The organism is uncultured Campylobacter sp. (assembly GCF_938045625.1).
Lineage (GTDB): Bacteria > Campylobacterota > Campylobacteria > Campylobacterales > Campylobacteraceae > Campylobacter_A.
The window spans coordinates 1-56,837 of sequence record NZ_CALIAV010000102.1 but is presented as its reverse complement, the minus strand read 5'-3'; the positions used below and the strand labels follow the sequence as shown (position 1 = coordinate 56,837).

The window sequence follows — 56,837 nt, the reverse complement described above, 5'->3', positions numbered from 1 at the left end:
ATTTGACGACGTCCGCTTCAAATTTGACTTTTTTAAAATAAAAGCAAAAGCCTGCGATGTCGGCTTTTGACTAAAATAATCAAGCACGCCGCTTGCAAGATCGGGCAAATCTTAGCGTTAAAACGGCGGCTTTGGTCAAATTTACCGTCCGCTGCATGCTTTAGGCAAATTTGACGCTACTGGCGCGGCGAGCTAAATTTAGCTTAAGCTTTTACCTCTTTTAGCTTGCTTAAAAACTCTTCGATATTGTATTTGGCACGGTATTGCGCGCTCATGAGGTGGATGAGGATGTCGCCTAGATCGATCACGACCCAGTCGCCGGAGCTTTCGATGCCTAAAAACTGCTCGCCTTCGTCCTTTAGCCCCTCTTTTAGGTCGTCCGTTAGTGAGTAGGCGTGGCGCTCGCCCATCGTGGTGGCGATGATGACGCATTTTGCGATGTATTCGCGCCCGCTCATGTCGATAGCTTCGATAGCTTCGGCCTTTTTGGCGTCTAGGATTTTGATGACTCGTTCGATTCTTTCTTGCATGTTTTTCCTTGGTAAAATTTCGCCGCCTCGTCGGCTATGCGCGGTATCATCAGGCTTTTGTCCAAATTTTGCCTGATTTGCGAGGACGAAACGGGCTCGTTTATGTTTAAAATTTTAAAATTTTCAGGCACGGCTACGTCGCCGCGGCTAGCTACGACGAAGGTCGCGAGTTTAAAGAGCTCGTCTATCTCGTGCCATTTATCCAGGCTTGCTAGATGGTCGGCGCCGATAATGAGATAAAGCTCGCTCACAGCGTAAATTTGCCGCATGTGCCGCACGCTCTCTATCGTCGGTACGGGGCGGTTTTGCGCGATCTCGTAGTCGCTCACGCAGACTTTAGGCAGCGCGCCCCAAGCCTCGTTCGCCCACTTTAGCCGAAGCAGCGGTGGAGCGGAAAACTCGCTCTTAAACGGGCTGATAAAGGTCGGCATGATGATGAGCTTGTCCGCGTCTAGCTGCTCTAGCGCGGCTTTAACGACGGCGTCGTGCCCGAGATGAGGCGGGTCGAAACTACCGCCGAAAAGCGCGATTTTCATAAATTTGCCTTTAAAATTTCGGTGCAGTTTAGCGAATTTGAAGTGAAAATTGGTTGAAAATCAAAAAATTCGCCGATAAAGCGCAAATTAAATGGAGATTTTGTAAAATTTGGGGATTTTTGGGCTCGCAAGGCTCGTTTTTCGGCGAGCAAGCGAGGGTCAAAATTTGCAAAGGCGGGCTTTAGAGAGGCTTAAATTTATGCGCTTGGCATCGGTTGAGGCCGGTAAATTTAACGTGCAAAAAGCTAAAAGTATGAAAATAACCTTTCCGCGCGCTTGAAAGCGACCGGAAAATCTAGCACAAGGAGCTAAACATGGTAAAAATCGCGATCAACGGTTTTGGACGTATCGGCAGGTGCGCTGCTCGTATTATTTTAGAGCGAGACGACGTTGAGCTTGTCGCTATCAACGACACGGCGACGCGCGACATGACGCGCTATCTGCTCAAATACGACAGCGTGCACGGCGAATTTAAGCAAGACGTTAAGGTGATAAGCGACGATTTTATAGAAGTAAACGGCAAAAAGATAAGAGTTTTTTCAACAAGAGATCTAAACGAGCTTAGCTACGCAGACTACGGCGCAGACGTGGTTTTGGAGTGTACGGGCAAGTTTTTAACCACTGAAAAATGCGAGCCATATCTAGCTCGCGGTATCAAAAAAGTCGTCATGAGCGCTCCTGCAAAAGATGACACGGCGACCTTTGTAGTGGGCGTAAACGACGATAAATACGCAGGCGAAGCAATCGTCTCAAACGCAAGCTGCACCACAAACGGCCTAGCTCCCGTCGCAAAAGTACTAAACGATAAATTTGGCATCGTAAAAGGGCTCATGACCACGATCCACGCCTACACAAACGGACAGAGCCTAGTAGACGTAAAGGCCAAAGACTTCCGCCGCTCACGTGCCGCCGCTCTAAATATCGGACCTACGACCACTGGAGCCGCAAAAGCTATCGCAAAAGTACTTCCCGAGCTAAACGGCAAGATGCACGGCCAAGCCGTCCGCGTACCGGTCGCAAACGTCTCGATGGTCGATCTAACGGCGGTTTTAAAAAGACCGGCCAGCAAAGATGAGATAAACGAGGCGTTTAGAGCGGCTGCGGAGTCAAATTTAAAGGGAATTTTATTTGTCGATGACGATTATAGAGTTAGCAGTGACTTTTGCACGAGCGCATACAGCAGCATCGTAGCCAGCGACACGACGCAGGTCATCGCTGATGATATGGTAAAGGTCTTTGCGTGGTACGACAACGAGTGGGGCTACTCGACAAGGCTTGTGGACCTAGCTAAGATCGTGGCTACGAAGTAAATTTAAAGGGTGAAAAATGAGTGAAATTTTATCGATCAACGACCTTGAGCTTAGCGGCGCGAAGGTATTTGTCAGGTGCGATTTTAACGTGCCTATGGATGAGTTTTTAAACATCACTGATGACCGCCGTATCCGCTCGGCGATACCAACTATCCGCTACTGCCTAGATAACGGCTGCAGCGTGGTTTTGGCTAGCCACCTAGGACGTCCCAAAAATGGCTTTGAGGAGAAATTTTCGCTGCGAGGCGTGGCAAAGAGGCTTTCGAGGCTGCTCGATAGAGACGTGATATTTGCCGAGGACGTCGTCGGCGCGGACGCCAAAGCCAAAGTCGCTGCGCTGAAGCCTGGCGAAATTTTACTTCTTGAAAATTTGCGCTTTGAAAAGGGCGAAACCAAAAACGACGAGGCGCTAGCCGCTGAGCTCGCTAGATACGGCGAATTTTACATAAACGATGCTTTTGGCGTCTGCCACAGGGCGCACAGCTCGGTCGAGGCGATCACTAAATTTTACGACGAGAAGCACAAGGCGGCTGGATTTTTGCTGCAAAAGGAGATAAATTTCGCTCAAAATCTCATCAAACACCCTGCGCGTCCGTTCGTCGCGGTCGTGGGCGGTAGTAAGGTAAGCGGCAAGCTGCAAGCCCTACACAACCTGCTTCCGCGCGTGGATAAGCTGATCATTGGCGGCGGCATGGCGTTTACGTTTCTAAAATCGCTCGGCGAAAATATCGGAAACTCGCTACTTGAAGAGGATCTCATCGACGATGCGCGTGAAATTTTGCGCAAGGGTAGAGAGCTTGGCGTTAAAATTTACCTGCCCGTAGACGTCGTCGCAGCTCAGACTTTTTCGGCCGAAAGCGCCGTAAAATTCGTCCCCGCTCAAGAGATACCGAGCGGCTGGATGGGACTAGATATCGGGCCGGCGTCGATAAGGCTCTTTAAAGAGGTCATCGCCGACGCGCAAACCATCTGGTGGAACGGGCCGATGGGCGTTTTTGAGATGGATAAATTTAGCAAAGGCAGCATCAAAATGAGCCACGCCATCATCGACACTCACGCGACTACGGTCGTGGGCGGCGGCGATACGGCCGACGTCGTCGAGCGCGCGGGAGACGCCGACGAGATGACATTTATCTCGACCGGCGGAGGTGCTAGCTTGGAGCTCATCGAGGGCAAGGAGCTGCCGGGCATAAAACCGCTCAGAAAGGCTGCAGAGTGAGGTTTTTAGCAAATTTAAAGTGCAATCACACGAGAGCGAGCTTTGCTAAATACGCTCAAATTTTAGACGCAAATTTGAGCACAAACGACGACGTTACGGTATTTCCGCCGTTTAGCGCGCTTGATCTTGCGGCTCATAAATTTAAACTCGGCGCGCAAAATTTCTACCCGTGCGAAAGCGGCGCTCACACCGGCGAGATCGGTAAGGCGATGCTGGACGAGTTTGGCATAAAAAGCGTGCTGATCGGGCATTCCGAACGGCGAGAGCTGGGCGAGAGCGAGGAGCTTTTACGCGCTAAATTTGACTTCGCCGTAGAGGCGTGCTGGCAGATCATCTACTGCATCGGCGAAAATTTGAGCGTGAACGAAGCTGGCGGCACGAAGGAGTTTTTAGCGGAGCAGCTAAAAAATATCGATCTTGGCTACGAGCGGCTGCTGATCGCCTACGAGCCCGTCTGGGCGATAGGCACGGGCAAGAGCGCTAGCGTGGAGCAGACCCGAGATATTTTAAATTTCATCCGCGAGCAAACGAGCGCGCCGCTGCTTTACGGCGGTAGCGTAAATGTAGCAAATATCGGCGGGATAGCGGGTATCGCAAGCTGTGACGGGGTGCTAGTGGGTACGGCGAGCTGGGACGCCTCTAGCTTTTTGGAACTTATTAGCGCGTCATCTCGCTGACGCCTTTAAATGATTTCGTAAATTTCGCCCTGCGACAGGCTATATGCCTAGTCTTGGGACGAAATTTACTTCAAAACATTTAAATCCGCCTAGCGATATTTCCGCTTGTCGATTTATGTTTAAAATTTGGCGTTTTGTCGAATTTTGTAAATTTATAAATTTCAAATTGCGAAGGATCTTGAGATGATTTTTGTGGCTTTGCAGTTAAAATTTGTGTAGGTTAGACGGATGGTCTGCTGAGCAAAATTTTAACAAAATCGCCAAAAAGCACTCAAAAACCAAGCAAAAATAGAAAGGAGAAATAATGATTTTAAAAGGAAAAAAGGGCCTCATCGTCGGCGTAGCTAACGCCAAATCTATCGCTTACGGCATCGCCGAAGCTTGTCACGCGCAGGGTGCGCAGATGGCGTTTACCTATCTAAACGACGCTCTGAAAAAACGCGTAGAGCCGATCGCTGAGGAGTTTGGGAGCAAATTCGTCTACGAACTTGACGTAAACAACCAAGCCCACCTAGACGGCCTTGCGGATCGCATTAAAGCAGATCTTGGCGAGATAGATTTCGTCGTGCATGCGGTAGCCTATGCGCCCAAAGAAGCGCTAGAGGGCGAGTTTGTAAACACTACAAAAGAAGCCTTTGATATCGCGATGGGTACGAGCGTGTATTCGCTACTGAGCCTCACGCGCGCGGTGCTTCCGGTGCTGAAAGATGGCGGCTCGGTTCTTACGCTCACCTATCTTGGCGGACCAAAATTCGTGCCTCACTACAACGTAATGGGCGTCGCAAAAGCGGCTCTTGAAAGCTCTGTGCGCTATCTCGCTCACGATCTTGGCGCGCGCGGTATCCGCGTAAACGCCATCAGCGCAGGCCCGATCAAGACGCTTGCGGCAAGCGGTATCGGCGATTTTAGGATGATTTTACGTTACAACGAGGTAAATAGCCCGCTAAAACGCAACGTCACGACGCATGATGTCGGCAACAGCGCGATGTATCTACTCAGCGACCTTGCTAGCGGCGTGACCGGCGAGGTGCACTACGTCGACTGCGGCTACAACATCATGGGCATGGGCGACGTGGCGACCGACGCCGAGGGCAACACGATCCTAGCTTGGGATGCAAAATAATCTACTGAGATAAATTTGGCGGGGTGACTCGCCAAATCCTTCTTTTAAATTTCATTAAATTTGACCAAAGAACGCGCGATGAGGGCTTTAAGCGAGCTTATAAACACAAATGAGTCGGGGCTGGGCGCTAATAGAAGAGAGGCCAAAAGAGGCCAAAAATGGCTATGAGATTTTACCGCGTGATGAGAGCAGGGCGCAAAGCGAGCTTTTGGGGCTTCAAGTAGCCACTCGATCGCCCATGGGCGCGCTTGCCTACGGCTGCGGCGGTATCGTGGTAGACGGCGGTTGGCTGCGCGTGCTTGGCTCTGGCTGTGAGTGTATGAAGCGTGGAATTTACAGCTTTAACCTTGGCAAAAGCGTTAGCGAGGCTGGGCAGATGCCTAGTTATTTGCTCGTGGCGGACGATATTTTGGGCGGATTTTTTGCGATAAGCGGCGGCGCATTTGGTGGCAAGGCCGGCAACGTCTTTTACTATGTGCTAGATAGCGGCGAGTGGGAAGATACGCAGCTTGGTTGCTCGCAGTTTTTGTACTGGGTGCCTTGTAGTGATATATCTAAATTTTACGAGCTTTACCGCTGGGATGGCTGGAGTGATGATGTAAAAAATTTTAGCCTTGATAAGGTGATGTTTGCGCTGCTGCCGATATTTTGGCGAGACGCCGACGTAAAACTAAAGCTAAAACAGATGAAAAAAACGGCATGGACATAGACGAGTACTTTGCTTCTATTTTTAACGGCGGCAAGTAAATTCAAATTTGACGGGAACTAACATAATAGTTGATTTACGCTTTTGCTTTTACAATCTCATCCGCTTGCGGGTGGTCGCTAAAATTTGGCACTCAACTAAATAAATTTAAACAAATATCCTAAAATAACCGCAAATAATCTTTAAAGGATTTCTCATGCAAAGCTTGCTTTTCTCGCCGCTAAAAATCGGCGATCTGCAGATCAAAAACCGCATCGTAATGCCGCCGATGTGTATGTATAAGGCCAAAAACGAAAACGGCTGCCCTAGGTGCTTTCACCGCTTGCACTACGCCGCTCGCGCGCTGGGAGGCGTCGGGCTCATAATCGTCGAGGCCACGGCCGTCGAGCCTAGAGGTAGGATCACGAGCCGCGATCTGGGGCTATGGAACGACGAACAGCTAGAGGCGCACGCCAGGCTCGTCAAGGAGTGCGTCAAGTACGGCGTCGCAATGGCCGTCCAGCTCGCGCACGCTGGCAGAAAAAGCGAGTGCGATGGTCTGATCGCACCTAGCGCGGTAAAATTTAGCGAGAGTTACAAAACGCCGAAACAAATGAGCGTAGAGGACATTGTCTCGGTCAAGCAAGCTTTCGTCGATGCCGCGGTCAGAGCCCAGCGCGCAGGATACGCCGCGACCGAGATCCACGCCGCGCACGGCTATCTAATCAGCGAATTTCTCTCGCCTGAGATCAATCTACGAGACGACGAATACGGCGGGAGCTTCGAAAATCGTACGAGATATTTAAAAGAAATTTTAAGCGAGATAAAAGCCGCGGTGCAAATCCCCGTCGGCGTGCGCATAAGCGCGGATAGCTGGGTGAAGGGCGACTGGAGTCTAGAGGATAGCGTGCGGCTAGCAAAAGAGCTCGAGGCTTTGGGTGCGGCGTTTATCCACGTCTCGGCGGGCGGATTTTTTGAGCGCACGGATAGCGTGCCTGCGTTTACTCCGCTGTATCAGGCGAGCTACGCTAAGGCGGTAAAACAGGCGGTTGGCATACCCGTAATCGCGGTCGGGCTCATCACAAAGGCATCTGAGGGCGAGGCGCTGCTGTTAGGCGGCGTTTGCGACGGGGTGGCCTACGGCAGAGAGCTGCTGCGAAATCCAAATTTCGCGCAAGCCGCGATGAGTGAGTTAGGGTGCTCTGAGCTAATAGAAAACTCGTATAAAAGGGCGTTTAAGTAAAATTTAGCAAGGTTGCTCGGTATAAATTTAAAGTAGTCGTATCGGCTAAATTTAGCGTAACTTTGATTAGTCGTTTGGGCGCGTTGTTTGGTAAATTCGGACCACTGCTACGATGTCAATTTTGATTTGATTGCTGCCGATTTTAGCGGCGCTTATTTATAAACATGGTGGCTTATTTTTTGATTTATTGCGCTAAATTTGTAGAATAAAAGCAGAAATTTAAGCCGCAAAAACGGCTTAAATTTACGTGAGTTTGTAGCTAACCGGGATTTTTATGACGTAGTCGCGATCAAGCGTCGGAAAGTCAGGCGCCGCGCGGTTTATGAGCTCGACTGCGGCCTCGTCTAGCGTCTCAAAGCCTGAGCTTTTTATCACCTTTACGTCGCGGACGCTGCCGTCTTTTTTGTATAAAAAGCTAACCTCTACGACGCCTTGATGGCGCATTTTTTGCGCGCGTTTAGGGTATTTGTGATGCTTTTGTATCGCCTTTTGGATTTTAGAAAATCTCTCGTCGCCGGCTGAGGTCGCGAAGTTAAATTCTCCTACCGTTTCAGCTCCGCTAGGCGGTAAATTTGATTTTACGTTCGAGCTTGGAGCACTACTTGGTTGCGCTGCGGGCGGCGTAGAAGTAGGCGGCGACGGCTGTGCAGGCGGCGTTGCTTGTGCGACTTGCGGTTCCGGCTCAGGCTCAGGCTTTTTAACCGGTTTTGGCGTAGGCTTTGGCTTTGGTTTTTCCACAGGCTTTTCCACGGGTTTTGGCTTCTCTACCGGTTTTTCTATTTGTTTTGGTTTTTCTATCGGCTTTGGCGGTTCAACCGGCTTTGGCGGCTCCGGCGGCGTGACGACAGGTTCTGGCGGAGGAGGCGCAGGCGGCTCCGGCGGCGGCGGCGCTGGTGGGGTAGGTGCCGGTGGGAGTGGAGCTGCTGGCGGCGTAAAGGTATTTAGCGCTATCTTGACGCTTTTTTCTTCCGGCATCGGTTTTAGTTCTTCGTAAAATTTGATAAAAGATCCTATGAGGATGGAGTGCAACAGGATAGAAACGCCAAGCCCCGTAAAGCTGGCGCGTCTATTCAGTTGTTGTCGTGATAGCGAAGTTTTCATGATTTTTTTCTTTTAGTATGTCGATGACCTTGATAAACGAGTCGAATTTGCTCTCTTTATCGCTTTTAAGTTCTATTAATGTTTCGTTTTTTATCTCGTTTAGCTTTTCTTTTAAATTTTCCTCGGCGATTTTCTCTTCGCCTATAAAAAATTCATTATCTTTATTAATTAAAACGGCTATTTTATCGTTTTCGTCTTGCTTTTTTTCCGCGCTTTCGCTGTTTGGCAGGTCGATTTTGATATTGCCCTGAGCGATAAAGGTAGAGATGCTAAGCACGATAGCTAGCAAAACGAGCATAATATCTATGAGCGGGATTACGTTTAATCCCTCTTTTTTAGGCATTCTCACGTGAAGCCTTGTAGCGGTTTACGAGTACGTCCACTTTTCTCATAAACGCGTTGTAGATCATTAGCGTCGGTATCGCGACGATGAGGCCTAGCGCGGTTGCTTTTAGCGCGAGAGACAGGCCGACCATGATGCTTTTAGTATCGATGCCGCCGCTCATACCCATGTCGTAAAAGGTTACCATGATGCCCGCAACCGTACCCAAAAGCCCGATATACGGCGCATTTGAATAAACGATATAAAGCGTTGTTAAATTTCTGGTTACGCTCTCTTCAAAGTCGTCTTGATTCTTATAATTTTCAAATTTAACGTTTGCGTAAAAGATCAAGCGCTCTATCGTGAGCCATACTACGACAAAGCTCATAAGCCCTAAAATACCGATGATAACGTAATCGACGTTGTGTTTGAGAAATTCCATTTAATGCCTTCTTATAAAATTTGCGCGTGAATTATATCAGATTATGGTATTTATTGTCAATAACGAATAGGCAAGTAATATTTTATATAAATTTATCTAAAATTTAGTCTTAGGATTGTAATATTCGTTTTCAAAAATTTTGGCAGATTAAAGAAAACAAAATTTAAATGTTTTTCTAAATCGGCGCAAATTTTCGTAAATTTAAAGAGGAGAAAAAATGAGTTTTAACAATGTTGCGAAGATTTCTTTCGTAGCGGCTTTGGCCATCGGCGCAAATGCCGCCGAGAACGTAACGCTAAGCGGCGTAGAGGTAAGCAGCACCGGCGGCGGCTACGGCGTAGACGACGTAAAAATAAGCACGAGAAACGCAGGTATACTAAAAGACGTCATGCGCGATATCCCGGGCGTTTACGTGGGTGGTACGAACGGCATGAACCAAAAAATTTACATGAGGGGTGTGAGCGACCGCGGTCTAAACATCACGATCGACGGCGCGAAACAAAATGGAAATACCTTTCACCACAACGCAGACCTACTAATCGACCCTGATCTGATCAAAGCCATCGACGTTGAGGTCGGCTCGCGCTCTGTAGTAAACGGCGCCGGAGCTCTTGGAGGCTCAGTGGCTTTTAGGACGGTGGACGCTAGAGACCTGCTAGATGACGGCGAGATTATCGGCGCTAAAATCAAAATGGGCTACGCCTCAAACAACGACGAATTTTCGCAAGGGCTAATGGTCTTTACCGCGCCGGTCGAGGGGCTTGATTTTATAGCCGCGATAAATCACAAAGGCTATGACTACGGCAAGAGCGGCAACGGTAAGAAAATCGGCGGCGACGGCAACGACCTTAGCTATCTTTTTAAGCTCGGATATAGCTTTTTAGACGCGCACAGGATATCGCTCTCTCACGAACACAACCACTACAAAGGGCTTTATCCGTTGAGGGCTGAATTTGGTAGCTGGCACGCAAACGATGATAATAGAAAATACGAGCGCGATACGACGACGCTAAAATACGAATTTACTCCTAGCGAGCTGCTAAATCTCGACGTAACGGCCTATCATACGAAACATCAGAGGATCGACGCTAGCAAATGGGGCGTAAAAACTAGAGGCCTAAGCGCGAAAGCAAAAACGATGCTTGAAACTGGCGATGTGACGCAGACGCTAAGATACGGCGCGGAGTACTACCATAGCGAGAACTTTAACAAACCGCAAAACAACCGCCCTGAAAAAGTAAACAACTACTCGTTTTATTTGGAAGACGCGATCAAATTTGCAGGGCTTACCGTGACTCCGGGCATCAGATACGAGCGCCACGAGCTAAAGACCTATAACGGCACTGGCGCAAATATCGGCGGATACAAATACAAATTTGACGAATTTACGCCCGCTCTCGCGCTTGATTACGAGTTTATGAAAGGGCTTGGCGTATTTGCCAGCTATGCTAAAGTCTTTAGGGGACCTGACGTCATGGAGTCTATGCTAGCTAGCGGCTCTAGCAGAGGTACGCCTCTAGGATACAGGGCAAACCCTGATCTAAAGGCCACTACGGGCGATAGCTACGAGATCGGCGGACGCTACAAGGGCGAGTTTAGCGAAACGGGACACGTTAGCTTCGTAGCTAAATACTTTAAAACCAAATACAAAAACCTAATCGTAGATAATAACGCAGCAGGCGGGCGTATAAATCCGGTGCTTTATAGGATCAACGCAGGTGGCGCGGATATCGACGGCGTCGAGCTTTTGGCTAGACTAAATCTCGATGCGCTAAGCTTAGGTGCTAGCTATACTCATCAAAAAGTAAGATATAAAGACCGCGTGAGTAACGGTAGCGGCGGCTACTACACGTCAAACATCATCGGCTACCGCGACCAGGGCGACAAATACACCTTTAACGCCGAGTACTCGATAAACGCTATCGATACGCTTGTGGGTTATAATCTTATTTATTTTGCCTCGAAAGACACGACGAGCGCTGGCAACGACGCTGCCGTACATATCCCGAGCTACGCCGTGAGCGACATCTATCTCACTTATGCGCCAAGCGGCGGTAAATTTAAAGGACTTGAGATAAACGCGGGCGTTTATAACGTATTTAACAAAGCCTACGTCTCGCACTCTCAAAGAGTGGCTCAGTACACGGGCGATGCGAACGCGATCGACTGGGAGCCGGGCAGAAACTTTAAGGTTAACGTCTCTTATAAATTTTAATTTTTATTCTAAACTTACGCTTCCGGGGGGCTTAAATTTGAGCCCCTTTTTTCTATCTTTTATAAAATTTACTCAAATTTAGCGTTGTTTATTTTTGCTATTTGCGGGTAAAATCCGCTCAAATTTAACCTGTTTTTTGGCGGAGCGAATAAAATTTTGCTACGGAACGTCAAAAATAAAACCTAAATTTGAGCGGTTAAATTTGCGAGCGTTCGGCGTCAAATTTGACGGACGGTTTTTGGTTTTTATATTTTCAAGATGGTGGTATTGGGATGTAAATTTTGGGGCAAATTTGAAGTTAAATTTGCTACGGTCAAATTTAAAAAGGCGAGCCGAATTATGACTCGCCGTAGTAAATTTAACGCCGAATTTAAATGCGTTAAATTTACAGTTTTTATTATTGCTTTCTGCCCATTCTTTTTAGATTGTCGCATGCAGACGTGTCACCGCTAAAGCACGCAGAGCGGTAGATGCTTCTGGCTTTTGACTCGTCCTGCGCTACGCCTAGTCCATGTTCGTAGAGGACCGCAGTGTTTGTGCAGCACGGTACGTCGCCTAGTTTGCAGCCTCTATCGTAGGCCGACATGGCGTTTGCGTAGTCCGGTTCTTTGCCGTCGGCGTTTGAGCGGTAAAACTCGCCCAGATAGTAGCAAGAGTACGCCCCACCGTTCGTGCATGAGGTGCTATAGATTTCAAGTGCTTTGTTTGCGTCTTTGCTTACGCCAAGGCCGGTTTGGTATATGTTGGCGAGGTTTGTGCAGGCGGCTTGATAGTTATTTTTGCACGCTCTTTCATAGTATTTTAGAGCGGTTTTATGATCTTGTAAATTTTGATAGCTGATGGCAAGATCGTTGCACGCGGAGTAGTTGCCGCTTTCGCATTTTGGCTTTAGAACTTCGATGGCGCGTTTGTTAAAATCGTAGTCGGGGTTGTCGTTGGGTCCGCCACTTGAAGCTGCGCATCCTACAAACAAAAACCCGATCAAGGCAAGAAGTAAATTTCTCATTTTTTATCCTTTCCGTCGTTTTTAAAATTGTCCAAAGAGGTCATTTAGCGCTTCGCTGATGCTAGGATGGGTAAAAATCTGATTTTTAAAGAAATCAGCGCCCGCGCCTAAAGCCATCGCGATGGCGATCTCGTTGATAAGCTCGTTTGCATAAACGCAGTGAAATGCCGCGCCTAAAATTTTACCGCTTTTTGTGTCCACAATCGCTTTTAAAAAGCCCGTTTCGTTGCCGACTACCTTTGCGCCGGGTACTGCGGCTAGTGCGAGTTTTAGGACTTTAAAGTCCAAATTTTGTGCCGCGGCTCGTTTTTCGCTTAGTCCGATGCTAGCTAGCGGAGTCTCGGTAAAAAGCGCACTAGCGTGAGGCGAGCGGTTTAGGGTGCTTCGTTTGCCCGCACCAAAAAGCTTGTCAAAGACGATGCGAAAATCATCTAGGCTCGTGTATGTGAAAAGTTCGCCGCCGCGAACGTCGCCTACCGCATAGATATGCGGCTGGGCGGTTTGCAAAAACTCGTTTACGAGCACGTTTCCTTTGGCGTCCGTTTGTACGCCCGCTGCGCTCAAATTTAGCTCCGCAGTCGCCGCTACGCGCCCTGTCGCTAGTAAAAACGCGTCCGCGTCAAGGCTCTTTGCCTCGCCGTTTTGGGTGAAATTTAGCGTGCTATTTTTTAAATTTTTAACTTCGCAGCCTTCTAAAATCTCTATCCCTTGCGTCTCAAGCAGGTTTTTTACGCTCTCTTTTATATCCTCGTCCTCGTTTTTTAGTACGCCTGAGCGAGCTACGATAGTAACTTTTGAGCCAAACTCGGCAAACATCGAGGCAAACTCAAGCCCGATGTATCCGCCGCCCACGACTACTAGGTGTTTTGGAAGCGTTTTTAGATTTAAAATCCCCGTGCTGTCGTAAGCCAAATTTGAACTAACCTCAAAGCTTGGTTTTTCATTAACCGAGCCCGTATTTATAACGATAGTCGGCGCAGTCAGCATGCTTTTTGAGCCGTCTGCGGTAGCTACTTCGATGCTGTTTTTATCTATAAATTTAGCCGTACCGTTTATCACGTCGATGTTTACATTACTATCAAGCATCGCGAAATTTTTGGCTCTAAGCGCGGAAACGAGAGCGTCTTTTTTCTCGATACTTAGCGTGAAATACTCACCCGCGACGTTATTGTTGACGTATTTTGCCTCTTTGCTCAAATTTACTAGCTTTTTAGTCGGGATGCAACCGATGTTTATGCATGTTCCGCCGTACATCTGCGCCGATTTTTCGATCACGGCGACTTTTTTACCTAAATTTGCGGCTTTTACGGCGAGAGTTTTGCCGGCCTTGCCAAAGCCGATGACTATGATATCGTAGTTTTTCATATGTTTTTTCCTAATATGTAGTGCGTAGTTTCATTCACTTTTTTTATGCTTATTTTGTTTTTTTCAGCCCAGTTTTCGATCACGTTTAGCGCACCGGGCATTTTGTCCGCGTTTTTTATCTTAAACACGTCCTCGCTACCGCTCATCGCGACGAAGCCGCCAAGCGGTTTTAGGTGGTCGTTTAGCGTGATAATGCTGCTTAAATTTAACCCGTCGCAGTTGTTTAGTATACGTCTAACCTGCGCGGTGGTTGCGTCGTTTTCGTTGTAGCCTAGTTGGTTTAAAAGAGCTGAGATTTCCATATTTTTCCTTTCTAGTTTATGCTTTTTTGACTTACCAAAACGCCCTCGATGAGCTTTTTTATATCGCCGTCTAGTATCGCGTCGGTTTGGCTATATGCCTCGCCGCTGCGGTTATCCTTGACCTGCTGATACGGGAAAAGTACGTAGGAGCGGATCTGGTGACCCCAGCCGATCTCGCTTTTTTCGATGCTGCCTGCGGCTTCTTGCTGTTTCATTAGCTCTAGCTCATACAGGCGCGATTTTAGCATTTTCATCGCGGTGGCTTTGTTTTTGTGCTGGCTGCGGTCGTTTTGACACTGCACGACGATGCCGGTAGGCGCGTGAGTGATACGCACGGCGGACTCGGTTTTGTTTACGTGCTGGCCACCTGCTCCGCCCGCGCGGTAGGTGTCGATTTTTAGGTCTTTTTCGTCGATTTCTATCTCGATATCGTCGTCGATCTCCGGGCTTACCATCACACTAGTAAAGCTCGTATGTCGGCGACCCGCGCTATCAAACGGGCTGGTTCGCACTAGGCGGTGGATACCGTTTTCAGCCTTTAGATAGCCATAGGCATTTACGCCTTTAACGATAAAACTTACGTCTTTTAGTCCGGCTTCTTCGCCCTCTTGGAAGTCCAGGGTTTCGACCTTAAAGCCCTCTCTTTCGCAAAAGCGCAGATACATGCGGTATAGCATGCTAGCCCAGTCGTTACTCTCTGTACCGCCCGCACCGGGATGGATGGTGACGATGGCGTTTTTGCCGTCATCCTCGCCGCTAAGCAGCATAGAAATCTCTAAATTTACGATTTTGTCCTCTAGCTCGTCCGCCTCGGCAAAGAGCGAATTTATCGTCTCTTCGTCGTTTTCAGAGTTTGCCAGCTCATATAGATCCTTTGCGTCGTCTACGGCGCTTTTGGCGTTTAGGAAGTTATTTAAGATATTTGAAATTTTAGTTTTTTCCTTGCCGATTGCACCCGCTTTTGCGATGTCTTGCCAGAAATTTTGATCGTTTTCTAGCTCCTCGATCTCTTTTAGGCGAGCTTTTATGCTCTCGGGTTTTACGACGCCCGCGATATTTTCTACTTTCGTGTTTAGGGTTTTTAGAAGTTCCGTATATTCGTAATTATCCAAATTTTAAGACCTTTTTTGTGCTTTTTGGCGTGATTATAACATATTTGGATTAAGGTTGTTTATAAAATTTTATTTAGAGTAGGTATTATGAAATGTTTATCTATTATGGATATCAAGGCTTGCTTAATATTGCCTCTATTGATTAGGTTGAGCTCTGTTGAAAAGTTTGGTAGTGGGTCATTTAGTAATAAATTTAGTTTAGCCTCTTCGAGTTTTAGCTTTTTTTTATCTGTGTTTTTGTTCTCTAGCATCGATACCACTGTTCTTAGCTTTTCTTTTGTTATATCACTTTGCACGGAATACCTTGTATACGATAATCGAAGATAAAAAAGCTACAGCAGAGCAGGCAAAATACGCCCAAATTTCTCCGATAGTTTTTTCAAGGAGCGTGTGTAGCCCCAGTAAGAAAAATACCAAACCTATAATGCAGATTACGCTAGTTATCGTATTTAATAAAACAGAATTGGCGCTCCTTAAAAAAGAGCACCTGATGTCGTCGGCTTGAGCGTCTACGAGCTCTACTACCGAAACTATAAATTCAGATATACTGGCCATTATTTTTTTAGCAACCAAGCGGCTAAAAATCCAACGCCTGCAGCGATAGCAATGCTTTTTATCGGGTCTTGCTTTATTGCGTCGTTTACGTTTTCTATACCGTCTTTACCTTTTAGTCTTAGATCGTCTATATATTTTTTAATTTCGTCGCTATTTAGTTGATCTAGAATTTTGTCTTTAGCAGATTCTGCGCGTTGTGTACCTGTGTCTTTAATGGACTTGACAATGTCTTTTAAGTCTGTTTTTAAAGAGTCGATATCTTTTTTTAAAGACTCCAAATTTATCTCTTGAGTAGCCATTTTTGTTCCTTTTTTGTTATTTTGGAGCTAAAGCTCGTGAGAAGAATTTTATTATTTATTGATTAATACTCGCTAAACAGATTGCTGCTTAGAGTTAATTTATACCTTTAGTTTTTTTTGATATAATCTTTAGTCTTATATTTCTATATTTTAAAGAAGAGAAAATGCAAATTTTAAGAACAGCAGAACAGCTGCGAGATTTCGTCGCGGCAAATCCCGAAAATATCGGCTTCGTACCCACTATGGGCGCACTTCACGACGGGCACGCTAGCCTCATAGAAAAGTGCGTAGCAGAAAACAAAACCGCGATCGTTTCGACCTTCGTAAACCCGACGCAGTTTTTAGCGGGCGAGGACTTTGAAGATTATCCGAAAAACGAACAAAACGACGCTAAAATTTGCGAGGAGCTGGGCGTGCACGCGATGTTTGCGCCCGAGGCTAGGGAGCTATATTTTGATACTGAGCCGCTAATTAGCGCGCCTGAAAATTTAGCGAGCGTGCTCGAGGGCAAGACTCGCCCCGGACACTTTGACGGCGTACTTCGCGTGTTAAACAAGCTTTTTAATCTAACAAACGCAAAGCGCGTCTATATGGGCAAAAAGGACGCGCAGCAGCTACTCATCGTGAGCAATTTCGTAAAGACCTGTTTTTTAAATTTAGAGATCGTGCCTTGCGAGATCGTTCGCGCGCGCGACGGACTGGCGCTTAGCTCGCGAAACGCCTACCTAGACGAGGGGCAAAAGCTAGAGGCGCTTAAGCTTTCGCATTCGCTTAAAAAAGCTTCAAATTTGATCGCAGCCGGCGAGCTAAGCGCACAAACGATAAAAGGCGAGATGCTCCAAACTCTAGAGCCGCTAAACGTCGACTACGTCGCGATCGTCGATAGAAATTTAAACGAAATCTCGCTAATAGAACCGGACAACACCATCATCCTGGTCGCCGCGTATGTCGGCAAAACGCGTCTGATCGACAATCTGTGGGTATAAGATGGGTAAGCTTCACTTAGTATCCTTAGGCTGTAACAAAAATCTGGTGGATTCTGAAATCATGCTCGGACGCCTCTCAAACTACGAGATCACGCCCGACGTCGCCTCTGCCGACGTCATCATCGTAAATACCTGCGGCTTTATAAACTCGGCGAAAGAGGAGAGTATCCGCGCAATCCTGGATATGCACGAAACGCGTAAAAAAGGCTCCCTGCTCGTGGTCACGGGCTGCCTAATGCAGCGCTACCGCGAGGAGCTAATGAAGGAGCTGCCCGAGGTTGATCTTTTCACCGGCGTCGGAGACTACGACAAGATCGACGAGATCATCCTAAAAAAGCAAAATTTATTTAGCCCGGACACCTACCTGCAAGCAGGCGAAGAGCGCGTGATAACGGGCTCAAACTACCACGCCTACATCAAAATTTCAGAAGGCTGTAATCAAAAATGTAGCTTCTGCGCGATCCCGACCTTCAAAGGCAAGCTAAAATCCCGCGCGCTGGAAAACATCGTAGATGAGGTGCAAAAGCTCGTAAAAAAGGGCTACTACGACTTTAGCTTCCTCTCGCAAGACAGCAGCTCGTATATGCGCGATCACGCGGTTAGCGACGGGCTTATCTCGCTAATTGGCGCGGTCGAAAAGATCGATGGCGTCAAAACCGCGCGCATACTTTATCTTTATCCTAGCACGACCTCAAACGCGTTAATCGAGCGTATCATCGCCTCGCCGGTGTTTGTGAACTACTTTGATATGCCGATCCAGCACGCGAGCGAGAAAATGCTAAAAATCATGAGGCGCGGAAGCGGCGCGGCGCGGATCAAAGAGCTTTTAAATTTGATGAAAAGCGCGCCTGATGCGTTTTTACGAACGGGCGTTATCGTCGGGCACCCGGGCGAGAGCGAAGCTGAATTTGACGAGCTTTGCGCGTTTTTGCAGGAGTTTAAATTTGACCGCGTTTCGGCGTTTGCATACTCCAAAGAGGAGGACACGCTCTCATACGAAATGGAGCAGGTGCCGGCCAAAATCATCTCAAAGCGCCTAAGCAAGATCGAAAAGATTACTCGCGCCGCGATCGAGGCGAGTTTCGCGCAGGAGCTAGGGCAAAAATTTATCGTTTCGCTTGAGGGCGAAAGCAGCGAGGGCGAGATGTTTTATGCCGCGAAAAAGGCACTCTGGGACAAGGATATCGACGGCGAAATTTTGATCAACGAAAGTGACGTGGAGCAGCTAGAAACCGGCGGTCGCTACTGGTGCGAGATCACGCAGGTAGCGGGTAGCCAGGCGCTGGGCAAGATCACGGCAAAGGCCTAAAATGCTAAGCGTGCCCGTTTTACGCAAGCTAAAATCTAGGCGAAATCTGCTTGCTTTTTCGCACGGCGTCGATAGTACGGCACTTTTTTACCTTCTGGACGAGGCGGGCGTGAAATTTGACCTTGCGATCGTGGACTACAACGTCCGCGCGCAGAGCAAAGACGAGGTCGCCTCGGCGCGAAATCTGTCGGCTAAATTTAACAAACAAATCTATGTAAAAAGCGTGCGGCTGGGCGCGTCAAATTTCGAGCACGAGGCGCGCGCGGCCAGATATGAGTTTTTCGCCGAGATTTGCCGCGAGCAGGGCTATGAAAATTTGATCTTAGCGCATCAGTTTGATGATAAATTCGAGTGGTTTTTGATGCAGCTTGGGCGCGGCGCTGGGCTTAGCGAGCTACTTGGTATGCAAGAGCTAGAAATTCGCGATGACTACATGATCGCTCGACCGCTTCTAGGTGTGCGAAAGTGCGAGCTGGAGCGGTTTTTGCGTGAGCGAAACCTAAAATACTTCACCGACGAGACGAATTTAACAGACCGGTTTAAACGAGGCTTTATTCGCGCGAAATTTAGTGAGCCGTTTTTGAACGAATATTTTAGCGGCGTGAAAAAAAGCTTTGAGTTTTTGGCGACCGATGCGTTAAGCTTAACTCCCGAAATTTCTAATCTCGCGACTAAAATTTATCTCATAAAACGCGGCACAAATGAGCTTCGCGGCGTTGATCAGGCGTGCAAGAGGCTAGGGCTCGTATTAAGCTCGGCGCAGCGAAACGAATGTGCGCGTTGCTTAGAAAACGGTGCTGACTGCGTGCTTGGCGGCAAGGTAGCCGTGGGCGCGGGCAAAAATTTTATTCTCGTAACGCCCTATATCAAAGCCGCGATGGATAAGAAATTTAAAGAAGCGTGCCGTACTCTAAAAATCCCGCCGATAAACCGTGGATTTTTATTTGCCGAGGGCGCGGATCTATCCGAATTTAAAGAACTTTTGTAAGCTTTGGCATGCAACTGCCGCTAAAAATACACAAAATTTAAGATTGATAAAATTTAATCGCAGCGCCTTGCATAGCCTTTGCGCAAGGTTGTGCGGTCAGGCAAAATCGCAAATACAAACGCCGCCAAAGACTAACTGAATTTGTCAAATTTAAAAGCCGCGACGATCAATCCCCGTACTTTTTCTTTAGATCGTCCCACGTCACCAGCGTGCGTTTGCCCTCTAGGCTGCGGATGCGCGTGACGTCTTGCATCATCTCTAGCACCCCCTTAAATACGCCGTTTTCATCGCGCACGGCCACGTAGTAGATGTAGATAAATTTGCCGTGAAGCTCCAGCCAAAAGTCGATCTCATCGCGCTCGCCCTTGCGAAAAGCGTCGATGATCTCTAGCACGCTAGCTACGCTCTCGCGCGGGTGGCAGTTTTTCACGTCACGCCCGATGACGCCGGCACTTCGCGGAAATACGCGGTGCTTCGTGTCGGTGTAAAATTTCACGATCTCGTTTTCATCGACGAATGAGAGGTCGACTGGCATGTGCTTATAAATGAGGTTGATTTGCTCTAGCGTGAGCTTGCCCGTAGCGACGTCAAAAACGGCGTTTTTACCGCTGTTTGCGTTTGGATTTAGCCCGTATTTGCTCATCAAATTTGACAGCTCTTTTAGGAAATTCGGATTTAAAACCGCTTCGTTTAGGTTGCCGTTTTGTAAATTTGCCGCGCTTAAATTTGACTCGCTTTGCAAATTTGCGTCCTTTAAATTTGTCTCCGAGCCGTCATTGGAGTTCAAATTTAACGGATAAAATTCGCTCGGTTTTTCGATGAGAAAATACCCGATCTCGTCATCGCCTCGTCTCATCGCGCGAAACTCGTCCTCGCTGATTAGCTCCAGCGATGTCGGATAGAGCGCCGCCTCCTCGCGTCCGAGCAGATCGAGTAGATTTTCGTATATCTCGTGCTGAGCCGCGATAAACTCGTCAGCCTTGCCTTCCTCTAGTAGCTCGCGCGCTGCGGCGATACCGTCGCGGACCTTGTTATCAAAGCTCCACATAAAGCGCGACGGGCGGTCAAAGCCCTTGTTTTCGAGCATCGAGTAGAGCTGGTGTTGTTTTCTGGCAAAGTGCGTTCTGTTAAAGCTGCCCAGTTTGTCGTAAATTTCAAGCCACTCATTTTTGATAAATTTCTTTTTTAACAGCTCTTTTGCCTTTGCGATCAGCTCGCGCGCGGCGTCGTTTTCGCTGATGTAGGTAGCTACGGGGTGGTCTTTTGGCAGCTGCGGGCGCTCGGCGGTTAGGATACCGCGCAGGATTTCTGATAGCTCGGCGTCGTTTTCGTCGATAAACTCGCTCTTAAAGCCTAAATTTAGCAAATTTGCGCGCACGTTTTTAAAATCTGTCGGCGTGAGTTTCGTTAGCTCCGATTTTGCAGCTTTTCTAGAGGCGAAAAAATTTGCCGTTCCGTTAAGATAATCCCTTAAAATCGCAGTCGCCAAGGCGATGGCGGCGTTGTTAAATTTGATCATTTTTTATCCTTAACTTAAATTTTAAGGATTATACAAAAAGCGGAGAGTAAAAACTTTGATTTATCTTAAGCTGTAAATTTTGACGCCAAAGGTCGCGTCGATTTTTTCGGCATCCTTGCGCATTTTGATCGGAAAGTCGATTTTTACGATATTTTCGTAGCTTTGTAGCGCGTCCATAAACTCGTAAAATTTAGCAGGAGTTTTCATGGAGCCCATTACCGTTAGCTCATAGACCGAGATCTCACCGTTTTTTGCGGCCTCTTTTGGCTCGCTTAGATTTACGTTCATAAAGTACTTTGAGGCAAATTGAGTAAAATTCTCTACGTCAAATTTGTTTTCAAGAGCGTCTAACGCGGCTTTGTCGTTTTGCTTTATCTCGTTTAGTGCTTTTGATTTGGTGTCGTAGAGCCTTTGCGTTTGCGCACTTGCGGCGATTTGCATGCGACTTTCGTATTTGACCTGCTTGTATTCTTTGATACTCGGTACTAAAAAGCCAAATATCATCACAAGGCAAGCGACTATAAAAATGAGAATATAGATGAGTAATTTGGTAACGTCGATATTTTGTAGGCTTCTATCTTTACTCATTTTTACCCTCTAAGCTGTCGGTTTTATTTGTGCTGATGAAATTTAGCCAGCCGTTATCTAACTGATAAAAAGAGGTATTTGACGTGCTAAAAATCGACTTTAGCGGCGTGGCAAGTAACATATTGTAAATATCTCGGCTAGGCGTAGTGCCTTTTACGATAAGCGAGTTTTTATCCATCGTGATCTCGTGTAGCGTGATGCTTGAGGGGACAAGATCGAGTAGATTACGCAGGCTTTGTTTTAAGACGGCATTTGAGGCCGCTATCTCGTTTGCGCTATCTCTTCTTTGCTTTAAAAGCACGGTGAGCTCGTCGGCTTGCTTGATTTGCTCTTGCGTCTGCTCTTGTTTTTGTTTTGAAATTTGCGTTTCGTTTCGTAGCGAGTTGCTTTTAAACTCAACAAAGAAATTTGCCGCAGCAAAAAGCAACACTATCGTAGCGATAAAAAACAGCCAAATTTTACTAAAAAGGTTAAAAATCGGTTTTCTCTGAGGTTTTATAAAGCTATAACTAGTCATTTTCCAACTCTTTTTTCATTAGCTCGGTCATCGTTTTTAGCGTATCGACGGGATAAACGGCGGTTTTTACTAAGAGTTCGTTTTCTAGATAGTGTAAAAACGTAGCGCTCGTCCTCTCTGTAGCGTCGAAAATCACGACATTTTCGATAAAATCGCCGTCGTATAGAGGATTTGAATAAAATTCTTTAAGCGCCAGCGATATATACCGGTACATACTCATATCGCGCCCAAATATCGATACCGAGGCGGTTACATCGGTGGATTCTGGCATATTTATATCGTAGTCGAGGTCGGCAAACTCCTCTTGGCTATCGCCGGTCTTTAACATATCGTCTAAATTTTCTAGACCGTCCATGTTGTTAAAGCTTTCGTCTACATTCGTGATAAAATCATCTATCTCGTCGCTGTTTTCTTTATCAAATTCGACGTTCTCGTCGCCGTCGTCCTCATCTAGCTTACAAACCGTAGCGTATTTTGCGCCGTTACCCGATGTAATGCAGATGGCGAAAATTTCTTTGCAGGCATAAATAAAAAGCGTCTTTGCCGTAGATAATTTTTGTTTCTCGATCTCTTTTTGTATAAGTACTATGGGCGAATAAAGTACGTCTATGTCCGTATCACCAAATTTACTCTCGGCGGCTTTAACGTCTGAAAGTTTTGCATAGATCAGCCAATTTTTAGCGGGATTTATGCAAGCTATTTCCTTTGTTTTTATGCCTAGTTTTTCAAGATTTTCGGCGTTTTTAGCTTCAAACGCTCCTTGCTCGAGCGCATCAAAAAATAGCGAAATATAAACCCATTTATACTCTTTTTGTAGATTTTGTAAGTACTCTTTTATTCTTTCGGAAATTTTGCCGGACTCATCTAGGTCAAATTCATTTTTTATCGTTTTGATCGGAGTTGCACCCTTGTATGCCTCGCCGTAAAATATGCATTTTTTAGACTGGATAACGGCGCTAAGATATAAGACGCTAAAAAAACGACGTATCAGCAAAGATTTCTCCTAAAAATTACGATGCGCTATAATACCCAAAAAGCCATAAAATAGAGTTAAAACAGCTCTTTTTGTAGGGTTAAAAATTTATCTTTTATTCGTTTTGCTTCTTCTTGCAGGTCTGAGTCTGTCAAATTTGACGGTTTAAGCTCTGCATAGTCGCTCACGGCGATGTCGCACATCATGCGAATTTTATCTAAATTTACTTTGCTTACCTTGCCTGATTTGCTGATTTTTTGGATATTTTCTAAATATCCGTTTGAACGGGCGATGTAGAGAGCGTATTTTTGCGAGATCTCGCTTTGCACCATCACGGTGTGGGCTAGTTTGTTGTAAATGTCTTTATGGTAGGCTGATTTTGAGAGCTTATAGGCGGTTTCATAGTCGCCCGTCTCGTAGTAAAATTTGGCTCCAAGCGCGTTTTTGTAAGACGGACTAAGCGTAACAAATGAGACAAAAATAGCCGCCAAAAGCGCTCCGATAATTAAAATAACGGTCTTTGAGCTCATTTTTCCATCTCCTTTTTTATCTGCTCTCTTGCGGCTTCTAGCTTCATGCCTGTCACGCTAAAAGGCGGCGAGAGTGTATAAGAAATCTCGCTAAAAGGCTTTGGGATTATCATCTTATCCCAGCTTTTTAGTTGCCAAAATTTACTCGCTTCGTAGTTTAAAATTTGTATTTGCGCATTTTGCTTTTGCGCGATGACGACGGCTCCGTCGGCGACGCTGTGATACGGACCGCGCGGACCGTCCGGGGTGATGATGACGTCGGTGCCGCTTTTTAGCTCTCTAAAGCTTTGCGCGAGGGCTTTTACCGCGCCTTTTGAGCTACTGCCCCTGATCGCGCCGATACCGAAAAACGAAATCACGCGCGCGATGATCTCGCCGTCTTTGTGATCGCTTATTATGACTTTGGCGCGTCTTTGCGGATTTTGGCCGTTTTTCCACCAGTGTACGTAGGCAAAGCTCATCAGCGCAAGCCTGCCGTGCCAAAATAGCACGACGCAAGGTTCGTTCGTCAAATTTGTCTTAGAAAAGCTCTTTTTGCAGGTTAAAAATATAATCCAAATAAAAAAATAGATAATGCGCGGGGCTAAATTTATAAAAACGCTTCGTTTAAATTTAGCCCACAAGCTCACCGTAAAGCACCATTCTCTTTGGGTCGTTCACGCGCACTTTTAGCGTTTTGCCTAGCAGCTCTTCGCTACCTGCGACTTGAACGAGGAAGTTATTAAAGCTCCTGCCGGCGACGCTGCCGTTTGCGCGAAGCTCCTCAAAATATACGTCGAAAATTTTACCTTTTTGCGCTGCGACGATTTCGTCTAAAATTTCGTTATGGCGGCTTTGTAGGCGGGTTAGACGAGCGCTTGCGACGGCTTCGTCGATTTGATTTGTAAACTCCGCCGCTTTAGTCATCGGGCGAGGCGAATACTTAAAGCTAAAAATTTGCTCGAAGCGTACTTTTTCCAGCACATCCATCGTATCCTCAAACTCCTCGTCCGTTTCGCCTGGAAACGCCACGATAATGTCGGTTGAGATGCTAGCCTCAGGGCACATCGCGCGCAATCTGGCGGCCCTGTCTAAAAACCATTCCTTGGTGTAGCCGCGCTTCATCTCGCGCAGGACTTTGGTGTTTCCGCTTTGAAGCGGCATGTGCATGGATTTGCAAATTTTGGGATTTTGACTAAAGATTTCTAAAAATTTATCGTCCATATGGAGCGGATGAGGGCTGGTAAATCGTATGCGCTCGACGCCATCTATCTCGCTGATTTTTACGAGCAGGTCGCTAAAATCTATCTTCTCGTGCGCGCCTGAAAATCTTTTGCCGTAGTTGTTTACGTTTTGCCCGAGCAAGAAAATTTCCTTCGCTCCGCCCTCGGCCGCTTTTTTTACTTCGCGCAGGATCAAATTTGCCGGGATCGAGATCTCGTCGCCTCTGGTGTGCGGGACGATGCAGTAGGTGCATTTTTTATCGCAGCCGATCGAGATATTTATATGGCTTTTATACGGCGAGCCGCGAAATTCGCCGAATGCATACTCGCTCTCGTCGTGATTTATGTCGGTGCTGATAAATTTAGGCGTCTTAACGGCGGCTGAAATTTTACTGACGTTTCGCGCGCCCAGGACGAAATCCACGTAAGGCGCCCGCTTAAAAATTTCGCTTCCCAGATGGCTTGCCGTGCAGCCGCAAACTCCGATTTTAGCGCCCGCTTTTTTTACTTTTTCAAAGCCGCCGACCTCGCTAAAAAGCTTATGTACGGGCTTTTCGCGCACCGAGCAGGTGTTGATGAGGATGAGGTCGGCCTCGGAGATATCATCCGTTAGATCGTAGTTTTCCTTTTCTTTTAGTTCGGCGACGATATGCTCGCTGTCGCGGACGTTCATAGCGCATCCTAGCGTTTGGATAAATACCTTTTTGCTCAAAACTCGCCTTATAAAATATGCACTTCGTACATGTAGTCGTTTTCGTCTAGGCCGTAGCGAACGGTGCGGTGATAGACGCTAAGGCCTTTTTCTTCGAAAAATTCGACCAAAGCGATGAGTTGTTTGTGGCTGTTTTCTCTGTCGAAATAGAAAATTTGTTGCGGATCTTTAGCAAATGCCGCTTCGATTTTTTCAAGAGAGATCGTTTTTGGTTTGGCGTCAAGTTGCGTTCTAGCGAGTTTTAGCTCCATTTTTAATCCTTTGAAATCTTTAATTTAATCTGTGAATATAGCAAAAACATCTTAAAAAACGTATTAAACTTCTTAAAAGTATAAAGCTTGTATAATGCTCCTCTAACTCAAAAATTCCCCCAAATTTTAAATAATGGAGCAAAAATAATATGGAAAAAATAGCGGATATCATAGAATCTATCGCAAACGAAAAAGGGCTTGAAATCGAAGACGTAAAAGAGCGCGTCATAAGAGCCATTATCAACACCGCAAAGAAAATTTACGGAGAAAACTACGAATACGACGCGGTTATAGATAATGCGACCAAGACCCTTCATCTGTATCAAAAAATCACCGTCGTAGAGGATGGCGACGAGCGCTTGGCAGAGGATAACGAGCATTATCTCGGCGTAAGCGAAGCCAAAAAAGTGGACTCCGGCGTAGAGATCGGCGACGAGCTAACCTACGAGCTATCTACCGACAACCTCGGCCGCACCGCTGCACAAACGCTTCACAAGGAGCTTGAGTATCACATTCAGCGCCTTATGGAGGAAAAAATCTTTCAAAAATATCAAGATATGGTCGGACACATGGTTTTTGGCTCCGTCACGCGCGTGGATAGCGAGGAAAATACCTTCATCGAGATAGACGAGCTGCGAGCCGTGATGCCGCGCAAAAACCGCATAAAAGGCGAGAAATTTAAACCAGGCGACGTCGTAAAAGCGGTCATAAAAAGCGTATATATCGACAAATCTATGGGTATCAAGGTCGAGCTAAGCCGCACGTCGCCAAAATTCCTCGAAGCTCTGCTAAAAGCCGAAGTGCCCGAGATCAAAGACGGCCTCGTGCTGATCGCCGCAAGCGCTAGAATCCCGGGTGAACGCGCTAAAGTTGCACTCGTGGCAACTTCGCCAAACGTCGATCCCGTGGGCGCGACCGTGGGCACCAAAGGCGTGCGCATAAACGCCGTCACAAAGGAGTTAAACGGCGAAAATATCGACGCGATCGAGTATTCCGCAGAGCCTGCGATCCTTATCACCCGTGCGATGGCACCAGCGATCATCAGCTCAGTTAAAATCGGCGAGGACGGTAAAGCCGTCGTGAGCCTAGTAACCGAGCAAAAGAGCAAGGCTATCGGCAAAAGCGGCATAAATATCAGGCTAGCTAGCATGCTAACGGGCCACGAGATCGAACTAAACGAGCTTGGCGCTAGAGGCGAAAGCAAAGACGAAAACGCGAAGGATCTAAAAGCGCTGTTTGGCGATCTGTAGCCAAATTCGAGCCCTTTGGTCGCATGCGTTTGGGGCGGTAAATTTAGGGCGTAGCAACAGGTCAAATTTGAGTAAATAAATCTAGCTCAAATTTGACCTGTTGCGCGCTAAAATTTGTCGCTTTTTATTTTTTACTTTAATGTGTTAAATTTGTCTGTATTCATAACCTTATAAAACGAAAGAAACCAGCGAGTAGTGAAATTTCAAGGCGGCGAGTAACCGCCAAATTTTAGGTTATTTATTTTTAGTAGAGCGGTACATCGGGTGCTGATAGTCGTTCCTCTCGCAGCCCGTAGCTAAAAGTGCAAACATCAAAACAAGCGCACTTAATATAACTTTTCTCATTTTCTCCCTTTTTTGCATTTCGTTTCCGCGCGATTATAGCAAATTTCGCCAAATTACCAAAATCTATGCGAGCAAATTTGGCGGAATTTGGGCGGAGCTATTTTGCGTCAAATTTGTCGCCGTTCAGTGAGAGTCAAAAAGTGCGTGTGTCAAATTTTCTAGCTCGCTTTCCGTCCTTGCTCGACTAGCGCCAGTGCACGATAAATTCGCATTCGCAGGCAAATTTGCTAGCCAAAGTTTATCCCGCCCAGCGACTCGTTTCGCGACGCCTCGAGTCATAATATATTAAATTTTTATCCAAAAAAAAGTAGAATATCTTAATTTTAAATTTAAGGAAAAATCCGTGTTGCAAGCATTAGCGCTTAGATATAGACCGCGAAATTTTAGCGAGCTCGTAGGCCAGGAGGCCGTCAGCACCAGCCTCACGCACGCTTTGGACGAGAGCCGCCTCACCCACGCCTACCTTTTTTCGGGGCTTCGCGGTAGCGGCAAGACCTCGAGCGCGAGGATATTTTCAAAGGCACTGGTTTGCGATCACGGCCCTACTAGCCAGCCATGCGAGCAGTGCGCCAACTGTATCGCCGCAAACGAAGGTCGCCACATCGACATCATCGAGATGGACGCGGCCAGTCACCGCGGTATCGACGATATAAAGGGGCTTATCGAGCAGACCAAGTACGCTCCTGCGATCGCGCGCTTTAAGATTTTTATCATCGACGAGGTGCATATGCTCTCCACGCCCGCGTTTAACGCGCTGCTAAAGACGCTTGAGGAGCCGCCGCCCTACGTCAAATTTATCCTAGCCACGACCGATCCGCTCAAGCTCCCAGCCACGGTGCTATCGCGCACGCAGCATTTTAGATTTCGCCAGATCTCGCGCCCGGACGTCGTCTCGCATCTTGATTTTATCCTAAACCGCGAAAACGTCCCGCACGAAAAAGAGGCCCTCGAGATCCTCGCTCGTAGCGGCGCGGGCTCGTTGCGCGACACTCTCACGCTGCTAGATCAGGCCATCATCTATGCTAGGGGCGAGCTAACGCAAAGCGCCGTCGCGCAGATGCTAGGACTCCTTGATCCACAGCGCATAGAGGAGATTTTATCGCTCGTTATGAGCGGCGACAAATCAGCCGTGAGCGCGGCGGTAGCGCAGCTGGAGAGCTACGACGCCGAGATGGTGATAGATGAGATAACGGCAAATCTAAAAGCAAATTTCCTCGCGCAAAGCCCGAAATACTCGCTGCTTTTATACGAGAGATTTTTTAGGATCCTCTCGCAGGCGCGCTCGATGCTAAGCGTCACCAGCGACGGTGGATTCGTGCTTGGCGTGATGCTTTTTATGATGATCGAGGCGATAAATCTAAAATCGATCGATGAGATGATAGCCGTGGACGCGAGGGAAAAATTTGCGGATTCGCAAGGTCGCGCGGCTGATTTTGGCGGCTCCCGCGCGGCGCCAAATTTTGCTAGCGGACGAGGCGAAGCGGCTAAATTTGCGGCTCCTGCACAGACGGGGCAAATTTCAGCCTCTACTGACGGGTTAAATTTGACGGGTGCAAACGGGGCTAAACTCGCCTCGCAAAACGGCGCGGCTCAGGGGCAAAATTTGAGCGCTCAGACTCTAGCCGGCTCGGCAAATTTAAATGCCAAGACGCCGCAGGAGATGGACGGCCAAACCGGCGACTCGAAAACTCAAAATCCGGCCTACGAAGCGTTTTTAGCCAAAATTTACGACCGCAGCTTTGATCTTGGCGAGTGTTTTAAAAACTGCATCGAGTTTTTGGAGTTTTCAGACGGCTGCATGAGCCTAGCCTCAAGCGCGGCTGGCGACGATCAGAAGCGGCTTCGCGATGGATCGAAAGTGATTTTGCAGATTTTGCGCAGCCTTTTTGGCGAGAGCGCAAAGATAAAGATAACTCCCAGGCAAAGCCCCGAAGTAGGGGCGCAAGAGCAAAAGGGCGCGGCAAATTTGGATGACGAGCGCGGCGGTGCAGCAAAATCTGAGGCCGATGAGGCGACGTCAAACCAGGCTGGCTCCAAATTTGACTCGGACGACGCGCAAGAAAATTTAAGCCAAAACGACCAAGTGCAAGAGCCCGAGCCCTCAAATTTGACAGGGAATTTATTTTCGGACGGTAGCGAGAAGGGGACGGCTACGCCCTCGGAGCAAAATTTAGATGCCAAATTTGAAAGCGGCGAGCAGGGTGATCAAGTGGAAAATTTGACGCAGCAAACGCAAACGGATATAAATGACGCAGCTCCGAGTGCGCAAACCAATAGCGGCTCGCCTATGGGCGAAACCGAGCCCTTAAATTTAAACGAAAACGAGTCAAATTTGACGCAAAACTCGCAGACGGATTTAAATCATCCGGCCGAGCCTAAATTTGCGCCCGATTTTGAGAGCATGCGCGACGACACGCACGATTTTCACGAGGCATATTCGCTAAAATTTAAGAGCGATGACGGCACCCTAGCAGGGGCGGATATAGCGTTTTTAGATGATGAGCTAAGACGACTAGAGAGTCAAAACTCCGCAAAAATGGAGCAAAAACCAAGCAGCGCCGCTAAATTTAACCAAAACCACGCGCCGCAAACGGCTGCCTTTGGCGAGCCGCCGTTTGATCCTGATGACGTGAGCGAGATGTTTAGCGAAGCGGCCGAGTATGACGACGGCCTTTTTGAGCAAGATACAAGCGAGCCTGTAAGCGCGGCTGTAAGGCAAAATTTAGATACGGCAAATTTAAGCGGCGACGAGTTTCAAAACGAAGAAAATTTTGAAGGCTCGTCCTCAAGCGAAGCAAATTTGAATGCTCAAAATCCTGCGCCAAATTTGGCCGCAAAAACCCAAACCGACCCCAAAGCCGCAAAAAATCAAGCGGTTTTAAAAGAAGCCAAACGACTATTTGGAGAGCCTGAAATTTTAGAAATTTGAGGCGTTTAATTTATCTCGTTAAATTTGCATACCGTTTTGCTATTTTTGGCAGGGTGCGACCGTCAAAGCGTGGAACAATGGCCTAAATGCCGATCAGAAAAAACGCCTTGAGCGCGAGCTAAAAATAGGCGTGAGTTTGGGCGAAACTACGCCGATGTTAGCTCAAAGAATATCGCAGGCTTTACAAAAAAATAAACGCGATGCCACGGCGATAGCATTAACCGGAGCGGGTGCGATAGTAAGCGAGATCCGTCAAGCATTTTTTGAGGCAAACGCGGACGTCATAAAATGCTACAAATACCAAGCCACGCTAGATACTCGCACGTCTGAGCTATGTAGAGCTTACGACGGCCTAACGTGGGATAAAGACTACAAACCTATCGGACACGAATTCCCGTTTCGCAAACCGCGCGTAAATACTCATTTTAATTGCCGCAGCACCATAATACCCGTAACTAAAAGCTGGGATGAGCTAGGCGTCGAGGGGATGGACGAAGCGTCCAAAGGAACAAGGTCGTCTATGAACGGCTACGTGCCGCAGGATATGACGTTTAACGACTGGCTAAAAACCCAAAGCCCCGAAACGATAGAAAAGACGCTGGGCAAAGGCAGAGCCGAGCTATTTATGCAAGGCAAGATCACTATGCGGGATTTGATAACACAGCAGGGACGGAGCGTAAATTTAAGTGATTTAAGCAGTTTAGGCGCTAGGACTAGAGCGAGCAATAAATTAAAATCTATGTTTGCGGATGTGGATTTCACAAAAGCCGGATACAGACCACCGTTAAAAGAGCCGCTAACCCTAGCCACGCTAAGCACGCACACAGCAAACAAACTAAAGGCGCAAGGCATAGAAACAAACGGGAAACTAAAGGTAGCAACACAAAGAGAGCTACTGCACGGAATGAGGCTAAAAAAGATAAAAGACGGCAATGCGTTAAGCGCGGAGCAGTTTTTTGATATGCCGTTAAATTTGACCGAGGATAATTTATATTACGGCAAGGACGAAATGGGCAATGATACGATAAATTTCTTTTGGGAAAGCGATAACGAGTTGTGTTATGCGTATTTTACTAAAAAGGGCATATTGCAAACTTATGGGAAAACGAAAGCGCAGACGGTAAAAAGATACAAAGCGATAAAAGGGAGTCGAACCCAATCATAACGAGGCTTACGCCTCCTCCTCTGACCCACTGAGGCATTATCGCTCTGATACTCTTATTATACCATATTTTTACCAAACCAACCCCGTTTAAAATTTAAGCTACTATTCTATCAAAGGCAGTGCCTTAAATTTAACTCTTGTGGAGGACGAAATGACGATTGAGTAGCTAGAAAAGCAAGTCAGTGATTTGCAAGCCGAAAAAGAAGCGATGAATGCTAAAAACAAAGAGCTTTTAGGCTAGGTAAAAAACTAAAAGCGAAAAAACGCTGATGATTGCTTATGCCCGCAAAGAGGCGGACAGCAAAAGATAAAAGCAAATTTGAAAAGCCGCATTAAATTTTGGCGCTCAAATAGCCGTCGCTGGAATAAATTTAAGCGGCGACGGTTTGTAAATTTATAAAATTTAGAGTATTTTAAAGTAGGTCGGCGAGCCGAAACGACTCGCGCGAAAGATTAAGCGGCGGTAAATTTAGGCCGAAAAATGCGTAAATTTATGACTCGTTTAGTATCGAAAGAAGCTCTTTGTTATCCTTGGTTTTTAGCATCTTAGCGTATAAAAACTTAAGCGCCTCTACGTCGTCCATTGTTGCGATCGCCGAGCGGATAGCCCAGATCTTTTGCAGTTCGTCGGGTTTTTGTAGTAGCTCCTCTTTTCTGGTGCCTGATTTTAGTACGTTGATGGCCGGGTAAATACGGCGGTCGGAGATATTGCGATCAAGGACGATCTCGCTGTTGCCCGTGCCTTTAAACTCCTCAAAAATTACCTCGTCCATACGCGAGCCCGTGTCGATGAGCGCAGTGGCGATGATGGTGAGGCTGCCGCCGTGTTCGATGTTTCGCGCTGCGCCGAAAAAGCGTTTCGGCTTGTGCAAGGCGTTTGCGTCCACGCCGCCGGTTAGTACCTTGCCGCTTGGCGGAGTTACGGTGTTATACGCGCGCGCTAGGCGGGTAATGCTATCTAGCAGGATGATGACGTCCTTGCCCATTTCTACGAGGCGCTTGGCTTTTTCGATGACGAGTTCGGCGACGCGCACGTGGTTCATCGCAGGCAGGTCAAAAGTCGAGCTAAACACTTCGCCCTTTACGCAGCGCTGCATATCGGTGACCTCCTCGGGGCGCTCGTCCACGAGTAGCACCATGAGATGAGACTCGGGGTGGTTGCGTGCGATGCCGTGGGCTAGCTCTTTCATGAGCTCTGTTTTACCGCTTCTTGGAGGGGCGACGATGAGGCCGCGCTGACCCTTGCCAAGAGGGGTAAAGAGATCGAGCACGCGGCCTGTTAGCTTCATCGGATCATACTCGAGGCGAAGTTTTTCTGTCGGGAAAAGCGGAGTTAGGTTGTCAAATAGCGGGCGCTCCTTAGCCTCGATTAGCGGCATATAGTTTAGCGCTTCGATTTTTAGCAGGGCGTAGTATTTTTCCTGATCTTTTGGCTCGCGTACTTGGCCCGTCACAATATCGCCCACGCGCAGCGCAAATTTGCGAATTTGAGAGTTTGAGACGTAGGCGTCGTTTGAGCTGTCGCTGAGGTTTGCGTCTACCGAGCGCAAAAAGCCGTAGCCCTCGCTCGTGATCTCTAAAATACCCGTAAAAAGTATAAATCCGCCTTGTTTTGTTTGGGTTTTTAGGATCTCAAATATCAAATCTTGTCTGCGAAATTCGCGCGGATTCTCGACGCCTACGCTGTTTGCGATAGCTATGAGCTCCTCTAGGCTAAGAGTTCTTAGCTCTTCGATCTTGTGTCCGTCGACGGGGATGTGGGTGCGCGAGTTTTGGTGTTTTTTCGTGGTTTTTTGACTTTCCTGCGCGGAATTTGCAGGCTGGGTCGCGTTATTTTCCATTGTGTCCTCTTTAAAATTACGGAATAATTTTGTAGATAAATTTAAGTTTCAAAAGAAGTTTTTGAAAGTCGCATTTTATAAAATTTTGGCTTTGATGTCAAGAAGTGATATAATCTCACCAAAAACGAAAAGGAATCTCAAAATGATGGATTTTAAAGACGGCAAGCGCGAAAAAACGATCATAAAAACCGCGCTTATCGGCATAGTTACAAATTTTTTCTTAGCCGCGGCGAAAATTTTTATCGCCATGGTCTCAAACTCGGTTGCTCTGATATCAGACGCCGTAAATAACCTTAGCGACGCTGGCTCAAGTATCATCACGATATTTGGCTCAAAGCTAGCTAGCAAGATGCCCGACGAAGACCACCCCTACGGCTACGGCAGGACCGAGTATATCGGTGGTCTTATAGTCTCGGTCATCGTGCTGATGCTGGGATTTCAGTTTTTAAAAACTTCGGTCGAAAATATTTTTGCGCCCGAGCCTACAAGCTTTACGATACCGTTTTTGGCGTTTTTGTTTTGCGCGATATTCGTCAAATTTGCGCTTGGCTTTTACTACAAAAAGATCGGCAAACAGACCAAATCTATCTCGCTAAAAGCCGTAGGACAGGAGGCTCTGGGCGATGCGATCATCTCGTGCGTGATCCTCGTCTCTGCTGCGCTGTCATACTTCGCCGACATTCAGATAGACGGCTACGCGGGCGCCTTGGCATCGCTTTTTATTATCATAAACGGCGTACTTTTGATAAAAGAAACCTTTGATAAAATCATCGGCCAGCGCGTCGAAAAGGAGATCAGCGACGAAATTTACGCCGCCGTAAATCGCTGCGAGATCGTGCGCGGCGCATACGACCTGATACTTCACAACTACGGCGCGCAGCGATACGTCGGCTCGGTAAACGTCGAGATAGACGAGCATTTGCCCCTTAGCGAGGTTTCGCAGAGGCTAAACGAGCTTCAGATTAAGATTTATAAAATTTACAGGATTTACCTGGTTTTTGGCGTTTATAGCGTAAATTTGGGTCAGGACGAGAGTCGCGCCTGCGTGGCAAATCTGCTCTCGGAGTTTAGCAGCGTGCGCGGGTTTCACGCGTTTTTCATCGATAGCAAGAAAAAGAGCGTGAGGTTTGACGTAGTGGTCGATTTTGCCGAGAAAAATCTAAGCCGTCTGCGCGCCGAGATAGAGCGCGAAGTAGCGTTAAGCTTTCCGGGGTATAAAATTTTCATCGTGATAGATAGGGAGTTTGCATGAGAGCGGTCGGTTTTATTTCGTTAAATTTGAGCTTAAAATTTAACTGGCATTTGAAAGGTGCGGGTTTTGGCTAAATCTGATCAAATTTATGGTTACGTCTATGCGTGAGCAAAATCTGTCAAATTTGCCGTCAAATTCGGACGCAATCAAAATCCACGCCAAAGCTTGCAAAATCAAGCGAAGCTTTAGAAATTTTTCGTATAATCTAAAATCTTAAAAACGAAAGAAAAAAGTAACCGATGGGCAAATTTAAGTGCGCGCATTGCAGGGGCGAATTTGAGCGCGAGGCGCTGATAGAGCGCGGCGAGGAGCTGTTTTGCTGCGAGGGGTGCGCGGGAGTTTACGAGATACTTAACGCAAGCGGGCTGGGCGAGTTTTACGAAAGGCTTGGCAAAACTACGCTAAATCCCGTCCTAAGCGCGAAAAACGCGGCGCAAAAGTCGCAAGAGGACCTCTCGGCTATTTATCAAAACTACGTTAAAAACGAGAACGGATTTAACAAAATCTCGCTCATCATCGAGGGTATCCACTGCTCGGCTTGTATCTGGCTAAACGAGAAGGTTTTATTTGCACAGAAGGGAATTTTAGAGGTAAATATAAACTCGGTTAATAACAAAGCCCTCATCGTCTGGGACGAAAAAGAGATAAATTTGGCCCAAATTTTTGCCCTCATCCGCTCCATCGGCTTTGAGCCCTACCCATACGACGCGCAGGCCCAGGAGCACAGGCTCGCTCTGCAAAAGCGCGAGTTTTACGCGAGGCTGCTGGTGGGCATTTTTTGCACGATGAACATCATGTGGCTGGCCGTCGCGCAGTACGGCGGCTACTTCACGGGCATGCGCGCCGACGTGCGCTCTATCATAAATTTCGCCGAATTTATCCTCGCTACGCCGGTGCTTTTTTATACGGGAAGCGGGTTTTTTAGGGGCGCTTGGGCGGCACTAAAAAACAAAACGCAAAATATGGATAGCCTTATCGTTACTGGCACGCTTGCGGCTTATATTTTCTCGGTCTATGCGATGTTTTCTAGGCGCGGCGAGACGTATTTCGACTCGGTTGCGATGATAATCACTTTCGTATTTATCGGCAAATATCTGGAAATCATGAGCAAGAAAAAGGCTGCCGACACGCTCGATAATCTAAACTCGTTAAATTTAAACTCAGTTAGCGTCAAAAATGGCGATGAGATAACGCTAAAAAGCGTGCAGGAGGTGCGTGTGGGCGAACTCGTAGTCGTGCGCGTGGGCGAACGCGTGCTGCTAGACGGCATCGTCGTCAGCGGCTCGGCGAGCTTTGATCTCTCTAGCCTTAGCGGCGAGAGCGCGCCCGCGTATCTTAGCGCAAAAGAGGGCGAAAACGAGATAAAAAGCGGCTCTGTGTGCATGGACGGCACGCTGGTTTATGAGGTCGGCGCCGTGTTTAGCGAGTCGGTGCTGGCGCGTATCATAAATCTGCTCGAAACCGCCGCAGCCAAAAAGCCGCGTATTCAGGCGCTCGCAGACGCTATCGCGGCTAGGTTTTCGGCCGCTATCATGGCGCTGGCTCTAGCTACGTTTGCGTTTTGGTTCTGGCGCACTGGCGAGCTCTCCGCCGCGCTCATCGTCGCGATCTCGGTCGTAGTGATCTCGTGTCCCTGCGCGCTAGGGCTTGCGACGCCTGTTAGTACGCTCATTGCGCTTGGGGTGGGCTTTGGGCGCGGGATACTTTTTAAAGAAGCGCGTATCATCGAAAGTTTAGCCAAGTGCGATACGGCCGTGTTTGACAAGACCGGCACGCTTACCTCGGGGCGACTTAAGGTGAGTAAATTTACGCACTCGGGCAAATTTGACGCAAGCGCGCTTTTTTCGCTAGTTAGCGGCTCTACTCATCCCGTTAGCCGCGCCGTTGGCGAGTACCTGCGCGCAAATTTTAAGGATTTAAAACTTTTAGAGTTAAGCGGCTTTGAAAACATCGCAGCACGCGGCACGCAGGCTAAATTTGATGGCAAAAAGCTAGCGGGTGGTAGCGAAAAATTTATGCGCGAGCTAGGGCTTTATAACGGCGAAGCCGTGCGCGGCACTAGCTATTTTTTTGCCGTGGACGGCGAGGTTTTAGCTGTATTTGAGCTAGAAGAGAGCCTAAAAGAGGGCGCCAAAGAGTGTATAGACGCGCTAAAAAACGCCAAAATGCGCGTAGCGATGCTAACGGGCGATAACGAATACGCCGCAAAGCGCGTAGCAGAGGGGCTTGGCGTGGGCGAAACGGTCGCGAACGCGATGCCAACGGACAAGGCCGCCTACGTGGAGCGGCTGGCGAATCAGGGCCGAAACGTGCTGATGATAGGCGACGGGATCAACGACGCCGCCGCGCTCGCGCTATCAAGCGTGGCCGTGTGCATGGGTAGCGGAGCGGCCGTGAGTATCGAAAAAAGCGACGTAGTACTGATGAGAGACGACCCTGCCTCGCTCGCGGCTGCCGTAGCGCTCGCACGTAAAACATACCGCATCGTGCGGCAAAATTTGGCCTTTTCGCTCGTCTATAACGCCGTGACGATACCGCTGGCGATGGCCGGCTACGTCGCGCCCGCCGTGGCTGCGCTATCGATGTCGCTAAGTTCGGTTGCAGTCGTGTTAAACGCGATGCGGGCTAGGAGCGAGCGATGAGCGGGGCGGTCGTGGCGATGATGATCGGGGTTTCTACGCTGCTTGGCGCGTGCGGGCTGGCGGCGCTACTGTGGGGGCTAAAGACCAGGCAGTTTGACGACGAGCGCAAATTTTTGGACGGAACTAAATTTGACGACGAGGACGCGCTAAACGATGCCTATGAGCTAGAGCTGCGCCGTAAAGAAAAGGGGTATAAGTCGCCGGATTGAGGTTTAAATTAAATTTATGGCAAATTTTTCGAGACTTTGCCGCTAAAATTTGGTTATTTTGGGTTATAAAATTTGCCGCAAAATTTGATTTTTAGCGTGGGCGGGATTTGGGGTAAATTTGCGTTTTTAAATTTGACGGGGCGTATTTTTACGGCAAATTTAAGCGGTAATTTTCAATCCTGGGTAAGACTCGGCGTGAAATTTGACGAGCTACGCGGGCGCGTCGCTGCGCAGCGCGGGTAAATTCGGGCAAAATCGGGCGTTTTTGTATTCGCCGCGGTTATTAAAATTTCGTAGGCGGCGGGTTAAATTTCCCGTCGCGCTTAAAATTTCGGATTTTACGCAGCGGTCGTTAAATTTAAGTCAATGCGGCTTTACGTATCGGTTTTAGATATAGTCGTAATGCCGTAAATCTCGGCACCACCAACTTTTTTGCGGGTCGCTTCGGCGGACTTTTGATTTTAATATGCTTTTTAGCGAAATTTCGCCGTATATATTTTGAGGTATTGCCTACGATGCGCTCTTATTCGTGCTTGCGATTATCGACGGCTAGTGCGCGGACGGGGCGAATTCGCGCCTAAAGCCTTTGCCCGCAAATGAGCGGGGCGGCGAAAATTTTATCCTTTTGTAAGAATCCCTTCGTAAATTTACTCGCTCTAACGATATTTTTGCGGCCGCTTGACGCACCGGCCGGGTATGCCGCCTGTTTGGAGTTTAGGCGGCTTGGAGCCGTTTAAATTTAATCGCTGTAATCACCGAACGGGCATGGCTTGGTTCTAAAATTTTGTCTTCTTACTTGCAAAAGCTTCGCTCTCACAAGCCTCTTAATCTATTTTTAGTTTTTTAACGATATTATTCCGCAAAATTTAACAAAGGAAACAACATAAAAACGCTAATTATCTTATCGCACCCAAATCTCGCCATATCGCGCGTAAACAAAGCCTTATCGCAGGTAGCAAAGGCTACCGCGGACGCTAAGGTGCGCCATTTGGAGGGGCTTTACGGCCTAGATATTACGCGCATTGACGCCCGCGCAGAGCAAGACGCGCTAGCGGGTGCCGAGCGCATCGTGTTTTTGTACCCGATGTACTGGCTAAACGTGCCGCCTATGCTAAAAGCCTATATCGACATCGTCTTTTCGCACGAGTTGGTGGGATCTGGCACGCTTAAGGGCAAGGTCTTGCAGCTTGCGCTAAGCGTTAGTACTCCTCTTGGCGAATACTCTAAACAAGGTGCTATCGGCTTTAGCTTGGATGAGATTTTAACGCCGCTTAAGATCACGGCAAACTACTGCGGGATGGACTTTGCCGTGCCGTTTATCAGCAGCGGATTTGAGCCTGGAGAGTTTGGCGACGATGCCGTAGATGCCGCAGCCGCGCGCTTTGGCAAACTTTTACGAGGAGAGCTAAGTCCTAACGAGTATCAAATTTAGTTTTGCCCCTTGCGGCTATGAGCCAAAGTTACGATAGCGGCGGTACGGGCGGCTTTATAACCGATGAAAGCGCGGCGTTTTGGAGTTAAATTTATATCCGCTCGTAAAGCAAAAACTAAGCATATCCAAGCCGCACCTTAAATTTAGAATCACAAATCGTAGTATTAATTTTACATCGTCTCCGAGGCAAATTTGACTTATCGGAGACGCTAAATTTTGCTTCGTCGCCGCTAATATGCAAATTTAAAAGCCAAATCCGTTAATACCTTGCGCAAGGTTTAGGCCGCTTTGCGGTTCTTGCTTAGCCTGCGATGTTAAACGCAAACTTATTTTAAGCCCTCTATATACTCGCTAACAGCCGCCATATCCTCGTCGCTTAGGTTTTTGGCGTGCAGCTGCATGACTTTGCCCATACCGAAGGCGTTGTTTGAGCCGTCTTTGTATCCTTGTAGCGCTTTTATGCGGTCTTCTTTGCTGATGCTAGTTAGCGCAGGTACTTTGTTTGCGTATTTTGCGTCTGCTTTTTCGCCGTGACAGGCCGAGCATTTTTTGTAAATGGCTTCGCCGCTAGCCGCAAATAGAGATAAATTTAGCGCCAAAACGGCGGTAGCGATGTGATATATTTTCATTTTTCGTCCTTGTTGATAGAAATTTAGACGAGATTATAGTCTTAAAAAGTTAAAATTAAAATTATAAAAAAGTTGCAAAAATGAAGCGTCAAAGAGAGAAAAATCGGCGGAAAACTCCGCCGAAGGGACTATTTTAGAGTAGGGATGTACTCTGAAAGAGCGGCGATATCCTCGTCGCTAAGACCTTTTGCTAGAGGTTTCATCATTGCAGAAGACTTAAATTTATCTAGGCTGCCATCCTTGTAACCTTTTAAAGCTTCAGCGATCTCTTCTTTAGAAAGAGACGAAAGCGCAGGAACTTTGTTTAGATACATTTTTTCGGCTTTGGCTCCGTGACAGGCTTTGCATTTGTTGTAAAGGGTCGCGCCGTCAGCGGCAAATAGGCTACCCGCTAGCAATGCGGCTGCACCTGAAACAATGATAAGCTTTTTCATTTTCAATCCTTTTTGATAAAATTGCAGGCGTATTATAGTCTTAAAAGCTAAATTTTACATTATTTTTTTATATTAGTTATATTAGTTTATACTGCGGCGCTGGCGGCGATTTTCGGTTAAATTTAGATTTTTTTTGTATAATTTTCGCCATGGATAAAACAAAGCTTAAAATGCAGCCGCAAAAGGCGCTATTTCTTGATCGCGACGGCGTGATAAACGAGGATGCGGGCTATGTTTATAGACGCGAGGACTTCGTTTTTAAAGAGGGTATTTTCGCTGCTTTGAGAGAGTTTGCCAAGGCTGGCTACGCGCTAGTCGTGGTGACGAATCAATCAGGCATCGGGCGAGGCTACTACACGCTAGAGCAGTTTGACGAGCTTTGCAAATTTATGCTGGGCGAGTTTGAAAAAGAGGGCGTAAAGATAGAAAAAATTTACTTTTGCCCGCACGCTCCGGAAGCTGATTGCTTTTGCCGTAAACCAAAGCCAGGCATGCTGATAAAAGCCGCAAACGAGCTAAACATCGACCTTGCGCGCTCAATCATGATAGGCGACAAGGATAGCGACGTGCAGGCGGGGCAGAGTGCCGGCGTCGGGATAAATTTAAAGCTGGACGACCGGCTAAAAAGCGTGGCTGAGGCGCTGGAGTTTTTAAAAAAAGAAGGAAAAATATGAAAGATATAAAAAGGGTCGTGATAACTGGCGCAGCGGGCTTCATCGGCTCAAATTTGGCGCATTATTTTGACGAAAATTTAAAAGACGTAGAAGTGCTCGCCGTGGATAAATTTAGAAGCGACGAGAAATTTAGCAACGGCAATCTAAAAAGCTTCGGGCATTTTAAAAATTTGCTCGGCTTTTCGGGCGAAATTTACGAGGGCGACATAAACTGCGCTAAAACGCTAGCCATGATCGAAAAATTTGCCCCCGACGCGATATTTCACGAGGCGGCGATCTCTGATACCACGGTAACCGAGCAAGGCGAGCTAATAAGGACTAATCTAAATAGCTTTAAAGACCTGCTAGATATCTGCGAAAAAACGGGCGCGCGCATGATATACGCAAGTTCGGGCGCCACATACGGCAACGCAAAAAGCCCGCAAAGAGTCGGCGAATGCGAAGCGCCAAATAACGTCTACGGCTTTTCAAAGCTAAAAATGGACGATCTGGGCCAAAAATATGCTAAAAGAGGCGTAGCGGTCGTGGGGCTGAGATACTTTAACGTCTATGGTGCTAGGGAGTTTTATAAAAACAAAACCGCCTCGATGGTGCTGCAGTTCGGTCTGCAAATTTTGAGCGGGAAAAATCCGCGCCTCTTTGATGGTAGCGACAAAATCAAGCGCGACTTCGTCTATATAAAAGACATCGTGCAGGCAAACCTGCTCGCCCTAAACGCTGCTAGCGGCGTGTATAACGCGGCTACGGGCACGGCAAGAAGCTTCCAAGAGATCGTAGATATCTTGCAACGCGAGCTGGGGTCAAATTTACCTTGCGAATACATCCCAAATCCATACGCGCGCTCCTATCAGTTCCATACGCAAGCAGACATCGAGCCGACTAAAAAGGCGCTGGGATACGAGCCTAAATTTAGCCTGGAAGAGGGCATAAAAGACTACGCGGCCGAGATAAAAAGGATATACGAGGAAGAGATAAATGCGTGAAGTACGTGCTTTGGTCGCGGGCGATCTGATGCTCGATCACTATATCTGGGGTAGCTGCGAGCGTATCTCGCCCGAAGCTCCCGTGCAAGTGGTAAAGATAAAAAACGAAACCAAACGCCTAGGCGGAGCGGGCAACGTGGTGCTAAATTTGCTTTCATTAGGCGCTAAAGTAGGCGTCATGAGCGTACTCGGAGACGATGAGACGGGCGACGAGATCGAGCGGATATTGTGCGAGCAGGGCGCTAGGGCTGAGTTTATAAAAAGAGAAAAAGGACGCACAAGCTCGATAAAAAGCCGCGTGATGGCGACGCATCAGCAAGTCGTGCGCATAGATAAAGAAAGCGTCGAAGCCGTAACCTGCGAGGACGAGCTGGCGGCAAATTTCGCCCGCGCGCTAGAGAGCTACGACGTCGCGCTGCTATCTGACTACGGCAAGGGCGTGCTGACGCCGTCGCTGTGCCAAAAACTCATAAAGGCATGTGCGGATGCGGGCAAACCCGTGCTAATCGATCCAAAAGGCGCGGACTACTCGAAATATAAGGGCGCTACGCTACTAACGCCAAATAAAAAAGAAGCGGGCGAGGCTGTGGGTTTTAAAATAGAAAACGACGAGCAGCTTTTTACGGCGCTAAATTTACTAAAAAACGAGCTAAATTTGACCCATTCGCTGATCACGATCTCGGAGGAAGGCATCGCGCTTTTAGAGGACGGGCGGGCGGTAAAATTTCCCGCTCTGGCAAAAGAGGTCTTTGACGTCACGGGCGCGGGAGATACGGTGCTAGCGACGCTGGGCGTGATGCTGGGTGCGGGCGAAGGTATCAAAAAGGCGATCGAGACGGCAAATTTAGCCGCCGCAGTCGTCGTGGCTAAGGTCGGCTCGGCGACCGCAAGCTTTGAGGAGATAAACGAACTAGTACGCCGTAAAAACGCGGCCGGCTTCGAGGAGAAAATCAAAAGCGCGGACGAACTGGCTGCGACGCTGGCAAACCGCGGCGAAAAACGGCTGGTTTTTACAAACGGCTGCTTTGATATCCTGCACGCTGGGCACGTGAGCTATCTAGCTAAGGCGCGGGAATTTGGCGATATACTAGTCGTCGGGCTAAACTCCGACGCCTCGGTGCGCACGCTAAAGGGCGACACTCGCCCCGTAAATTCGCAGGCTGATCGCGCTACCGTGCTGGCGGCGCTTGGGGCGGTTGATTACGTGACGATATTTGATGAGCTCACGCCTCTAAATTTGATCGAAAAGCTGCGTCCGGATGTGCTCGTAAAGGGCGCGGACTACGAAGGTAAAGAAGTCGTCGGCAGCAGCGTCGTAAAAGACGTGCGGCTAGTGGAGTTTGTAGCGGGCAAAAGCACGAGCGCGACGATAAAAAGGATAAAAAATGAAGACTGAAGAGATGATAAAAAGCGAACTAGAGGGACATCTAGCGACGATAAAGGCGACGTTTGCGCTGGAAGCTGACATCAAAAAAGCCTGCGAAACGGCGGTAGCGACGCTAAAGGCGGGCGGTAAAATTTTACTTTGCGGAAACGGCGGAAGTGCTGCAGACGCGCAGCACATCGCAGCCGAGCTAACGGGCCGCTATAAAACCGAGCGCGGCGCACTAGCTGGCATAGCTCTAACGACCGATACTTCCGCACTCACGGCGATCGGCAACGACTACGGATATGAGTTTGTTTTCTCGCGTCAGCTGGAGGCTCTGGGCCGCGAGGGCGATCTGCTCATAGCGATCTCTACTAGCGGAAACAGCGGCAACGTCGTAAAAGCGCTCGAGCTCGCGCGAAAAATCGGTATCAAGACGATCGGACTAAGCGGCCGCACGGGAGGCGCAATGAACGAGCTTTGCGAGCTAAATTTGGTCGTACCGTCAAACGATACGCCGCGCATCCAAGAGATGCATATCATGATAGGGCATATCATCTGCCAAGCTATCGACGATGCGTTTTAGGCTAAATTTAAAAGCATTTGCGGCGGCGGAGTCAAATTTGGCCCGCCCAGCTGCTCTCTAACTCCGCCTAGCGCGCAAGCAAATTTAATCACCCATGAAAACCCAAACTCTAGCCTACGCCGTCATCGATCTAAAATCCTTCTACGCCTCGGTCGAGTGCGTGGAGCGAGGGCTTGATCCATTTGAGGCAAATTTAGTCGTCGCAGACGCCAGCAGAGGCGAGAGCAGCGTGTGCTTGGCCGTTAGTCCTGCGCTAAAGGCTCTTGGCGTAAAAAACAGATGCAGGCTGTTTGAAATCCCTAAAAATATCAAATATATAATCGCTCCGCCAAGGATGCAGTTTTACATCGACTACGCGGCTAAAATTTACGGCATCTACCTAAAATACGTCGCCAAAGAGGACATCTATGTTTACTCCATCGACGAGGCGTTTATAGACCTCACGTCGTATCTAAAATTTTATAAACTAGAAGCTAGAGCCATGGCAAAGATGATAATGGACGATATCCTAAAAACCACTGGCGTAACGCCTACCTGCGGCATGGGGACGAATTTGTATCTGGCTAAAATCGCACTTGACATCCTAGCCAAACACAGCGAGGACGGTATCGCATTTTTAGACGAAACGCTCTATAAAGAAAAGCTCTGGACGCATCAGCCGCTAAATGATTTTTGGCGTATAGGCAAGCAAACTAGGGCCAAGCTCGAGCGATACGGGATATTTTGCATGAAGGATATGGCAAACGCTCCTTTTAGCCTGCTAGAAAAGGTGTTTGGTATCGACGCACACATCGCGCTAGATCACGCAAACGGCATCGAGCCTACCACTATAGCTGATATCAAGGCCTATAAGCCCTCAACCAAATCATACTTTAGCTCGGAAATTTTACCCAGAGACTACGAGAGGCTGGAGGCTCTAATCGTGCTAAAAGAGATGACCGATAGGCTAGCTCTAAAGATGATAAACGAGGAAGTGCGAGCTAACGGGCTCACGATAAATATCAAATTCGCGGACAAAAACGAACCCACGCAAAGAGCCACGGTAAGGTTTAAAACGCCTAGCAATATCGCTAGCGTGCTCATGAGCTCGGCGCAGGAGCTATATCTAAAAAAGATAAAAAACGCAGGCCTCATCAGGCAAATCGGCATATCTGCAAACGACGTCGTAAAGGAAAGCAAAACCGAAAGAAGCCTCTTTGAAGAAGAAAACTCAAAAGAAAAAACGGTGCTAAAAACCCTAAACAAGATAAAAGAAAAATACGGCAAAAACTCCATCCTAAGGGCCATCGATTTGCTACCTGAGGCCACCGGACGAGATAGAAACAAAAAGATAGGAGGGCACAAAAGCGGCGAATGAAAGATAAAGCAAAAGATAGAGCCAAAATCTTTAGCTCGTTTAACCCTCTCTCAACTCTAGAAAAAGCCCTAAAAGCGCAGGAGCGAGAAAAGAGCGAAAAGCTAGATCTGGACGAGTCTAAGATAGAAGAGATCCTAAACAAAATAAGCAAACTAAAGCCCGCCGACAAGGTAAAAATCACATACCACGACGGGCAGGGCTACGCGAATATAGAGGGGCTAGTCTCAAACGTAAATTTGATGGATAAAAGTTTAACTGTGGTAAAGACGAGAGTTAAATTTGACGATATTTACGAGGTTGAGGTTGTTTTGTGAGGCGGAATTTTGCGGTGTGCGAGACGATATGTACGGCACAAATTTTACTTTGCCCCCGCTTTTCTTGACGGCTAAAATGCAGCGAAATCCTAAGCGCGCTAAAAATCGGTATAGTAAAATTTGCCTTGATTGATCGGCCTTGCGCTATTCCAAAAGACGTGCTTTGCGTGCGTTAAATTTGATCGCGCGCCGTTTATAAAAGCCATTATGAGTAGCGGGGCTTTTGCTGATTTGCGGCCGTTTGAGAAAAAGCCGCGCACTCAAATTTTTAGTTCTTTGCCGCTTCGGCGAGAAATTCTCGTTCGATCGTTTCTATGACGGCTTGCGGCGAGAGATCTTTCATGCAGGCGTGGGTTTTTAGCGGGCAGACGCGCTTCATGCACGGCATGCACTCTAAATTTAGCCGCAGGATACGGGCGTTTTCATTGCGCCACGGACAGGTCTGCGTAAATCTCGTCGGTCCAAAAAGCGCTATCGTAGGCGTCTTGTAGGCTGCGGCGATATGCATCGGGCCGCTGTCGTTCGTGACGAATATCCCGCCGCTTTGCCCTATGCCGCCGATATTTTCGCAAAGCTCGCGCACGCTCGTTTTGCCCGCTAGATTTTCGCACTCCGCGCCGTTTTCGCGTAAAATTCGCTCGATCTGCTCGCACATATCCCGCTCGCCCGCGCCGCCGAAAATCATAACCTTAAATTTATCTTTAAAGTGCAGCGCCACCTGCGCGAAGTAGGCCGGATACCAGCGTTTGGCGCTTCCGTAGTTGGCACCTGGATTTAGCCCGAGCACGGGCGCGTCAAATTTATGCGGCTTAAAGTAAAGCTTCAGCTCATCGTCTGCGCGTTTTAAATTTAGCACTGATTTGACGAATTTTAGGTATCTTTGTACCTGATGCGCGCTATCGTTGCTCTTTTGGAAAATAAATTTTCGCCCCGCCCTCGCTCCGAAAAGTAAAATTTTACTCGCAAACGAGCTTCTAAAGCTAAACGCCGCGTCAAATTTGCCAAGCTCCCTTGCCTGGCAAAATAGCCGCCAGAGCCTAAATTTGGCCTTTTTACTATCGTCCACTATGGTGCATTCGCAGTTTGGGTAAGCCTTAAAAAGCTCGCACGCCGCAAACGAGCCGAAAAACACGATTTTGACGGGTTCTCGTGCCTCTTTTTTTAAATTTTGCGGGTTTTGATTTTCTTGCGCGCTTGCCGTCAAATTTACGCCGCCGTCCGCGTCAAATTTATCGCTCAAATTTACCGCGCCGTTTTTAAAGATTTGTATTTCTTGTGTTACGGAGCCGAAATTTTGCGATAAAAAGCTAAAGTCACGCTCGCCCAGGTCCGCAAATTTGCCGGTCAAATTTCCCGCGTCAACCGCCGCGTGCTTTGCGATGGCCTCCACCGCGGCGCTCGCCATCACGGCGTCGCCCAGCCAGGTCGGCAGCTCAATCAAGATTCGCACGTATGATCTCCAGCGTCGCGTTCGCGTTTTTTTCGATGCTAAACTCGCTAGCAAGCGTCAGATTTCGCTCTTGCAGCGTTGCTAGCCGCTCGTCGTCGTTTAGGATCTCGTCGATCAGAGCGCAGATGTCGTAGTCTTGGGGCGAGCTCATCACAAACTCCTCGGGCAGTATCTCCGCCGCGCCGTTTTGAGCGGTCGTGATAGCGACGCAGCCGTAGCTAAGCGCCTCTAAAACGACGTTTGAAAACGGCTCGTACGCCGTCGGGAACAAAAACAGCTCGCTACCTTCGTAAAATCTCGCCGCACTTTTTTGCGCGCCCGTAAATACGGCGTTTAGGCCGAGTTCCTTGGCTAGATTTTTGTAGCGGGCGGCGTTTTTGTCGCGGCCGACGATTAGGCAGTTTACGCGGGTTTTTAGGCGAGCCGCGATGCGTAAAAACTCCTCCGCGCCCTTGCGTTTAAAGCCGCTTCCGACAAATAGCAGCGTCGGTAGGTGAAAATCAAGCCCGAATTCCTCGCAAAGAGCGAGCTTTGCCGAGCCTTTTTGCACGCGCATAGGCAAATTTACGCCGTTATATATGACTGCGATCTTTTCCTCGGCGATGCCGTAGGTCTCGCAAATTTGGCGCTTTATGAAATTTGAGTTGGCGATGATTTTTTTAGCGTTTTTAAAAGTGCGCTTTTCAAGGTAGGGAATGACGAAATTTAGGGGATTTGTGAACCAAAATGGCTTGGTTTTCATATAGACTTTATGCACGCCGTCGCCCGCGCGGTAGATGTCGGCGCAGGTGATACGCTCAAGGCTAAAATAAATCTCGTCCGCGCCCTTTTGCCGCTTGGCTTGCGAGTTAAAACGTAGGGCTTTGATCCACGAGCTTAGCTTTTTGCTACCGTTAAATCCGCGCGTCTTGCACGCAACGCCCGAGTCTTTTAGAGCCTTGACGAGCCTTGAGAGATCCCTCTGCGCCCCGCCGATAGCGTCCAGATCGAGCCTTAAAAATACTATTTTTTTCATGTTCGCCTTTTAAAATTTAGCGGTATTTTATAAGTTTTTTGATGAATTTTAGGTTATGCCAGACGTGCGTCGGATGCGGGCGTAAATAAGTATAAGCGTAAAATGGGTATAATCGCGCAAAAAAAGGAAAATCGTGAAAATTTTGCTCGTTAGAAACGATAATATCGGCGATCTCATCTGCACGACGCCAGCGATTGAAGCGCTGCGAAAGGCTCATCCGCGCGCACAAATTGACATCGTGGTAAACAGCCTAAACGCATGCGTCGTTCGCGGCAATCCATTTTTAAATAAAATCTATATCTACACTAAACCAAAGCACGTAAAAGGAGCGGCGGCAAAAGTGCGGGCGTTTTGGGGAAAATGTAAAATTTTGCTTCAAATTCGCCGTGAAAGATACGATGCGACCGTGATTTTTAGGAGCGCTTATTCGCCATCGGCCGCGATATTTGCCAGAGCCGCCGCAGCTAGAATGACGATAGGAGCGGCAAAGCAAAATGAGGGCGGTTCATTAATAACGCATAAACTAAACTTTAATCCACCGCCTCACGAGGTGCTGCTTTGCTATGAACTAGTCGCACCGCTGGGAGCGAAATTTGACGGGGAAAAGACGCTTTACGTACCGAGCTTTAAAAGCGAGAAATTTAAGGATTTCGTATTTTTCCATATCTCTTCGAGAGTGGAGCAAAACCGTATGGACGAGGCTAAAATTTTACGGATTTTGGCGTTTTTAAAACAAAATTTCGGACGCGTCGCCGTTAGCGCGGAGGATATAAAATTTGGCGAAAAAGTAGTGCAAGAAGCGGGCGTAGAGTTTGCCTCGACTAAAAATTTAGACGAGCTAGCCGGCTATATCCAGGCGGCTAAATTTGTCCTCACGCTTGACGGCGGCGTTGCGCACCTAGCTCCGGCACTTGGGGTAAAAACTGTGCTGGTGCTTGGCAAAACGGACGCCGCTCGCTGGGCTCCCATTTACGGCGGAGCGGAGTGCACCGTGCTGCAAAGCGCCAGCAAAATGGCGCAGGACGTAGTGGACGAGGAAATCTACGAGGCGGTCAAAAATATATGAAAAAAGCAGACACAATCAACATCCTGGAGCTTGAAAGCTCGCTAGGATTCGGCGGGCAGGAGCACCGCACGCAGCGCGTCATAAACGGGCTAAATAAGGATAAATTTAAGGTATTTTACGCGCTAAATCCGGGCTCAAAAAGCTTTGAAAAGCCGATTGATTGCGAGTTTGTAGAATTTAACCTAAGTAAGGTTTATAATATTTTTGAAATTTTTAAAATTTGCCATTTCGTGCGCGAAAAAAATATCTCCGTCATCGCCACGCACTCGGGCAAGGACGGCAACATCGGCGCGATCGTCGCAAAGCTAACGGGCGCTAAAGTCGTTCGCACTAGACACCTGCAAACGCCGATTAGATCGGCATTTAGCTACAACGTAAACAATAAAATCGTAGCCGTCTCAAATGCCGTAAAAGCCCAGTTAGTCTCGCAGGGCGTGCGGAAAAATTTGATAGACGTTATCTACACGGGCGTGGATACGGCAAGGTTTAATCCAAAATTTACGAAAAACATAAAAGCGGAGCTAAATTTGAGCGCTGACTGCGTCGTAGTCGGTATCGTGGCGGTTTTGCGCGCAGCGAAAAATCATCAGCTTTTGTTTGAAGCTTTTAGCGAGCTAAATCTGCCAAATACCGCTCTGGTCGTGGTCGGCGACGGTCCGCAGGAGGAAAATCTAAAAAAAATAAAAACGCCAAACATCTACATGCTAGGCTCTCGCACCGACGTGAGCGAGTTTTTGGGTAGTTTTGACGTTTTTGTGCTACCTTCAAAGATGGAGGCGCTAGGTACGGCGCTGCTCGAGGCGCAGTCGTGCGGGGTGCCTTGCATCGGTAGCGACGCGGGCGGTATCGGCGAGGCGATAAGTAGCGGCGAAACGGGGCTTTTGTTTAAAAACGGCGACAAAGAATCGCTCAAAGCGGCCTTAAAAACGCTGATAGAAGACTCGGCGCTTCGGGCTAAATTTAGCGCGAACGCGAGGGAGTTTATCGTGCAAAACTTCTCGATAGAGATGATGGTTGCGCAGACGGAAGCGATGTATGAGGCTCTTTGAGAGTGCGGCGCGGCTCATTTTGCGATTTAAAAGCGTGAGCAAAACGCAGCTGGTTACGCGGCCTGTCCAAACGGTCTGTTTTTTTAGCAACACCGCGCTTGGCGATACGATTTTTAACACGCCAGTTTTTCGCGTCTTTCGACAAAATTTCCCGCATGTTCGCACTGTCGCGCTGCTAAATCCCTCTACCGCGCCGCTTTTTAAAACCGATCCGAATATCGACGAAATTTTGCTTTATGACGGCAAAAAGGGCGGCTTTTTGCGCGCTTTGTTTGCTTTGAAAAAAGTAAAACCCGACGTCATCTTTATCCTGCACTCAAACGAGCCCGAGGCCACTCCGTTAGCCGTTTTAAGCGGGGCCAAATACGTCTTTAAGCTGCCAAATGCCGGCAGTAAATTTAGCCCCTTTCACTCAAACGCGCCCGAGCCTTACGGAGATGAGAGATACGTCGTGCTAAACCGCCTTGAGCAGCTTAAATTCGTAGGCGTAGAAAGCAGCGACACGAGGCTAAATTTGTATCTGCGCGATGAGGATTTCGCCCGCGTCGATGAAATGCTAAAAAAAGACGGCAAACGCAAATTTATCGGCTTTCAGATGGGGGCTAGCACGGTTTCCAGGCAGTGGTTTTGGCAGCGTTGGCGGGAGCTGGCGGGAATTATTTTGGAGCGCACGGACGCCGTCATCGTGCTAACGGGCAGCCCCGCCGAGCGAGCGATGACCGCGCAGTTAGACGAGGAGTTAAGAAGCGCGCACGTGATAGATGCGGCGGGTAAATTTAGCCTACGGGAGGCTGCCGCGCTGATAGCTAGGCTTGACGTGCTTGTCACGCCCGATACCGGTCCGCTGCACGTTGCAGCCGCGCTAAAAACGCCTACGATCGGGCTTTTTGCAGTCGCGTCGCCCGTAAATTCAAACCCGGATTTTGACGAAAATATCCATAAATTTATCAAAAAGCCGCGCACCTGTTCGCCTTGCGTCGGCAAAAACTGCAAATTTCAGGAGTGCATGCTGCAAATAGGCGCAGATGAGGTCTGGGAGATGTTAAAGGAAATGATTTGAAAAAGATTTTGTTCGTCGATACGGGGCGCGAATACGGCGGCGGGACGAAGAGTTTTTTGTATCTTTTGCGTGGGCTTGCCGCACAGCAAAAATACGAGCTATGCGCGTTTTTTGAGACCGATTACGAGGCGGGCGGACGCAAAATCTCGCAAATCATCGAAGAAGCCGGGGCGGAATTTATAAAATTTGAGCCAAAAAAGCAGCCCTCAAAGCTAAAAAAAGAGCTTTTACGCGCGCTAGGCTGTCAAATTTTAGCAAGATACCTCTATAAAAAAGACTACGACTACGCGCTTTGCTTGCTGCGGCAGGTGCGGCCCGATATCCTTCATCTAAATAATCACTTTTCAACCAATCTCGCCTACATCGCCGCCGCAAACGCCCTAAATATCGCGGTAGTGCAGCATCTGCGCAAAAACTCGGCTATCGAGCCTTTTAAGCTTGAGATTTTAAAGCGGCTAAAATTTACGCCCGTTTGCGTTTCAAATGCTACTTACGATTTTTATGCCGCGCAGATAAAAATGCCTAAAAACGTGGTTTATAATCCTGTAGAGGCGCCTGTTTTAGGTCAGGAAAAGTTTGAGACGGATGAAAATTTGAGCCGTTCTCGGTCAAATTTAAAAAACAGCGGCGACGATACAAGCGCCGCCCTAAAAGCCGAATTTGACGCCGAAAAAATAAATATCGTAATGCCTGCAAATTTCTTGACGCTTAAAGGCCACGAGCTGGTTTTTGACGCGCTTGCTGGGCTAAAAAGAAGCGATATAAAGGTTTATTTTGCAGGCGGAGGCGAGTTAAAAGCGGGCGCGAAAGCCAAATTTGATGCGCTGATAAAATCGGGCAAGGCCGAGTATCTGGGTTTTGTTTCAAAGATGGACGAGATTTACGCCGCGTGCGACTACGTGCTTGGATTTTCCAGCGACGAGGGGCTACCTAGAGTCGTTATCGAGGCGCTTGGTTGCGGGCTTGGCGTCGTGTACTCTGATATCGCCGTCATAAGGGAGATTTATGAAATCTCCTCGAAAAAGCAAGATTTTTTTATAGTTCAAAGAAGCTCGAACGCGCTTTTAGCCTACTTTGAGAGCCTGCGTAAGCCAGCCTCAAAAAGCCCCGACGATGCCGTTATAAAGGCATTTAGCATAGAAAATTATCTTCGCGGGATAGATAGGATATATAGCGAACTTTGACGAAGGCCTCGATGTCTGCGAGGTTTTGGTCGCTAAGCTCGAAAAACGCGCTCGCGTCGATATCCCGCACGGTTTTAAACACGGAGCTAACGGGCGGTAAATGCGAGCTGATCACGAGTGAGTCGGCGACGCCCCTTTGCTCGCTAGCAAAACAAGGCCCCATCAGGCAGATTGTGGGCGTGCGAACGCTATCTGCGACGTAGTAGTTGCCCGTATCCGAGCTCGCGTAAAGCTGCATCTGTGAGAGATAAAACGGCAACTCCTCAAGCTTGATTTTACCTATCAAAGAGATGATTTTTAGCTCGTTTTCGCCAAATCTTTTCACGTAAGTATCGCAGATTTGCGAGCTAAAATTTGACCCGTCGTTAGTGCTATTTTTGCTGCAAATTTGAGCCTTTGATTGCTTGCCGTTTGTATTTTCAGGGCTGCCGTAAATTTCGCTCGTATCGCTATCAGCCAAATCCGCACAAAATTGCCTATCGCTAGGATTTTTTGCCTGCTTTTCGTCCGCATTTTCCGCGAGCAGGTTTTTTAGCAGCGCCGCCTCCTCGCCGACGCCGAAAATATAAACCTCGCAGTCAAATTTGGCGAAAATCTCAAAGATTTTTTCCCAAGTATGTTTTGGCGGCGTTTTCATTTTATTGCCCGCGCTTAGGCTTACGCCGATCTTAAATTTGCCACTTTTTATTAGATTTTCTTGCGGGATAAAGAGCGGTTTTTGCAAGCATTTTTCATATTTTAGCTCTCTCTCGCCCAGTGTTTTTAGGTAGGTTAGTAGCGTGAGATCATTTAGAGTATGCGGCACTTTTTTCATGCCGAGCGCTAGTAGAGTAAAGTCGCTGGATACCGCGTAGTGATGTACGGCGACGATGTTTTTAGCTAGCGTGCAGCGAGCCAAAAAGAGGTTTAGACTGTTTGGCATCAGCACGTAGACGCTCTCGTAGTTGCGCGAAAAAAGTTCAAGCGCGAGCCCTAGTTTTGAGGCCTTTTTACGCCTTACGTCGTTTATCGTAAATATTTTTTCTATTCGGCTGTCGTGTTTTGCGAAGGCTAGGTTTATCTCGTCGATGAGCACGTCAAATTTGCCCAGCTTTTCAAAGATCACGGCCGAGTTTGCGTAGTCGCCGATTTTAGCGGTTTGTATGAGTAAAATTTTGCCTTTTTCGCCTTTAAATTTTAGCTTTTTCATCGCAAAAAGATATGGGTAAATCAGTAAATATATGAGAAAATATATCAAAATTTAGACCTTTATTATTTATAGAATTTAGCCTAAATTTAGCATAAATTTATAAATTTACGGCTGGTTTTTGAGCGATTTCGAGTAAAAATTAGCCAAAAACCGCTTACTGGATTTTAATGATTTTATCGTTATAATGGGCGTTTTAAAATTAAGGGAGAAAATGACGAAGCTACAAAACCGCTTGCAAAACGCCGCCTTATATCTTGTTTGCGTTTTTATCGCCTGCGAGCATATCCCGCGCATGACGGCGGCGAAAAATATCTCGCTTTATCTCGCGCTTGTCTGCGTGATCTGGCTTTATTTCACGGATAGGACGCGATTTGCTGCAAGAGTCGGTGTAAATTTCAGCCTTTCTCGCGTGCCAGCGTTTTGTCTTATAGCATTTACCTTTTATGCGTTTTTGATCTCGGCTTTTCCCTACGCGCCGCAGTTTGATTCCCTGAGCAACGCTGCTGGGGAGTTTGGGCGCGGATTTGCTTTTTTGCTTATCGTTTACGTCGCGGCAAACGGCGAGACCGCTCAAGCAAAAGCCTTTTTTTACGCGCTGATAGCGGCCTTTGCGGTTATTAGCGTTTATTACGCCGCGCCGCTTTTTAGCGAGTTTGAAAGGCTTGGTAGCGCGGGCGAATTTGACGCGCGGGTCGTGCGCCGAGCGTATGCGGACTACGTGGATAGGTTTTTGCCTTTTGCGCTGGCGGGAGTTTTTATCTTTAGACGACTTTGGGCTCGGGTTGCGTGCGGCGCGCTTTGTTTAGCGGCCGTCGGGCTTGACGTTTTGAGCGGCGTTAGGGGCAGCTGGGGCGCGATGCTGGTTTGTTTTATTATGTTTGGTTTTTGTTTGTATATCTTAGGCGGCGAGGCGAAACGTAAATTTAAACTCTTTGCCGTTATCTTCGCCGTTTGCGTCGCGGGCGCGTCGTCGGCGGTTTTGAGTTCGCCCACGGCGATGTATAAATTTTTGCAAATCGGGCTAGTGAGCGAGGCAAATCTTGAAAACGAGAGCATGAGAGAGCGTATCGCGGGTGCGGGCTTTAGCTCGGGGCGCGATTTGATTTTAAAGGAGCGCTTGCCGCTGCTTTTTGCTAGTCCGCGCGCGCTAACCGGGCTTGGATACGGCAAGGAGCAGTACGATGCATTTTTGCGCGACGAGGCGGACAAAGGCGCACATATCTCGATGATGCAGACGCGGCCGAGCGGCGAGCGGTACTGGTTTAACGACGAGCCGTTTTTTATCGGGCACTATTACTACTACGGCGCGGTCGGCACGGCGTTGCTACTGGGCGGTTTTATCTCGCTTTTGGTGTATGCGTTTAGGCATTTTTTACGCTCGCGCGAGCTGCTTTTTGCTGCGATTTTTATCTCGCTAGTGTGTTATTTCGGCGTGCGCGGGCTATTTGAGGCGATAAATTTACGCATACTTTATATGTTTTATATGCTTGGATTTTTCGTCTTACTGGCGGCAAATTCGCAAGCTGGAGCTAAAGGAGGCGGCATTGAGCGTTAGCGTTTTGATGTATCATCACGTTTTAAAAAAGGGCGGATTTATCGCTTCTAGCGCGGAGGATTTTGCCTCGCAGATGAGATTTCTCGCCGAGGCAGGCTATAAAACGCTTACGATGAGCGAATTTATCGCCTATAAAAAGGGCGAGCTAGCCGTGCCTAAAAAAAGCGTCCTCATCACCTTTGACGACGGTTGGAAGGATAACTACGTCTACGCCTACCAGGTCTTGCGCAAGTTTGGGCTACGGGCGACGATATTTTTAGTGACGCAGTGGATAGAGCGTGCGAGCATGCGGCGGGGCGAGTTTGTAGAGCTAACTCACTCCGAATACAAAAAAGCAGCCCCCGAGCGCCCGCAGGACATGTTTTTGAGCCTTGACGAGATAGCGGCGATGCGGGACATTTTTGACTTTCACTCGCATACGCACACGCATTTTGACGAGTATTTCGGCGCGCTCCCGCCCGAGGAAAATTTCGCTCGGTGCCGCGAGTTTATGCGCGAAAATCTGGGCATCGAGGATAAAATTTTGTGCTGGCCGCGCGGCAAATACGACGAAAATTTGATCCGTCTAGCTAGGCAGGCAGGCTACGAGGCGTTTTTTACGACGCAGCGAGGTGTAAACAGGCCCGACGACGACCTATCGGCTATCAAGCGCATCGCCGCTAAAAAGGACGCCGCATGGCTAAAGCGAACGCTTTTTATCTATCAAAACGACATTTTGGGCGGGATATACTCAAAGATAAAGAAGGCGTAAATTTATAACAAAAGATTTTAAAAAGTTGTTTTTAGATACAATTAGCTTTTTTATGGATGGTAAATTATGAAAATATCTGCTGTTGATCTATTTTGTGGTGTAGGTGGACTTACTTGCGGACTTAAACAATCTGGAATTAATGTTATAGCTGGCATTGATTTTGATGAAAGTTGTAAATTCGCATATGAAAAAAATAATGGTGGGATTTTTATACATAAAAGTATTTGTGAAGTAAATGGCAATGAAATTAATGCATTATTTAGAAATGCTGATATTAAAATTTTAGTCGGTTGTGCCCCTTGCCAGCCGTTTTCAGCTCATCAAAAAAATAAAAAAGATAGATCCTCTCATAAAGACTGGGGATTATTGTATGATTTTTTAAGATTAGTTCAGCAAACTTCACCACAAATAGTTTCTATGGAGAATGTTCCAGAACTCAGAAAAGAAAAGGTATTTGCTGATTTTGTAGAGAGTTTAAAGCTACAAGGGTACAGTGTAAAATTCAAAATTCACAATGCCAGCGATTACGGCGTTGCTCAAAGACGAAAGAGACTTTTATTGTTGGCTTCTAAATTTGGTGATATAGATTTTCTAGTTCCTGAAAGCGACAAAATAGTAATTAGGGACGTAATATTAAATATGGATAAAATAGAAGCCGGAGTCTTAATAAACAATAAAGATAAACTTCACATAAGCCCAAAATTAAACGATATAAATATTAAGCGAATAAAACAATCAAAGCCTGGAGGATCATGGCATGATTGGGATAAGGAATTGTTGCCAAACTGCTATAAAAAAGCAAGTGGCCAAAGTTACAGATCTGTGTATGGTAGAATGAGCTGGGATGATGTTGCTCCAACTTTAACTACTCAGTTTATAAATTACGGCACTGGGAGATTTGGACATCCAGAACAAAATAGGGCAATATCCTTAAGAGAAGGCGCCTTGCTACAATCTTTTCCAATGGAGTACAAATTTGTAGATAAAGATGAAAAAATAAATATGCGTAAAGTTGCTAGGCAAATAGGCAATGCTGTTCCACCAAAATTAGGGGAACACATAGGCAAAAGTATATTGAAACACTTAAAACAATATCAAGGAAATATAGATGGAGCAAATTAGTTTTTCAACTGCAAATAATGCCGTTACTCATTTGGGTAGAAATTTATATAGCACTACTCCACCAGCATTAGCTGAACTTGTTGCAAATTCATACGATGCTTATGCAACTAAAGTGGATATACAAATAGAAAAATCATATATAATCATTGCCGATAATGGCAAAGGTATGAGTGTTGATGAACTAAGGAATAAATATTGCAGAATAGGCAATCCAAAGCAATCAGAAGCCGTTTTTAATAATTTGCCAGAAAGAAAACCTATGGGCAAAAAAGGAATAGGAAAGCTTGCCGCTTTTAGCATAGGTAATAAATATGAAGTTTTTACAAAAGTAAAAGATAAACCAAAATGGATAAATTTTAAGCTAGATTACA

General features: G+C 47.5%; 57 protein-coding genes and 1 tRNA gene (1 of these 58 running past the window's edge). 31 read left to right on the top strand and 27 right to left on the bottom strand.

Annotated elements, in window-relative coordinates:
• The 3 genes from Q0386_RS09850 to nadD form a co-directional block, all read right to left on the bottom strand.
• Positions 1–108 carry the 5' end (the start) of a hypothetical protein gene (locus Q0386_RS09850; protein ID WP_299030373.1) on the bottom strand. It extends 156 nt beyond the left edge of the window, so 108 of the gene's 264 nt are visible here — the first part of the coding sequence; it begins with the start codon at positions 106–108; its stop codon lies off the left edge, out of view.
• Between the two features lie 95 nt (positions 109–203).
• On the bottom strand, positions 204–530 hold the full coding sequence (rsfS, locus tag Q0386_RS09845) for a ribosome silencing factor (protein ID WP_299030370.1): 327 nt from the start codon (positions 528–530) through the stop codon (positions 204–206).
• Positions 494–1,066: a nicotinate (nicotinamide) nucleotide adenylyltransferase gene (gene nadD, locus Q0386_RS09840; RefSeq protein WP_299030367.1), complete on the bottom strand. Its 573-nt coding sequence runs from the start codon at positions 1,064–1,066 to the stop codon at positions 494–496. Before nadD ends, rsfS begins: the two co-directional genes overlap by 37 nt.
• A 314-nt stretch (positions 1,067–1,380) precedes the next feature.
• Here nadD and gap point away from each other — a divergent pair, with 314 nt between their 5' ends.
• From gap to Q0386_RS09810, 6 genes are all read left to right on the top strand, one after another.
• Positions 1,381–2,376, top strand: a complete 996-nt coding sequence (gap, locus tag Q0386_RS09835; RefSeq protein ID WP_299030363.1) for a type I glyceraldehyde-3-phosphate dehydrogenase — start codon at positions 1,381–1,383, stop codon at positions 2,374–2,376.
• Between the two features lie 16 nt (positions 2,377–2,392).
• On the top strand, positions 2,393–3,595 hold the full coding sequence (gene pgk, locus Q0386_RS09830; protein ID WP_299030360.1) for a phosphoglycerate kinase: 1,203 nt from the start codon (positions 2,393–2,395) through the stop codon (positions 3,593–3,595).
• Positions 3,592–4,272: a triose-phosphate isomerase gene (locus tag Q0386_RS09825; protein ID WP_299030357.1), complete on the top strand. Its 681-nt coding sequence runs from the start codon at positions 3,592–3,594 to the stop codon at positions 4,270–4,272. Before pgk ends, Q0386_RS09825 begins: the two co-directional genes overlap by 4 nt.
• Positions 4,273–4,576: 304 nt before the next feature.
• Positions 4,577–5,395 carry an enoyl-ACP reductase FabI gene (gene fabI, locus Q0386_RS09820; protein ID WP_299030354.1) on the top strand — a complete coding sequence of 273 codons (819 nt, stop codon included), beginning with the start codon at positions 4,577–4,579 and terminating at the stop codon, positions 5,393–5,395.
• Positions 5,396–5,504: 109 nt separating this feature from the next.
• The gene (locus Q0386_RS09815) at positions 5,505–6,104 is read left to right on the top strand and encodes a DUF2625 family protein (RefSeq protein WP_299030351.1); all 600 of its coding nucleotides are present in this window, start codon (positions 5,505–5,507) and stop codon (positions 6,102–6,104) included.
• Positions 6,105–6,297: 193 nt separating this feature from the next.
• The gene (locus Q0386_RS09810; protein WP_299030348.1) at positions 6,298–7,323 is read left to right on the top strand and encodes an NADH:flavin oxidoreductase/NADH oxidase; all 1,026 of its coding nucleotides are present in this window, start codon (positions 6,298–6,300) and stop codon (positions 7,321–7,323) included.
• Between the two features lie 243 nt (positions 7,324–7,566).
• Here Q0386_RS09810 and Q0386_RS09805 read toward each other — a convergent pair whose 3' ends face one another.
• From Q0386_RS09805 to exbB, 3 genes are read right to left on the bottom strand one after another with little or no spacing between them, the layout of a single operon-like run.
• A complete protein-coding gene (locus tag Q0386_RS09805) occupies positions 7,567–8,424 on the bottom strand; it encodes an energy transducer TonB (protein WP_299030345.1) in 858 nt (285 codons plus the stop codon).
• Positions 8,390–8,767: a TonB system transport protein ExbD gene (gene exbD / locus Q0386_RS09800; protein ID WP_002950018.1), complete on the bottom strand. Its 378-nt coding sequence runs from the start codon at positions 8,765–8,767 to the stop codon at positions 8,390–8,392. Before exbD ends, Q0386_RS09805 begins: the two co-directional genes overlap by 35 nt.
• Entirely contained in the window at positions 8,760–9,188 is a 429-nt protein-coding gene (gene exbB, locus Q0386_RS09795; protein ID WP_002952142.1) for a TonB-system energizer ExbB, read from the bottom strand. The genes exbD and exbB overlap by 8 nt, the downstream gene beginning before the upstream one ends.
• Before the next feature lie 217 nt (positions 9,189–9,405).
• On the opposite strand from exbB, the gene Q0386_RS09790 reads away from it, so the two are divergent.
• On the top strand, positions 9,406–11,403 hold the full coding sequence (locus tag Q0386_RS09790) for a TonB-dependent receptor (RefSeq protein WP_299030342.1): 1,998 nt from the start codon (positions 9,406–9,408) through the stop codon (positions 11,401–11,403).
• 397 nt (positions 11,404–11,800) lie between these two features.
• On the opposite strand, the gene Q0386_RS09785 is transcribed toward Q0386_RS09790, so the two are convergent.
• The 6 genes from Q0386_RS09785 to Q0386_RS09760 all read right to left on the bottom strand — a co-directional run bounded on the left by Q0386_RS09785 (position 11,801) and on the right by Q0386_RS09760 (position 16,042).
• On the bottom strand, positions 11,801–12,409 hold the full coding sequence (locus tag Q0386_RS09785) for a tetratricopeptide repeat protein (RefSeq protein WP_299030339.1): 609 nt from the start codon (positions 12,407–12,409) through the stop codon (positions 11,801–11,803).
• Positions 12,410–12,430: 21 nt separating this feature from the next.
• Positions 12,431–13,774: an FAD-dependent oxidoreductase gene (locus Q0386_RS09780; protein ID WP_299030336.1), complete on the bottom strand. Its 1,344-nt coding sequence runs from the start codon at positions 13,772–13,774 to the stop codon at positions 12,431–12,433.
• Positions 13,771–14,076 (bottom strand): type II secretion system protein, encoded by a 306-nt coding sequence (locus Q0386_RS09775; protein ID WP_299030332.1) that lies wholly within the window; start codon positions 14,074–14,076, stop codon positions 13,771–13,773. The genes Q0386_RS09780 and Q0386_RS09775 overlap by 4 nt, the downstream gene beginning before the upstream one ends.
• A gap of 11 nt (positions 14,077–14,087) precedes the next feature.
• Entirely contained in the window at positions 14,088–15,188 is a 1,101-nt protein-coding gene (gene prfB / locus Q0386_RS09770) for a peptide chain release factor 2 (RefSeq protein ID WP_297936516.1), read from the bottom strand.
• A 59-nt stretch (positions 15,189–15,247) separates the two neighbouring features.
• Positions 15,248–15,484 carry a hypothetical protein gene (locus tag Q0386_RS09765; RefSeq protein ID WP_298058700.1) on the bottom strand — a complete coding sequence of 79 codons (237 nt, stop codon included), beginning with the start codon at positions 15,482–15,484 and terminating at the stop codon, positions 15,248–15,250.
• Between the two features lie 258 nt (positions 15,485–15,742).
• A complete protein-coding gene (locus Q0386_RS09760) occupies positions 15,743–16,042 on the bottom strand; it encodes a DUF883 domain-containing protein (protein WP_298058698.1) in 300 nt (99 codons plus the stop codon).
• A 164-nt stretch (positions 16,043–16,206) separates the two neighbouring features.
• Here Q0386_RS09760 and panC point away from each other — a divergent pair, with 164 nt between their 5' ends.
• From panC to tilS, 3 genes are read left to right on the top strand one after another with little or no spacing between them, the layout of a single operon-like run.
• Complete coding sequence (gene panC / locus Q0386_RS09755; RefSeq protein WP_299030327.1) at positions 16,207–17,028, top strand: pantoate--beta-alanine ligase; 822 nt, start codon at positions 16,207–16,209, stop codon at positions 17,026–17,028.
• Between the two features lies 1 nt (position 17,029).
• Positions 17,030–18,337 carry a 30S ribosomal protein S12 methylthiotransferase RimO gene (rimO, locus tag Q0386_RS09750; protein ID WP_299030324.1) on the top strand — a complete coding sequence of 436 codons (1,308 nt, stop codon included), beginning with the start codon at positions 17,030–17,032 and terminating at the stop codon, positions 18,335–18,337.
• A gap of 1 nt (position 18,338) precedes the next feature.
• The gene (tilS, locus tag Q0386_RS09745) at positions 18,339–19,325 is read left to right on the top strand and encodes a tRNA lysidine(34) synthetase TilS (protein WP_299030321.1); all 987 of its coding nucleotides are present in this window, start codon (positions 18,339–18,341) and stop codon (positions 19,323–19,325) included.
• A gap of 166 nt (positions 19,326–19,491) precedes the next feature.
• Here the strand turns inward: tilS and Q0386_RS09740 are convergent, their stop codons facing one another.
• The 8 genes from Q0386_RS09740 to Q0386_RS09705 are packed head-to-tail and all read right to left on the bottom strand — an operon-like array spanning position 19,492 to position 25,617.
• Positions 19,492–20,844, bottom strand: a complete 1,353-nt coding sequence (locus Q0386_RS09740; protein ID WP_299030318.1) for a PAS domain-containing protein — start codon at positions 20,842–20,844, stop codon at positions 19,492–19,494.
• 60 nt (positions 20,845–20,904) lie between these two features.
• Positions 20,905–21,432, bottom strand: a complete 528-nt coding sequence (locus Q0386_RS09735; RefSeq protein WP_299030315.1) for a hypothetical protein — start codon at positions 21,430–21,432, stop codon at positions 20,905–20,907.
• Complete coding sequence (locus Q0386_RS09730; protein ID WP_299030312.1) at positions 21,425–21,949, bottom strand: hypothetical protein; 525 nt, start codon at positions 21,947–21,949, stop codon at positions 21,425–21,427. Before Q0386_RS09730 ends, Q0386_RS09735 begins: the two co-directional genes overlap by 8 nt.
• Positions 21,942–22,943 (bottom strand): hypothetical protein, encoded by a 1,002-nt coding sequence (locus Q0386_RS09725; protein ID WP_299030309.1) that lies wholly within the window; start codon positions 22,941–22,943, stop codon positions 21,942–21,944. Before Q0386_RS09725 ends, Q0386_RS09730 begins: the two co-directional genes overlap by 8 nt.
• Positions 22,944–22,999: 56 nt before the next feature.
• Positions 23,000–23,452, bottom strand: coding sequence for a hypothetical protein (locus Q0386_RS09720; protein WP_299030307.1), 453 nt, complete (start codon positions 23,450–23,452; stop codon positions 23,000–23,002).
• On the bottom strand, positions 23,449–24,075 hold the full coding sequence (locus Q0386_RS09715) for a lysophospholipid acyltransferase family protein (RefSeq protein ID WP_367272407.1): 627 nt from the start codon (positions 24,073–24,075) through the stop codon (positions 23,449–23,451). The genes Q0386_RS09720 and Q0386_RS09715 overlap by 4 nt, the downstream gene beginning before the upstream one ends.
• A complete protein-coding gene (gene miaB, locus Q0386_RS09710; protein WP_299030420.1) occupies positions 24,065–25,378 on the bottom strand; it encodes a tRNA (N6-isopentenyl adenosine(37)-C2)-methylthiotransferase MiaB in 1,314 nt (437 codons plus the stop codon). The genes Q0386_RS09715 and miaB overlap by 11 nt, the downstream gene beginning before the upstream one ends.
• Positions 25,375–25,617 (bottom strand): HP0268 family nuclease, encoded by a 243-nt coding sequence (locus Q0386_RS09705; protein ID WP_122873392.1) that lies wholly within the window; start codon positions 25,615–25,617, stop codon positions 25,375–25,377. Before Q0386_RS09705 ends, miaB begins: the two co-directional genes overlap by 4 nt.
• A 149-nt stretch (positions 25,618–25,766) precedes the next feature.
• Here Q0386_RS09705 and nusA point away from each other — a divergent pair, with 149 nt between their 5' ends.
• The 3 genes from nusA to Q0386_RS09690 all read left to right on the top strand — a co-directional run bounded on the left by nusA (position 25,767) and on the right by Q0386_RS09690 (position 31,306).
• A complete protein-coding gene (gene nusA, locus Q0386_RS09700; protein ID WP_299030301.1) occupies positions 25,767–26,867 on the top strand; it encodes a transcription termination factor NusA in 1,101 nt (366 codons plus the stop codon).
• A 691-nt stretch (positions 26,868–27,558) separates the two neighbouring features.
• Positions 27,559–30,141, top strand: coding sequence for a DNA polymerase III subunit gamma/tau (locus Q0386_RS09695; RefSeq protein WP_299030417.1), 2,583 nt, complete (start codon positions 27,559–27,561; stop codon positions 30,139–30,141).
• A 22-nt stretch (positions 30,142–30,163) separates the two neighbouring features.
• Entirely contained in the window at positions 30,164–31,306 is a 1,143-nt protein-coding gene (locus Q0386_RS09690) for a minor capsid protein (RefSeq protein ID WP_367272405.1), read from the top strand.
• Here Q0386_RS09690 and Q0386_RS09685 read toward each other — a convergent pair.
• Both Q0386_RS09685 and rho read right to left on the bottom strand, forming a co-directional pair.
• A tRNA-OTHER gene (locus Q0386_RS09685) sits at positions 31,276–31,349 on the bottom strand. The genes Q0386_RS09690 and Q0386_RS09685 overlap by 31 nt on opposite strands.
• A gap of 448 nt (positions 31,350–31,797) precedes the next feature.
• Entirely contained in the window at positions 31,798–33,147 is a 1,350-nt protein-coding gene (rho, locus tag Q0386_RS09680; RefSeq protein WP_299030298.1) for a transcription termination factor Rho, read from the bottom strand.
• Positions 33,148–33,289: 142 nt separating this feature from the next.
• Here rho and Q0386_RS09675 point away from each other — a divergent pair, with 142 nt between their 5' ends.
• From Q0386_RS09675 to Q0386_RS09660, 4 genes are all read left to right on the top strand, one after another.
• On the top strand, positions 33,290–34,399 hold the full coding sequence (locus Q0386_RS09675) for a cation diffusion facilitator family transporter (protein ID WP_299030295.1): 1,110 nt from the start codon (positions 33,290–33,292) through the stop codon (positions 34,397–34,399).
• Between the two features lie 239 nt (positions 34,400–34,638).
• Positions 34,639–37,041 (top strand): heavy metal translocating P-type ATPase, encoded by a 2,403-nt coding sequence (locus tag Q0386_RS09670; RefSeq protein WP_299030292.1) that lies wholly within the window; start codon positions 34,639–34,641, stop codon positions 37,039–37,041.
• Positions 37,038–37,250: a cbb3-type cytochrome oxidase assembly protein CcoS gene (gene ccoS, locus Q0386_RS09665; RefSeq protein WP_299030289.1), complete on the top strand. Its 213-nt coding sequence runs from the start codon at positions 37,038–37,040 to the stop codon at positions 37,248–37,250. Before Q0386_RS09670 ends, ccoS begins: the two co-directional genes overlap by 4 nt.
• 883 nt (positions 37,251–38,133) lie before the next feature.
• On the top strand, positions 38,134–38,682 hold the full coding sequence (locus tag Q0386_RS09660) for an NAD(P)H-dependent oxidoreductase (RefSeq protein WP_299030411.1): 549 nt from the start codon (positions 38,134–38,136) through the stop codon (positions 38,680–38,682).
• A 326-nt stretch (positions 38,683–39,008) separates the two neighbouring features.
• Here the strand turns inward: Q0386_RS09660 and Q0386_RS09655 are convergent, their stop codons facing one another.
• The gene (locus Q0386_RS09655) at positions 39,009–39,311 is read right to left on the bottom strand and encodes a c-type cytochrome (protein WP_299030286.1); all 303 of its coding nucleotides are present in this window, start codon (positions 39,309–39,311) and stop codon (positions 39,009–39,011) included.
• A gap of 128 nt (positions 39,312–39,439) precedes the next feature.
• Positions 39,440–39,745, bottom strand: coding sequence for a c-type cytochrome (locus Q0386_RS09650; protein WP_299030283.1), 306 nt, complete (start codon positions 39,743–39,745; stop codon positions 39,440–39,442).
• 170 nt (positions 39,746–39,915) lie between these two features.
• Between Q0386_RS09650 and gmhB the strand changes: the two genes are divergently transcribed.
• From gmhB to Q0386_RS09620, 6 genes are all read left to right on the top strand, one after another.
• A complete protein-coding gene (gene gmhB, locus Q0386_RS09645; RefSeq protein ID WP_299030280.1) occupies positions 39,916–40,419 on the top strand; it encodes a D-glycero-beta-D-manno-heptose 1,7-bisphosphate 7-phosphatase in 504 nt (167 codons plus the stop codon).
• Positions 40,416–41,402 carry an ADP-glyceromanno-heptose 6-epimerase gene (gene rfaD / locus Q0386_RS09640; protein WP_299030277.1) on the top strand — a complete coding sequence of 329 codons (987 nt, stop codon included), beginning with the start codon at positions 40,416–40,418 and terminating at the stop codon, positions 41,400–41,402. Before gmhB ends, rfaD begins: the two co-directional genes overlap by 4 nt.
• On the top strand, positions 41,395–42,798 hold the full coding sequence (rfaE1, locus tag Q0386_RS09635; RefSeq protein ID WP_299030274.1) for a D-glycero-beta-D-manno-heptose-7-phosphate kinase: 1,404 nt from the start codon (positions 41,395–41,397) through the stop codon (positions 42,796–42,798). The genes rfaD and rfaE1 overlap by 8 nt, the downstream gene beginning before the upstream one ends.
• The gene (gmhA, locus tag Q0386_RS09630) at positions 42,788–43,354 is read left to right on the top strand and encodes a D-sedoheptulose 7-phosphate isomerase (protein ID WP_299030271.1); all 567 of its coding nucleotides are present in this window, start codon (positions 42,788–42,790) and stop codon (positions 43,352–43,354) included. Before rfaE1 ends, gmhA begins: the two co-directional genes overlap by 11 nt.
• A 94-nt stretch (positions 43,355–43,448) precedes the next feature.
• On the top strand, positions 43,449–44,711 hold the full coding sequence (locus Q0386_RS09625; protein ID WP_299030268.1) for a DNA repair protein: 1,263 nt from the start codon (positions 43,449–43,451) through the stop codon (positions 44,709–44,711).
• Positions 44,708–45,025, top strand: coding sequence for a YolD-like family protein (locus tag Q0386_RS09620; protein WP_299030265.1), 318 nt, complete (start codon positions 44,708–44,710; stop codon positions 45,023–45,025). The genes Q0386_RS09625 and Q0386_RS09620 overlap by 4 nt, the downstream gene beginning before the upstream one ends.
• Positions 45,026–45,293: 268 nt before the next feature.
• Here Q0386_RS09620 and waaF read toward each other — a convergent pair whose 3' ends face one another.
• Both waaF and Q0386_RS09610 read right to left on the bottom strand, forming a co-directional pair.
• Entirely contained in the window at positions 45,294–46,430 is a 1,137-nt protein-coding gene (gene waaF / locus Q0386_RS09615) for a lipopolysaccharide heptosyltransferase II (RefSeq protein ID WP_299030408.1), read from the bottom strand.
• A 28-nt stretch (positions 46,431–46,458) separates the two neighbouring features.
• The gene (locus Q0386_RS09610) at positions 46,459–47,490 is read right to left on the bottom strand and encodes a glycosyltransferase family 4 protein (protein ID WP_299030260.1); all 1,032 of its coding nucleotides are present in this window, start codon (positions 47,488–47,490) and stop codon (positions 46,459–46,461) included.
• A 133-nt stretch (positions 47,491–47,623) separates the two neighbouring features.
• Here Q0386_RS09610 and Q0386_RS09605 point away from each other — a divergent pair, with 133 nt between their 5' ends.
• The 4 genes from Q0386_RS09605 to Q0386_RS09590 are packed head-to-tail and all read left to right on the top strand — an operon-like array spanning position 47,624 to position 51,849.
• A complete protein-coding gene (locus Q0386_RS09605; RefSeq protein ID WP_299030257.1) occupies positions 47,624–48,556 on the top strand; it encodes a glycosyltransferase family 9 protein in 933 nt (310 codons plus the stop codon).
• Complete coding sequence (locus Q0386_RS09600) at positions 48,553–49,605, top strand: glycosyltransferase family 4 protein (protein ID WP_299030254.1); 1,053 nt, start codon at positions 48,553–48,555, stop codon at positions 49,603–49,605. The genes Q0386_RS09605 and Q0386_RS09600 overlap by 4 nt, the downstream gene beginning before the upstream one ends.
• Positions 49,592–50,665, top strand: a complete 1,074-nt coding sequence (locus Q0386_RS09595; protein ID WP_299030251.1) for a glycosyltransferase family 9 protein — start codon at positions 49,592–49,594, stop codon at positions 50,663–50,665. Before Q0386_RS09600 ends, Q0386_RS09595 begins: the two co-directional genes overlap by 14 nt.
• Entirely contained in the window at positions 50,662–51,849 is a 1,188-nt protein-coding gene (locus Q0386_RS09590) for a glycosyltransferase family 4 protein (RefSeq protein WP_299030249.1), read from the top strand. Before Q0386_RS09595 ends, Q0386_RS09590 begins: the two co-directional genes overlap by 4 nt.
• Here the strand turns inward: Q0386_RS09590 and Q0386_RS09585 are convergent.
• A complete protein-coding gene (locus Q0386_RS09585) occupies positions 51,797–53,086 on the bottom strand; it encodes a lipopolysaccharide heptosyltransferase family protein (RefSeq protein WP_299030246.1) in 1,290 nt (429 codons plus the stop codon). The genes Q0386_RS09590 and Q0386_RS09585 overlap by 53 nt on opposite strands.
• Positions 53,087–53,249: 163 nt before the next feature.
• Between Q0386_RS09585 and Q0386_RS09580 the strand changes: the two genes are divergently transcribed.
• The 4 genes from Q0386_RS09580 to Q0386_RS09565 form a co-directional block, all read left to right on the top strand.
• Positions 53,250–54,593: a hypothetical protein gene (locus Q0386_RS09580; RefSeq protein ID WP_299030243.1), complete on the top strand. Its 1,344-nt coding sequence runs from the start codon at positions 53,250–53,252 to the stop codon at positions 54,591–54,593.
• The gene (locus Q0386_RS09575; protein ID WP_299030239.1) at positions 54,583–55,344 is read left to right on the top strand and encodes a polysaccharide deacetylase family protein; all 762 of its coding nucleotides are present in this window, start codon (positions 54,583–54,585) and stop codon (positions 55,342–55,344) included. Before Q0386_RS09580 ends, Q0386_RS09575 begins: the two co-directional genes overlap by 11 nt.
• Positions 55,345–55,410: 66 nt before the next feature.
• A complete protein-coding gene (locus Q0386_RS09570; protein ID WP_299030236.1) occupies positions 55,411–56,466 on the top strand; it encodes a DNA cytosine methyltransferase in 1,056 nt (351 codons plus the stop codon).
• On the top strand, positions 56,453–56,837 hold a 385-nt coding region (locus Q0386_RS09565), incomplete at its 3' end, for an ATP-binding protein (RefSeq protein ID WP_299030233.1). The genes Q0386_RS09570 and Q0386_RS09565, both read left to right, overlap by 14 nt.

Bases quoted from the DNA above. Each gene is read 5' to 3' on its own strand.
- rsfS (WP_299030370.1), bottom strand. From the start codon at position 530: ATGCAAGAAAGAATCGAACGAGTCATCAAAATCCTAGACGCCAAAAAG.
- nadD (WP_299030367.1), bottom strand. From the start codon at position 1,066: ATGAAAATCGCGCTTTTCGGCGGTAGTTTCGACCCGCCTCATCTCGGG.
- gap (WP_299030363.1), top strand. From the start codon at position 1,381: ATGGTAAAAATCGCGATCAACGGTTTTGGACGTATCGGCAGGTGCGCT.
- pgk (WP_299030360.1), top strand. From the start codon at position 2,393: ATGAGTGAAATTTTATCGATCAACGACCTTGAGCTTAGCGGCGCGAAG.
- fabI (WP_299030354.1), top strand. From the start codon at position 4,577: ATGATTTTAAAAGGAAAAAAGGGCCTCATCGTCGGCGTAGCTAACGCC.
- Q0386_RS09815 (WP_299030351.1), top strand. From the start codon at position 5,505: ATGAGTCGGGGCTGGGCGCTAATAGAAGAGAGGCCAAAAGAGGCCAAA.
- Q0386_RS09810 (WP_299030348.1), top strand. From the start codon at position 6,298: ATGCAAAGCTTGCTTTTCTCGCCGCTAAAAATCGGCGATCTGCAGATC.
- Q0386_RS09805 (WP_299030345.1), bottom strand. From the start codon at position 8,424: ATGAAAACTTCGCTATCACGACAACAACTGAATAGACGCGCCAGCTTT.
- exbD (WP_002950018.1), bottom strand. From the start codon at position 8,767: ATGCCTAAAAAAGAGGGATTAAACGTAATCCCGCTCATAGATATTATG.
- exbB (WP_002952142.1), bottom strand. From the start codon at position 9,188: ATGGAATTTCTCAAACACAACGTCGATTACGTTATCATCGGTATTTTA.
- Q0386_RS09790 (WP_299030342.1), top strand. From the start codon at position 9,406: ATGAGTTTTAACAATGTTGCGAAGATTTCTTTCGTAGCGGCTTTGGCC.
- Q0386_RS09785 (WP_299030339.1), bottom strand. From the start codon at position 12,409: ATGAGAAATTTACTTCTTGCCTTGATCGGGTTTTTGTTTGTAGGATGC.
- Q0386_RS09780 (WP_299030336.1), bottom strand. From the start codon at position 13,774: ATGAAAAACTACGATATCATAGTCATCGGCTTTGGCAAGGCCGGCAAA.
- Q0386_RS09775 (WP_299030332.1), bottom strand. From the start codon at position 14,076: ATGGAAATCTCAGCTCTTTTAAACCAACTAGGCTACAACGAAAACGAC.
- Q0386_RS09760 (WP_298058698.1), bottom strand. From the start codon at position 16,042: ATGGCTACTCAAGAGATAAATTTGGAGTCTTTAAAAAAAGATATCGAC.
- panC (WP_299030327.1), top strand. From the start codon at position 16,207: ATGCAAATTTTAAGAACAGCAGAACAGCTGCGAGATTTCGTCGCGGCA.
- rimO (WP_299030324.1), top strand. From the start codon at position 17,030: ATGGGTAAGCTTCACTTAGTATCCTTAGGCTGTAACAAAAATCTGGTG.
- tilS (WP_299030321.1), top strand. From the start codon at position 18,339: ATGCTAAGCGTGCCCGTTTTACGCAAGCTAAAATCTAGGCGAAATCTG.
- Q0386_RS09740 (WP_299030318.1), bottom strand. From the start codon at position 20,844: ATGATCAAATTTAACAACGCCGCCATCGCCTTGGCGACTGCGATTTTA.
- Q0386_RS09735 (WP_299030315.1), bottom strand. From the start codon at position 21,432: ATGAGTAAAGATAGAAGCCTACAAAATATCGACGTTACCAAATTACTC.
- Q0386_RS09730 (WP_299030312.1), bottom strand. From the start codon at position 21,949: ATGACTAGTTATAGCTTTATAAAACCTCAGAGAAAACCGATTTTTAAC.
- Q0386_RS09720 (WP_299030307.1), bottom strand. From the start codon at position 23,452: ATGAGCTCAAAGACCGTTATTTTAATTATCGGAGCGCTTTTGGCGGCT.
- Q0386_RS09705 (WP_122873392.1), bottom strand. From the start codon at position 25,617: ATGGAGCTAAAACTCGCTAGAACGCAACTTGACGCCAAACCAAAAACG.
- nusA (WP_299030301.1), top strand. From the start codon at position 25,767: ATGGAAAAAATAGCGGATATCATAGAATCTATCGCAAACGAAAAAGGG.
- rho (WP_299030298.1), bottom strand. From the start codon at position 33,147: ATGGAAAATAACGCGACCCAGCCTGCAAATTCCGCGCAGGAAAGTCAA.
- Q0386_RS09675 (WP_299030295.1), top strand. From the start codon at position 33,290: ATGATGGATTTTAAAGACGGCAAGCGCGAAAAAACGATCATAAAAACC.
- Q0386_RS09670 (WP_299030292.1), top strand. From the start codon at position 34,639: ATGGGCAAATTTAAGTGCGCGCATTGCAGGGGCGAATTTGAGCGCGAG.
- ccoS (WP_299030289.1), top strand. From the start codon at position 37,038: ATGAGCGGGGCGGTCGTGGCGATGATGATCGGGGTTTCTACGCTGCTT.
- Q0386_RS09655 (WP_299030286.1), bottom strand. From the start codon at position 39,311: ATGAAAATATATCACATCGCTACCGCCGTTTTGGCGCTAAATTTATCT.
- Q0386_RS09650 (WP_299030283.1), bottom strand. From the start codon at position 39,745: ATGAAAAAGCTTATCATTGTTTCAGGTGCAGCCGCATTGCTAGCGGGT.
- gmhB (WP_299030280.1), top strand. From the start codon at position 39,916: ATGCAGCCGCAAAAGGCGCTATTTCTTGATCGCGACGGCGTGATAAAC.
- rfaD (WP_299030277.1), top strand. From the start codon at position 40,416: ATGAAAGATATAAAAAGGGTCGTGATAACTGGCGCAGCGGGCTTCATC.
- rfaE1 (WP_299030274.1), top strand. From the start codon at position 41,395: ATGCGTGAAGTACGTGCTTTGGTCGCGGGCGATCTGATGCTCGATCAC.
- gmhA (WP_299030271.1), top strand. From the start codon at position 42,788: ATGAAGACTGAAGAGATGATAAAAAGCGAACTAGAGGGACATCTAGCG.
- Q0386_RS09625 (WP_299030268.1), top strand. From the start codon at position 43,449: ATGAAAACCCAAACTCTAGCCTACGCCGTCATCGATCTAAAATCCTTC.
- Q0386_RS09620 (WP_299030265.1), top strand. From the start codon at position 44,708: ATGAAAGATAAAGCAAAAGATAGAGCCAAAATCTTTAGCTCGTTTAAC.
- waaF (WP_299030408.1), bottom strand. From the start codon at position 46,430: ATGGCGAGCGCCGCGGTGGAGGCCATCGCAAAGCACGCGGCGGTTGAC.
- Q0386_RS09610 (WP_299030260.1), bottom strand. From the start codon at position 47,490: ATGAAAAAAATAGTATTTTTAAGGCTCGATCTGGACGCTATCGGCGGG.
- Q0386_RS09600 (WP_299030254.1), top strand. From the start codon at position 48,553: ATGAAAAAAGCAGACACAATCAACATCCTGGAGCTTGAAAGCTCGCTA.
- Q0386_RS09595 (WP_299030251.1), top strand. From the start codon at position 49,592: ATGAGGCTCTTTGAGAGTGCGGCGCGGCTCATTTTGCGATTTAAAAGC.
- Q0386_RS09580 (WP_299030243.1), top strand. From the start codon at position 53,250: ATGACGAAGCTACAAAACCGCTTGCAAAACGCCGCCTTATATCTTGTT.
- Q0386_RS09570 (WP_299030236.1), top strand. From the start codon at position 55,411: ATGAAAATATCTGCTGTTGATCTATTTTGTGGTGTAGGTGGACTTACT.